This is a genomic window from Clostridium sp. CAG:265 (assembly GCF_000436575.1).
In the GTDB taxonomy this organism is placed as follows: domain Bacteria; phylum Bacillota; class Clostridia; order Clostridiales; family Clostridiaceae; genus Clostridium; species Clostridium lentum.
Genome location: NZ_FR886618.1, coordinates 14,444 through 72,114 on the forward strand (window position 1 = coordinate 14,444; position 57,671 = coordinate 72,114).

Consider the following 57,671-nt stretch of genomic DNA (forward strand, 5'->3'; position numbering starts at 1 on the left):
CCTACAATTTATTTTTATAATATTCTCTAAAATATCACTTTTATTAATTGGTTTTAATTTCTTTTTATGTTAATATATTCTTAGTATTTTAAAAAGGAGATTACTAGATGAACTGGAAAAAACTAATAAATATTCATGATTTAAAAGAATTTTTTATAAAAATAAAGTGGATTTTATCCCATGCTAAACCTGTAATACCATTTTTAATCTTTACTACTGTAATAAGTTCAGCTTCCTCTTTAATCAGCGTTTATAATACGTTAATTTCCAAATCATTAATAGATAATGCTATAGGCGGTAACACCTCGCAAGTGATAAAGTATCTTATTATCATGATCAGTATTACTTTAGGTATGATGTTATTAAATCCTATAACATCTTTATTAAGCACCCATGCTTCTACAAAGCTTAATCAAAATATTCAAAATAAAATGTTTGAACATATTGAATATAGTAGCTGGCTTGAACAAAGTAAATTTCATAGTGTAAGTTTATTGACAAGAATAACTTCTGATGTAGCAACTATAAGTTCTACTTTGCTTAGTACCATTCCTAACATTATTTCAATTTTAGTAACACTATTAGCTTCTTTTTCTACGCTTATTTATTTAGCTCCCTCCATTGCTATAATTGCAATATTTATTGGACCATTTCTTGTGTTAGTAAGCAGATATTTTAGCAAAAAGTTAAAAGCTCTTTATAAGAAAGCTCAAGAAGAAGATGTTAAATATAGAGCCTTCATTCAAGAATCTGTACAAAATATAATGATTGTAAAGACTTTTTGTATGGAAAAAATAAATATGGATAGATTAATACAAATTCAAAATAATAAATATAATATAGCCATGAAAAATACTAAACTTTCAGCTATGACTGGATTAGCCATGTCACTATGTTCAAACTTAGCTTACTTTACAATCTTTTGCTGGGGTGCTTTAAATATTTCTACTGGAGTAACTACTTATGGTACCTTTACAGCCATGCTACAGCTATATGGAAAGGTACAATCTCCATTTTCTTCATTGGCATCTATGTTTCCTGGATTAATATCAACTATTGCCGCTGCCGAAAGATTAATGGAACTTGAAGAAATACCACTGGAAAAATCATCAGAAAAAGAAGTTATTGATTTTATTAATCCAGAAATAACCTTTGAAGATGTATCTTTTGAATATAAAAAAGGTACTAAAATTATTAATGATATTAATTTAACTATTCCTTATGGTGAAACCATTGCTTTTGTAGGTCCATCTGGTGAAGGGAAAACCACTTTAATTAGACTGATACTTGCGCTAATAAATCCAAGCAGTGGTAAAGTTTATTTAAAAGAAAATAATAAAAAGGATTCCTTTAATAGAGATTACAGAAATTTAATTTCTTATGTTCCACAAGGAAATACTTTATTTTCTGGTACTATTGAAGACAACTTAAGATATGGTAACTTTGAAGCTACAGAAGAAGAAATATATGAAGCTTTAAAAAACGCCTGCGCTTTAGATTTCGTTAATGAATTAGAAAATGGCATTGAAACAGTAATTGGTGAAAAAGCTACTGGCATTTCCGAGGGACAAGCTCAACGCTTAGCCATAGCTCGCTCATTCTTAAGAAAGAAACCAATATTAATCTTAGATGAAGCAACTTCTGCTCTTGATCCTGAAACAGAAGTAAGTGTTTTAAAATCAGTTAAATCACTGCCCCATAAACCAACTTGCATCATCATAACTCATAGACCTTCAGCCCTTAATATTTGTCATCGTATAATACGACTGGAAAAAGGTCATTTAAAACAAGTAAGTAAGGAAAGTATCTTAGAAGTTGCCACTGAACTAGTATAACATTTTATAAAAAAACACCTAACAACATAATAAACATGCTGTTAGGTGTTTTTTATATTTATTCAAATTCACTTCTGATTTTCTTAAGTTCATTTAATAACTCATAAAAATTATTAATATAATCAATATATTCTTCATGAGTTAAAATTTCATAATCATCACTGGCATATCTTCTACTAAAATAAAAATCTTTTAAATCTCTACAAAGACTCTTATACTTTTTTAATTCTGGATAACCTTGCAAATATAATACTTCTAATAGTTTAACAAGATTATGTTCTTTTGATATCACTCCGTACTTCTTCTGAATAATAGCTTTTAAATTTTTTTCAATACATTGCTGACAATGAACTAGCACTCCATCTTCTAATCCTTCATTATCTTTCGTTGAATCTATAAATTTTTCATCAATATCTGCAAAATAAAACATATCTCTCTTAACCATAATTCCACTTCCTTATATCTATTAAATCTTTTATTATATCTCCTTCAAAGCTTATTTCCTTACTTAATTCAATATATCTATTTTTATTATATAATTTAATATCTACACTTCTACTTAAATTTAGGTTATCTATATCATCTTCTAATTCATGTCTTAATTTTCTTAATTCACTAACACTTTTATTATCATCAATTAATATTAATATATCAATATCACTACTATTTTTATATTTTCCCTTTGCTATAGAACCAAATAATAATATATCTGCATTTTTTAATCTATAAATACATATATCTCTAATCTTAATAATCTCATTTCTTATGTTTTTATCAAGAGAGTACTCAACATCATTTTTTATATTACAACCATAAAACATGATTTAATCACATCCTAAATAATATCATTTTATAATATTATATCCTAAAATTTATTTTTATTATATATATATATTGTTAAAATCAATAAGTTTAAAATTGAATCTATACTTTTCTATTTAAAATAAAAAATAAGCTTAAGGTCATATTTATCCTTAAGCTTATTTTTTACTAAATTACATTTTTAATATTATGAGCCACTTACTGTTGAATCATTTGAACCATGATTTTTTGGATGCCATCTATTATGCTTATTACACCATACCCAATCTGGGTGCTGAGTAGGTTTTTTATTTGGATCTGTGTAGTCTTCATTGCCTAATCCAATAACTTCTGTACCTACCCAATTACAATAATCTACATACTCTATATCATTTGTTAAGTTTACTGATAAATCTCTTAATTCAGGTTTTACAAATTCTTTTTTCATTTTCCATTCTCCTTTTAAGTTAATATTTATTTATTTTAAGACTATAATAAGTCATAGATACTAACTAGCAAATTTGGCAACTACGGCATATCCATGTCTATTGCCTCCACCTGTAACAAAATAATCTCCACATCTGATCCAAGCATGAGCTAACATTTGATTATTATTGTCTTTCTTTACTCCTAAATAAAGAGTTGTAGATACTCCCTGTTTCTTTAACATTTTTTGAGCCGTTAATGCTTGTACTAAACATTTACTTTCCCATGGTGTATGATAAGATACTATTCCTACTATCCTTGCTATTCTTACAGCTTTTTTATAGCATTCATCATCTACTTCCTGTGGTGACTCCAACTTAATCTTACCCATACGCTTTCTCAATTTATTAAATGGTACAAATAATATAAAAGATCTAAAGTAACCCATATATATAAATGCTTTTATAAAAGCTAATTTATCCTGATTTTTTATTTTGAAAAATGTTTTTATTTTTTTAAAGAACTTTAATAAGCTCTGCATCTTTTAATCTTCCTAAAAACTCCATTACAGTATTTTCACAAGTTTCTTCATCTACTTGATATTCATTAGTTAAAGTTTCTATTATATTTACTATAGAAGTATTTCCCTCAATAAGTTCCCATATTCTACTTCCTACTTCATTCATCATAAAGTATTGACCTTTATCTAGGTTCATCATTACTTTTTCACCATCAAGATCCGTATCATCTATTTCTTCATTTTTTGAAACAACAGAATCAAGATTAACTCCATAATCCTTTTTTACTTCTCCAACTTTTCCTGAAAACTTTTTAAAATCTAACATATGATTCACTCCTTCTTAATTTATACTTTGTAATGTTTTAATTTTTTCTTCCAATAATTCTATCTGCTTATCTACTGTAAATTGACCTTCTGGTCTTATAATCTTATAAAATTTTATGCTCTTGGCAATTTGTAGTAAAGTCTTGAAAGCAATTGGTGATATTCCCCCCATTGCTTGTACAAATTCTGCTCTATATCTATTGGTTATAAGTTTATTTAGTTTTTCACTACCTTTTATTTCTTCAATTTGAACCTGAGCAGTATCACTTACTGACAATTCACATAAAGCAAAAAGCCTAGTATCCTCATATATAAAATCATCATGAGCATCCACTAAATATTTAATTTCAGTATCACTCATAAATGAAAAATATTTTTCTTTATCATATTCTAATTTATCCATAGCGCTACTGCATAGCTTTTGATAAGGAAACCCATGCTTCACCATTGGAATATTATTTTTCATTTCTAAAGCAGCTACATCATCAGAAATAAATTGATATCCTTTTAATCTTAAAGCAGTGGTAAGTGTTGATTTTCCAGCCCCTCTATCACCTGTTAAAATTATAGCTTTATTATCAACAACAATAGTTCCTCCGTGAATGGCTATAATATCCCTTTGTATCATTATAAAACCTAAACAGCTACACATTAAAAACACTCTTAAAATGTACGGGTCTGCCTTTTCACAAGGTTCAAATTCAATGAACTCCCCATTAGTCACTCTATAAGTAGCCACTTCATCAATATGAAACCACACTTCTTCTTTAGAAAAAAAAGCTTTTTTATTATCTTCTATACTTTTTTTTATATTGGCTGGCATTTTACTATATATCATATTAACTTTATTATCAGTATTAATATTTTCAATTGGTACAAACTCATCTATTTTTATTTCTGATTCAATATCTAAGCCATATACTTCATAATAAAACTTACTTTTTCCTGAATTCATACTTTCTCTCCATTTTAAATATAATTTTTAATTTTTTCATAATATATGAATAAACAAGGTAGAAATTAATCTACCTTGTTTATTCATATATAATTTCTTTTTAAAATTAAGATATTATACATGACTTAGTATTTTCATCATATTTAGGACAAATTGGTAAATGATTTGTGCTAAAATCATAACGTGCTAAAGATTCTGTATTAAATATATATTCACTATTCTTTAAACAACAAGGACAATGCCATCCATATAATGGTTCCATTGAACGTGGTGAACTTATAGTTGGTTCTATTACTTTAGTTCTTCTTACATCTAATTCTTTTAATTCTGGATTCATCCATTTTTTTATCATTTTTACCTCCAATATGTTTATAATTTAATTAAGGTTTATTATATATTTCAAATAAAATGTATAACCTTATATTATATTTTACCATATTTTCCTATTTTTTTATAATTAATCGTATTACAAATTTCTATTTTTTTCGCAATTAACTATATTTCTTTATTAATATTTAATATCTCACTTCTTCCGATAGAATAGTAATCTATATTATATTCTTCTACTAAATCAATATCATAACAATTACGACCATCAAAAATTATTGGTGTTTTCATTAAATTTTCATAAAGTTTTAAATCCAAATTTTTAATTTCTTTCCATTCTGTAAATATGAACACTACTTCTGCATTTTTTAATGCTTCCTCTGGACAATTTACATATTCAATTCCTGATTTAAATATTTTTTTAAAATTTTCTTCACCTATAGGGTCATAAGCGACTATTTTTGCTCCTTCCTCTAATAACCTATTAATATTAGGAATAGATGGAGCTTCTCTTAAATCATCTGTTTCAGGTTTAAAAGTTAATCCAAGTACTGCTACTTTCATTCCTTTTAAAGTTCCAAATCGTTTTTTTGCTTTTCTAAACATCTTATACTTTTGATTTTCATTAACTTCTATTGTAGCTTTAATAGTTTTTATTTCGTATCCACTATCATTAGCTAACCAATGTAAAGCTTTTGTATCTTTAGGAAAACATGATCCTCCATAACCAAGACCAGCTTTTAAAAACTTGTCCCCAATTCTTTTATCATAACTCATACCTTTAGCTACATCTTCTATATTAGCTCCAACAATCTCACAAACATTTGCCATTTCATTTATAAAACTTATTTTTAACGCTAAAAAATCATTAGAAGCATACTTAATCATTTCAGCACTTCTTCTATTAGTAACTACTATAGGTTGTTTAAATGCTTCATAAGCGTATCTTAATTTTTCTTCTGCCTTTTTACTTTCAACTCCAATAACTATCCTTGATGCGTGCAAAGTATCTACAACTGCAGTTCCTTGTGATAAAAACTCTGGATTTGAAGCCACTTCAATATTCACATTATTTATTACATTTTCTCTTAAATATGCTTCTACTCTATCATTAGTTCCAATTGGAACAGTTGACTTAACCACTACTAAGCAATCATTTTCAATATTTTCAGCAATTTCTTTGCAGACAGTAAAAACATAATCAAGATTAGCTGAACCATCTTCTCTTTCAGGAGTTCCTACCCCTATAAATACTATCTCTGCATTTTTATAAGCATTTTTATAATCTGTTGTAAAATTTAATCTTCCTTCATCATGATTTTTCTTTAATAATTCATCTAATCCAGGCTCATATATAGGAGAAATTCCTTCCTTCATCATTGTAATCTTGTTTTCATCTATATCTACACAAGTTACATTATGTCCTATTTCCGATAAACAAGCTCCTGTAACTAATCCTACATAACCTGTTCCTGCTACAACTATTCTCATAATTAACTCCTTCCCTTTAACACCACATTAATTATAAATATATTTTAAAGTTCTAACCATCTTACAACCTTATTTCTACTTTTTGCATTACTAATGGTTGAGGTTAAAAATTTCTTTTTACTTTCCTTGTCATATTCTTTAGTAGTAATTCCTACAAATATATGATGTATCCATGCAATTGGAAGCAATATTTTATATTTCTTTGCATATCCATATCTATCAGATAATTTATTTACTGGAGGTAATATTATTTGTATATATCTTTTAACCATACTAAAGGTATTATCTTTATCTATATCGTACCCCACTTGAGCTCTAAAGGTATAAGATAAATCTCTTTGCCCATAAACTCCTCCTGTGAATATATCATCTACAACTAAATTTATAACATCATCATCATTATTATTATCTTTAAGCTCTTTTGGTATCTCCATATTAAATAAATAATTACATACTTTAAACATGCCTATAGAAAATCTTAATAATCCACTTCTTTCTGCTTTTAATAAAAAATTATTCCAATTAATATTCTTTCCCTCATGTTCAACTAATAAAACTAAATCTGCTAATTGTCTAACACCAAAGCCTGATATAGCCATATGAGATGCCATATGTGCACAAAAATGTAAAGCCTGGTCCTCAAGTGATAATGCTAATGTATCAATTCTCCCAACTTTAATCTTCCTAGCATCATTCCAAATATATTCTTGAAAGCATTTTTGCCCATTTCTAAATGTTTCATTTGCTAATGTCCAATGAACTTCTAAATTAAATCCATGTTTTAAAAATGCAATATGATGCCCTGCATCCTCTTCTTCTCTAAAACCTTCATTTAAAAGAAGTTTTCTCACCTTTGGCAGATCTTCCTTATGAATAATTATATCTGAATCACACATTGTCCTTAAATCTGGTTTTGGGTAATAATACCTAATAACTAGTCCTTTCAAAACTATTACTGATATATTATTTTCATTAAATAATTTTAATATTTCCTCTGTATCTTTAATATGCTTACTTTGCTGAATTGCAGATATAAGTGTAATTTTTTTTAATTTATTTATAATTTTATTATCTATATTATCTCCACTATTTTTTAGTGCTGGATATAAAAGTCCATCTATACTATGAGCATTACATTCTTCAATGATTTTATCCCAATCAATATTGTTAGAATAATTTAATTTTGGTTTACTATCATGTATAGATGCATTTAATAAATCAATTATCTGTTCTTGATACTTTTCCATCCTTATCCTCCACGGTGATAAAATTAAGCTTTTTGTTTATTTCAAAATAAAAGGATACTCCCCTTTTTTGAAGTGTATCCAAATAAAACTCTCTATGTATATTAAAATTACTCTTAATAACATCTTCTGCATCTTAGTGTACTATATTTATATTATCATATTTCCACTTAATTATTATCATCAACCGTTCATCAAATTCCACCATTTTTCCCTTTTATATACAATCAAATTTTTTTACTTAAGTAAACTTTTTAATTTTTCTTCAAGTTCTTCTGCTGTGATTTTATTAGACATTTCTTCACCATTAATATATACAGTAGGTACTGCATGAATATCTAACTTTTCTTTTTCTTTTCTTATCCTCTTCAAATCACTAATATTATTTTTATTATCATCTTCTTTTAAATTTAATAGTTTAATAACATCTTCATCATTTTCATAAGCTATCCATTGACTTTGTTTTTCATATATTTCTGATAACTTTTCAAAATCATTTATTTGTTCATCATTCATTTTTTTATAAATTAAATCATCAAATTGAAATCTTTCTATATCAATTTGCTTTTCTATATATTTTACATCACCATTATCTATATATTTTTTTAAAACATCATGTAATTTTAAGTGTAACTCAGAACAATCTGGACATTGAAAGCTTGTATAGTTTTTTATTACTATAGGCGCTGACTCAACTCCGTATACTAATCCTACTTCTTTATCTTTACTACAACTTATATTTAAAACTGTAATAAAAAAAACAATAGCAATACTAAATATATATTTTAAGTGTTTTTTCATATACTTCTCCTAATTAACATAATATTTATTATATAAAAAGGAATATACTATTACTAATATATTCCTTTTTAGGTTATGCGCTAAATAAATTTACACTTAACTCATACACCTGTCATGTACTTTATCATACTTAAGGCAATTTGGTAAATGATTTGTTTTAAAATCATTTTGTGCTTCACCTTCTTGATTAAATATATATCCACTTTCCTTTTGGCAACATGGACATTTCCAACCTATAAATGGTTCTAAATCCATAGTTACTAATTCTGGTGAACCACTCCTATACATAATTATTGCTTCTACTGCTTTTGTTTCCTCTAAATTTAATTTCTTTACTTGTGGCGTTTTCCATTTAGCTTTCATAAAAAATACCTCCATATAATTTTATTATTAAAATTTTAATTCCAATATCATTATACCATTTTTTACCAATTAGAACTCAATTTAATACTAACTTTCGTTATAAAAATTAACTATTTTTTTTACATATTATTTATAATATCTTCATACTATTTTGCTCTTTTTGTCAAAGTAAGTACATTAATTTCTGGTGTGTTAAACAATCTAAATTGTAATAACTTATATGGTGCATTAGCACCAAGGCCAGCTGTTACATATTGATTTGTATTTCCCCATGTAATTAAACCTTTTACTTCTTTTTGATCTGGGAAAAAATATACTGGTGCAAAAACATCTGGAATAAATAATGCTCCATAGAAAGGTATTCTAATTTGTCCTGCATGATAATGCCCTGCTAAAACAAGATTGTAATCTGGTATATTTTGATCTGTTGCATAATGATTTTCATGTCTTGGATAATGAGTAACTACAACTTTAACTGAATTATCATTATCCTTATCTACACCTGTTTCATTATAAAAAGTTGTTCCATTAATAAATCTAGATACCCATAAGGTACTTTCGCCTCTTGTAATAGCATAAGGCTTATCTAAAACCTTGCATCCCTTTTCAATTAATAGTTGTCCATCACTAGTTATTTCTCCAATATTCTCATTAACAGCTTCCAATCCTGTATCACCTTTTACATAAAAAATATTCTCCTTATTTTCTAAACCATCTAATATATCAAAGAAAGGCTTATTATCTTCAGTATGCTTGTCCATCATATCTCCACAAATAGCAATCATATCATAATCTATGGCATTCATTTTTTTAAGTAATCTCTTTTGATTCTTTCCAAAAGTTTTACCATGTAAATCTGCTATTTGAAGTATCTTAAATCCTTCAAACTCTTCTGGTAAATCTACCACTTCAACTTCTTGCTCTACAACTTTTATTCTGTTATTATCAAAAATATTGTAAATTACAATTATCAATATTACTGATAATATAGTTATTGATAACCATTTAAAAAACTTCCCTATAATTCTTACCATTTTTCCCTCCCATTTATTACAAATTACCCCTCCCATATTTTATCATATTTTTAATTTATTGTATTATTTTTATAAAATAAAAGTTGATCTCTATATCATCATTAGAAATCAACTTAATATTAAAGTTATATATGCTCTATTCCATAACAGCATTATTCTCTTTATTTATAATACTCTTTTCTCTTTTCTTTCCCAACATAAAAGGTAAATATTTATTTATAATTTTTATTAATGGATATTCCAGCAATAATATTATAAAAATAATCATTATATCATTTAAATATTTTATTAAAGAACTTTTTAATATTGCTTCTAAAATCAGTTGGTGTGTTGCCATAATAACTAATGTGTTTTGACCTAAAAATTCTAGTACTTTACTACCATTAATTTTTTTAGCAATGGCTATTATTAAAAGTGATCCTATAATTGAGTTAAATACATATAGAGGTAAATTATTAAACTGCACTCCCCATAAATCAACATATCCATTTAATATAGAAAATATTATACTTATAACTATTAAAATTAAAATTTGATATATTTTAAAATTAATTTTACTTATTACCTTATATAGATAATATCCAATATTAATAAAAAATAAAGCTACCATACTACGTACTAATACAATAGTTAACTTTCCAATTACATTAGTATAATTTCCCTTACTAACAAAGATAAATATGGCAATGATAAAAACTATACTTATATAAAATAAAGCTTTATATTTATTTTTACTTATATTATTTTTTTCAAATAAAAATAGAGTCTCTGATATAAATAGTGCTGGTAAAAACCATAACGCCCCTATTCCAAATAAAGTTATAGTATTAAAAATGTTCCCTTTAAATACTTCATATGATAAATCCTTTATTAAATAAAATCCTACTATATTAATTATACTAAATAATATATACGGCACCATCAGCAATTTAAATTTTTTTAAAATCATACTTTTTGTATCTTTATTTTTATTAAGCTTTAATAAAAAACCTGATATTATAAAAAATAATGGCATATGAAATGAATAAATCCAAGTAGTGGCTATATTATTTCCAGAATAAACATGTCCAAATATTACAAATAATATTGCTATTCCTTTTGAGTAATCAATATAATTAATTTTTTCTTTCATAAATCCTCCAAAATTACTAAAAATTAAATATATATTATTTTATAAAAAATAGACATTTCTATTTTTAAAATTCTCTAGTTGTGTCTTTATCTAGTAGCAACTCTTTCATTAACATTATTTCTATTTACTATTACTTGGAAAGCTTTAGTTAATAATATAGGAATAACTATACTTACAATAAAACATGCTAAAACAAGAATTGTTGAATTTATATTTTTACTAGCAATATATGATAAGATAATAAAAATTAATGGTTCATGTAATAAATAAATATTAAATGAATACTTATTTAAAAATTTCATACATTTATCAATATTACTTTGTAGCTTTCTACTTTTTAATTTATTATTTAATAAATACACTGCCAAAAATGTTTCTGTTATACCTATTAAAGCTATAATTACATTAATTAATGAAAATACTCTACTTAAAATTATGTTATCTATTGTTATTTTACTTACTAAAATTAATGCTAATGAAATTATTATTAATATTGGTATTAAAATAATAATTATTAATGTTTTTGTAGAAACCATTTTTGAATATATTTTATCTTTACTTCTAAAACATTCATAACCTAAATAAAAAAATATACTATATTGAATTGTTCTATTGATTAAAAATAAACTAGTAAAAAATCCTGAACAAACATACATTAAAGTAAAAACAGCAATATTTACTATAACTGAATATTTTTTATTTAATATAAATTTTTCATATAAATAAAATAATATAAAAATATCAAAAAGCATTAATAAGTACCATAAGTGCCCAGTATTTAATCCTATAAGAAAATCTCTTATGCTATTAAGTAATGTTCCTTTTTCTATATTTCCTATAAGATACTTAATTGGAATTGAGTAAAATAAACCTACTGTTAAAAATGGCACTATTAATCTTTTAAATTTATTACTTACTAACCTTTTTAAACTTTTATACTTTTCTTTATTTTTTCTACAATAATAGTAAATAGAGCCTGAAACAAATACTAGCATAGGAACATGAAAAGTATATACATATGATGCTATTAATCCATATATAGGTGCATTTACTGATGATTTATATACCCATCCCCCTGTATATATGGAAGTACAATGACCTATAACCACTAAAAGTATTCCTATAACTTTTAAATAATCTAAATCCTTTAAAATATTCTCTTTACCCTGCATTAACTACTCCCCTTTTATTATTTATTTTACTAATTCTAAATGATATTACATAAAAAACATTTCAATAACTCTCAGTTCTTGAAAACTTTTAATAATTTTCACTATACTCCCCCAATCTCAATTTAAAATAATTATTTTTCTTTATTCGCTACAATCTAATTCTACCATTTAATGTATTTTTTTCAATTTAATAAATATAAAAAACTGCTGATATTTAAATCAGCAGTATAAAAAATTCATACGATTATTTTATATTAAAGTGTTATAGTATCTATTGATGCTATTTTTCTTAAAAAATATAATGTAACATCTCCATTAACTTCACTTCCACTTTCATGACTTGGTTTTGAAGCTCCTAATGTTCCATCATTTAAAGCAATATATAAATTATCTTCAGTATAAATATAACTTAATACATATACATATTTATTAGCAGTAAAAGAAATATCACTATCACAATATTTAAAAGATCCTATAACTTTTAAATATCCATCACTAGTGCAAATTGTTTTTCTTGAAGAATTTTGAGCTATTACTTCTCCTGCCTTATATACGCCTCCCCCATTAGGGTAATTTCTATAATTATATGGTGCTAATGATGTAAATGTAGCACCTCTTGCTGAAAATGCTGGTACATTGCTTAAAACTTGTGATGAATCAAAACTCCAATTACTATTAAAATATCCAATATTACAATAACTCATAGTATTTCCTTCAATTATTAAATCTATTTTTCTATCTGAGCATGACTTACTAATAAAATGGCCAGCTATTCCACCCTTATTATTAATAAATTTAATTTTTAAATAGGAATTTCGCTTATCTTCTTCAGAAAAATAATTAGGATATGAAAAATAACTAAATGAACTTATTAAACCATTATCAGTTCTTTCATTTCCATCTATAATTATATCTCCTACTGGATGTTTTATTGCCATAGCATCAGTTGTATTAGGAAACTTATTATTCCTAATTATTGCATTATTATAGCTTAAACCTAATCTGTTTGATCCTAACCCTTTTGAAAAATCATTATTTTCAAAAACTAAATTTTTAGCATTAACATAATAAAAATTCCACATATAAGGATATACTCCAGCAGCACTTAAACCATAAAAAGTTCTTATAATAGTATTATTTTTTATAGTTATATTTTCACTTACTTTATCATTTCCATTAAATGCAAATCCATTGCATCCTTTAACATAATTATTACAAATTTCAAGATTTTTAAAGCACTTTCTTGCTTCAAAATCAATCCATCCAAGTCCTCTAAACTTCCCTGCCAAATTAATATTAGTTTCATATTGAATGCAAGTATTATTGTTGAATTTTACATTTTTAATACACTCTCCATTCCCACCTAAGTCAATGGCAAAGCACCATCTTCCCCAATTCGTAAATTTATTGTCATGAACATTTATATCATGAGAATTTTCCATTGGATTTATAATTAATATTCCATCTCCACCACAATCATTAACCGCCCTAGCTGTACCTCCATTTTTAAATTCGCAATTATATATTTCAACATTTGATATTTCATGAATCGTTCCGTCTTCTACTACTGGTGATTTTCCACCTGCATCTATAGTTAGATTTCCACTTTTCCATGCTATTCCATGATTTTCAACTGAATTATTATTATCCATAGTTAAACCGTTATTATCAAATATAATTCCATGTATTTTTAAATTTCTAATAACTCTAAATAAATTTAATAATGCAAAATCAGCTGAACCTACTGTATTCCAATCATTATCCTTAATCCTTAAAGTTGAATTTTCTCCTACTAATTCAACTCCATCTATATTTGCCATAATAGGCCTTTGACACCCACTACTTCTACCACACATATATGGAGCATATGGATTTACTAAAGTACTATATACATTTGGAATATTTGCCTTACTTCTTTGAGGCATTAAATATACTTTATCTTTTTTAAAAGTTATTTTTCCTTTTTTCATATGAGCAAATAGATGAATAAGCTGCTCGCTATTATCAAAATTATCATCTCCAATAGCACCATATTGCTCTACATAAATATTTTCTTTATATAAAATGCAAGCTACTAAACTATTATTTAAAGTGTGATTTCCATATTCATCTACCGGTGTATCCATTAACATTAAATCAGTTCCCAATCTATTATATTTATATCCAACTTTCCTGCAATCTATTGGAAGCCAGGTATTTAAATAATAATTATAATCTTTTATTATATATATAGCTTGTCCATTATCATCTTCTTTGTAATATCCTTTTGTAATAACTAAATCATCTAATTGTAAATCTGCTTTTTTCATTTCTTCAACATTTACGAATTCCCTTATTTCACTAGTAGGAGTATACTCTTGTAAAATAAACTGATTAATTAGCTCTTCACTTAAATCACTTAAATCTTTATAAGACAAATTACTTATATTGCTATTTATTTTATTTAATATATTCAATCTTTCAGTTATTAAATCATTCATTAATATCACCTCTTTTATCATAGAGATAATTTAATTTTAGATATTATAACTTTTGAATCTTCCCAATTTGCTTGATTAAGCATAAATGTTACTTTTAAAGTTCTTTTCCAAGTTGCAAATAACTCAATTTCTTTATTAAAACTATTTATTATTCTATAATTTCTGCTACAAATATATCCATTAGTACATCCTCTTTCTATATTACCCTCAACATTTAATATATACTTTGTTCTTACACCTTCAACATAGTTTCCATCTACTTCTTTATAATATAAATATATATTTGCATATCTATTTTTACCTTCAATAATTAAATTTCCATTATTAATTGAGTACACTGCACCATTTTCACTAATCCAACTTAATTTATTAATATCTCCTAATAGTCCTAAATTCTCGTCTTCTTCATTACAATCTGAATCATTACAATTTGTTTTAAAATTTATTATATTGTTCTGTTCATCTATTATTTTTTGTTGATCTATGATTTTACTTTCTAAATCTTTTATTTTATTATTTTTCTCTTCTAACTCTTTTTGTAACTCTTCATATTTTTCTTTTATACTATTTGTGTTTTTATTAAGCTCACTTACTATTTCAATAATATTTAGCATAAGCTTTCCTCCTCATATGAATATATTACTAGTATATTCAATGAACACATATAAGTTGTATAATATTAACATAACAAATAACATATTTATTGAAATTTAGCTAACTCAGCTAACTTAAGCATATAAACATCACCACATAGTTTACTTCCTTCACTATGACTTAATTTATTACCTAATGTTCCATCATTACATGCAATATAAAGATATGAATCATTATATATATATTGTCCTTTTTTTACAGATAAATTTGAAATAAACTTTACGTCTGATTCTGCAAGTTTAAAAGCCCCTTGCATTGGTACATAACCTGTTTTAGTACACATTAAAATCTTATCACTATCATTTATGATAATATCACCTTCATTATATTTACCGCCTCCCTTAGGAATATTTCTATAATTATAGGAAGTACTATTTGTAAATCTTGCTCCTCTACAACTAAATGAATCTATATTTTCACTTACCTGCTTTGGATTAAAAGTAAAATCATTATCATCCCAGGCTTCAAAATTCATATAATTCATTTTATTATTATCTATTGTAATATCTATATAACTATACTTTCCTGGATTATCTTCATCAAATATCTTACCTTTTATACCACCATTATTATTTATAAATTTAAAATTACAATATATCCTTTCTTCTTTTGAAATATATGTTGGAATATCTAATGATTCAATTGATATTATGCATCCCTTGTTCTCCATACTATTTTTTTCAACTATAATATCTCCATATAATCCATAAATTTGTATAGATTCTCTTAATTTATTATTCTTTATAGTTATATTGTTAGAAGTATATCCAAATCTATTAGTTCCTTTACATATATCATTTTCTTCAAATATTAAATCTTTAATTTGTACTCCATAAAAATTAAACATATATGGATATGCACTTTTATAATTTCTATCTGGCCTAATTATAGTATTACCTAATATAATTACATTTTCTGTTACTTCACCTGCTCCATTAATTGCAAAGCCATTTAATCCATTTACATAATTATTTTTTATTTCTAGATTTGAAAAGCATTTTTTTGATTCAAAATCAACCCAACCTAAGCCTCTATACTTTTCTGAAGTATTACTATTTTTATCATCTTGTATACATATATTATTATTAAATTTTAATTCATCTATTCTCTCTCCATTTCCTCCTAAATCTATAGCAAAAGCCCATCTTCCCCAATTAATAAACTTATTATCATGAATATTTATGTTATAAGATAAAGCTGGTGGTTCTATAATTAAAATTCCATCTCCACCACAATCATTAACATCAGCACTTGTACCTCCATTTCTAAATTCACAATTAGTAATTTCAATATTTGAAAATTCAAATTCTACATCCTTATAAGGTAATTCATCTTCACCAGTTCTATTTCCACTTTTGTAAAATATCCCATGGTTACTTAATGTATGAGTTTCATCCATAGTTAAACCATTATTATCAAATATAATTCCATCTATTTTTAAGTTTCTAATAACTCCCATAAGATTAAGTAATCCCATATCAGTTACGCTACTACTATTACACCAATCATTCTCCTTAATTTTTAATATTGAATTATTTCCTATTATATTAACTCCATCTATATTAGCCATAATAGGTTTTGACATTGAAGCTCCTCGTCCTGTCATATATGCTCTGTATGGATTATCTAATCCATTTTCACTATAAATATCATCTATATTTTCTATATTTCTTTGTCCTATAAGATATACTGCATCTTTTTTAAATTCTATAGCACCTTTTTTCATATGGGCAAATAAATGAATAAATACTTCTGAATTATCAAAGTTTCCATCTCCTATAGCTCCATATTGTTCTGCTTTAATGTTTTCTTTATCATAAAGACATGCAACTAATCCATTTTCTAAGGTATGATTGCCATGTTCATCAACTGGTGTATCCATTAAAAGCTTATCTGTTCCCAACCTATTAAATTTATAGCTTACCTTTCTACAATCTACAGGTAACCAAGTATTTAAATAATAATTATAATCTTCTATTATATATACCGCTCCACCGCCATCACCTTTAGAATAATACCCTTCAGTTTTAACTATATCTCTCACTTTTAAATCTGAACTTTTCATCTCAAAGATATTATTAAAAACATAATTGTTCTCTTTAGACTCTATTTCATTTATCTTTATTTTTTTTGTAAAAATATTAAAAGTAAATAAAAATATAATAATTAATTCAATGCAACATAAAGAAACATATATATTTTTTTTATTCTTTTTCATACCTACTCCTATATTATTTCCGAATTACTATAATAAAACAAAAGTGATAATAGACCATAATCATATATATCCCATTATCACTTATAACTTTTGTATTTATATTAATTATTTATATAGTATTTTTTCAAACTTATGATATTTCTCACTCTTATTTAAAAATTTATTTATAATTTAACTGCTTTACTTTATCTATTCAATAAAAGCTCTTTTTATCTTATTCTAAATCTTTTTATAAAACTATACATTATACTAGCTAACTTTCTTTTTATTCTAAAAAATATTTTTGCAAAATTTTTATCAATTCTATTAATATCGGTTTTATAGAACCATCTTAATTTTTTGTCAATCTCACTTATATCATAATTTACCCTAAATTCATCCTGAATATATTTCCACCTAAAATTACCAATAAATATTCTATTCTTTAAATCTTTAACTATATTAACAAATTCCTTATCAGTATAATTGAAACCATATTTTCTTGGATCTTCTTTCTCTGCTAATATACCAAATAAAGTTCTATAACATTTTTCACACTTACAACAATTACTTCCACCTGTTGATTCCCAGCAAACTCTTAATGGAATCTCTACATTATTCTCTCTTGAATATTGGCAAATATATTTAATTTTATCTTGTCTAGATGCTTCATATCCATCATGCTTTACTTTTGCTCCACAAAACCTTACATTATCATCAATGGTAGGATCAGATGCACAGGTAACTTTCCCCTTTTCCTGAATAGTAAAAGATGCTGCAATATAAACTTTACTAATATTATTTTTATAAATATACGGTGCTACATGTCCTATTAGTCCTATTCCATGTTGAAATCCATGCCACCATCCATCATTTGCTCTACTATATACAGCTTGTCCTAATCTTCCTTCATTAATGAACATTCTAAAACTAGATTTTATCCAAGTATGGTCAATATCATATAACTTAGCTGTTGCTTTAGTGTGCTCTATAACCTTACTCCAACCCTCAGTATCATTTAATTTAATATCCGAACCCCATATAGTTGCTATGCATGGCTTTTCCTTTATATGAGATAATAAAGTATAAAATGCATCTACTCCGCCACTAAATAAAGCTAATGATTTTTTATTATCTTCTACTTTATAACTAACAATATTATTTACTGTTAACTTTCCCAAAAAATCAATTTTAGGATACATATCTATATATCCCTTTTTAAAATTTGAAATACTATTATAGAAATCTTCATCAACTTCATCTATTATAATTTCTCCATCAAAAATCCAGGCAATTGGTAATACATTGCATAAGAATGGAATAACAGCTATTCCATAGGGTATTTCCTCAATTTCTTGGTCATATTCAATTATAAATTTTTCTTTATTATTAAAATATTGTTTCCACTCTCCATCAACTTCAAAGTTATATTCTATTATATTTTTTTCTTTTTCAATACAGTTTACAACTACTCTATTCCTCATAGTAACTCCTTATTTTTTATATTTATGCTATCTTTAACTTTTTCTTAAATAATTTAAGTAAAAAATTTCTTTCTTCTCTACTTAAAACAATAAACATATTTATAATTAATCCTAATATTGCAGTTATTCCAGCTGCTATAATAAGCATAATCCAGGAATTCACTGTTACAAACTGTTTGATTGTAGTCCCTACTAATACAAGGACAATTACACTAGTAACTGAAGATAATACCTCTGGAAAGAAAGTGTTCCATTTTAAACCAATATACTTAGCGGTAAAAGGTACTGTATATATCATATTACGTGCTAAATTAACGAAAGAACTTACTCCTGCTATTGCAAATACTCCTAAGTTAGTAGTCTTCATTAATATAAAAACAATAATGGTACTAATTAATCCTGATAGTAATACTAATAGAGAATTTATTTTTAATTTGTTTACAACAGTAAAAATAGTATATAAACACTGAGTTCCACTAGTAAATATAAGCCCAAAACACGTAAGTACTGATAATATTTGGAGAACTTTTGCATCTTGTGATGGTACCCATAAGCTATAGAATTCACTTCCATAAATTATTAATATAGCAAGAGGGATAGTTAATAAAACTCCTGTTAATTTCATTCCTTTTTTTAAATTTTTCTTTAATGAATCTTTATCATTATGAGCATAATCTATGGTAAGTGTAGGAACAAATATACTTGTTAGACTTCCTGATAGCCCAGTAATTATATTAGGAACTGTCTTAGCTAATGAAAGTGCACCCATAGAAGTTGCTCCAACAAATAAATTGGCGATTAATAAATCTAATCCACTTAAAAGAATTTGTCCTGTTTGATTAATCGTATTCCATATTCCTGAAAAAATTAACTCTTTTACATAAATCCAATTAAAATACTTTCTCTTTATTATAAGCTGTGGCAATAACTTCTTATGATAATACCAATTATATACAGCGATATAAATAGTACATACTAAACTTGCTATAGCTATATAATATACTTTAGGTGAAAATATTATAAATAATCCTAAAATACAAACTACTTTTAATATATTTGATTGTAAAGATTTAATTGATTGTAAGTAAAGATTATTAGTAGCAAATGTAGCTGTAGCCCAATTTGGCAATATCATACCAATAAAATAATTAATGAATATTATGGAAAATAATATTTTAACATCAAATATGAGGTTGCTAGGTATATTTATTAAATATTCTAATTTTATAACACTTACTACTGCAGGTACTGCCAAAACAGAAGCAGTTATTAAGTTACCACCAAATACAGCATTATAATATTTATTAGCCTTTTCATAATCACTTTGATGAATTGCAATGGTTATAAATCTACCAGACATTGAATTTAATGCTATTGTAACTAAACTAGCATATGTAATAAAATTATTTGCTAAAGAAATAAATCCATTAGCTTCAACCCCTAAATTTTTAACTATATATGGAGATAAATAAAAACCTATTATTAAATTAATTCCAAAGGCAATTATACTGCTAAGTAAATTTATAATTAGTTTTTTATTTTCAGATAAATTATCTTCCATCCCTTAATACCTCATTTCTTTTCAAATTAATAAATAGCATATATACTTATTTATTAATTATGCATTTTATTATTTTTCTTATATAATCATAAAAACATCCTAAATAATATGATCTATTATATAATCTAATTCTTACTTGACCATTTTTGTTGTAACTTCCTATGTGTTCATTTATATATTGATTCTTAATTATATTAATATTTTTCTTTTTATACATTCTATATAAACTTTTATTATATGCATTATGTTTATTAAAATTGATAACCACATAAATAAATAAATTTAAGTATATACACATTTCTAATTCATCTAAAAAAATATTATATAACTTATTCTCTTCTAAAACTTCATGAATAAAATCTATAGATTTACATATATCTAAAGATTTATTATTTAGCTGTTTTGTAGCACTGTCTACCCTTTGATAATAATTATATAGCTCTTCACCTAGAACACTAACTTTAGGGTGTTTAGAGTATATCTCTACTAAAGCTGCTAAGTCTTCTGAATAACTAACTTCCTTAGGAAATTTCACTTTATTTTCTATTATAAAACTTTTTCTTATAAATTTATCCCATAAAAAAGGTGATGATTTTCCAATTAATAAATTCTTAAGTAAATCCTTATCATTATATATCTCTATATTAAAGCTTCTTACTATTTTTCTTCCAAAATCATCAACTATATACGAATTATATACTACTATATCTGCTTGATCTTGCTCAATTTCATTATATAATCTCTCTATTGCATTTAACTCTAACCAATCATCTCCATCTACAAACAATACATACTTACCATTACATTTATCTAATCCTGCTTTTCTTGCTTCTATTGCACCTTTATTAACTTGATTAATAATTTTTATTCTTTTATCCTTTAATGCCCATTCGTTAATTATACTTAAAGTTTTATCAGTTGATCCATCATTTACAATCAATATTTCTATCTCTTTAAATGTTTGATTTATTACAGACTTTATACACTTTTCGATATATTGCTCAATATTATAAGCAATAATTATAACACTAACCTCTTCCATATCCTTCAGTTCCTTTAAAATAACTACTATAATTCAAAAATATAATCTTTTTAATAAAAAGCACTTTATTTTATTACTTCTTTTATTTTTTCAGTTAATTTATCAAAATAAATATCTTTAAATTTAATATCATTAAATTCTTTTAAATTAATTAATTCATTGATTAACGGCTCAATATATTTAAAATCCAATTTATCTACAAGTTTTATATAGTTTAAATCTTTAATCCATACATATGTTCCTGTAACCTTATGATCTAATGATTTAGTTACAATACATGGGGTTTTTGTTATTGCACAAAATACCATTCCGTGCAATCTATCTGTAATAACAATCTTTGATTTTGAAAATTTATCAAACATTTTATTTAATTCTTTTTCTCTTTCTTCCTTTGTAACAGTTTTATTTATTACTGTATCAAATTCAACTACTTGTCCATGATTTCTTTTTAAATCAGTAATTAACTTTTCTTTATTACTTCCTAATACACTTTCCTTATCATTTCTAAGGCAAGTCATAATATATTCTCTCTTAAACTTATTGTCATGTATTGTGTTATTTAAATATAATACTGTGTCTGGATTTAAAATAACATTTTTATCTTTAAAGTTTTCTTTCATTATCTTATAAGATGTCTTTTCTCTAGAAATTAATATTAAATTCTTATTTTTATTATATATTTGTTGTGTTTTTAAAAACTCTTTTTTTCCATCTGCATCAAGAGTAAAACTTATAGTTTGAGGCATAGAAATTATCTTATTATTTGGAAAATTTTTAATTACAAATCTTCTATCACGTTCTTCATCAATCCATAAATTCCCCATATTTCCTCCACCTATTAAAACTATTAAATCATCAGGATTAACTACTTTTTTTATCGCTTTCATATATTTATAAATATCACGTCTATAAACTTCTATTATTTCATAATTACTAAAATTATCTCTTAAATACTTATTAGTTGCATATACAATAGCTTGATCCCCCATATTTCCATGCAATGGAGTTAAAATATGAATAATCTTTTTCTTATCCTTGTATTTTTTAAATATATTATAATATCTAAAACCTATACTATACATAATTTTATTTATTTGATCTTCATTTAATCTTCTAATTAATAACTCTTTTATCTTTCTCATAGCTTCTCCATTAAATATAATCAATATTATTAACTCTGTATTTGTTCCTTATATTATTTATAAGTTGATATAAAATTGGATTAATTGCAAATAAACTCCATAATAATTTTGCCTTTAAATTATAATTAGGATTACTAAGCAAATATTTCAAAATACCTTTAAACTGCTTTTTCATATACCTTAACATATCATTATTATTCAATTCATACTTTGTTCTAAAATAATAATCAAAAAAATAATAAAGATAATTATTCTGTGTTTTATACTCTAATTCCTTTAAATGAATCTCTCTAAAGAAATCCATTCTTTCCTTCATTGCATCTAAAACATCCAATTTGTTAACATTAAAACTTGATCCCATTATACTTCCATTTCTCTGTAAGTAATAATATAACTTATCATAGCAATAAACAGATTTATTACATTTATAAAGTAACTTATGAATAATAAATTCATCTTCATGATATTTTCCATAATCGTATCTTATTTTCTCAAATAAATTCTTCTTATACAATTTATTCCATGCTACAATGAATTGTATATTTTCACTACTATATAACTTTTCTAAAGATTCAATATTATTATTAACACTTATTTTTTCACTAATTATGTCTTGCTCTTCATCTACATCATCATTTTCATAAACATATTCAAAATTACATATGGAAATTTCAGCATTATATTTAATAGCATTTTTATATAAAATTTTATACATATTCTTATTAATATAATCATCTGAATCAACAAATGCTATATAATTTCCCTTTGAATATTCTATTCCAACATTTCTTGCAGAGGATAATCCACCATTTTCTTTATGAATAACTTTTATTCTTTCATCCTTTATAGCATATTCATCTATTATTTCTCCGCTGTTGTCTGTAGAACCATCATCTACTAATATTAATTCAAAATCAGTAAAACTTTGATTTAATATAGAATCAATACATCTTTTTAAATATTTTTCAACATTATAAACTGGAACTATTATACTAATTTCCGGATTCATTCCCCTTTATCCTCTCTATAATTTCTTAAATTTAGGAACTATTCTTTCCTCATACTCACTTATTGGTGGTAACCAATTAAATATTTTTGCTTTTTTAATTTTTCTATTAAATTCCCTTAACCATTTAAGATTATATTTAAAATTATTGTTTATTAGTTCTTCTTTTTGTGGAATATCATTATACACATCTTCTAAAAGTTTTTTCCATTTACTGCACACATTGTATATATCAAATTTTTCTCTAACAAATTTTTCTCCATATAAACCCATATCTTCATTTAATTTATCATCTTTTAATAAAGTAACTATTGCATCTTTTAACTGCTTTTCATTTTTTACTAATATTCCTGATTTACCATCTTCAACTGTATCTAATAAACCATTTTTCTTGCAACTTACCACCGGAACCTTCATAGCTTCAAATTCTATTGCACTTATACAAAAAGTTTCACCAAATCCTGAAGGATTAGCAATTCCAACCTTTGTTTCATTTATAGCATTTATTTTTTCTTCTCCATTTAATACCCCTAAGAACTTAACGCTATTCATTACTTTTCCATTGTCATCTAAAAGATATGGCATAAATCTTTTTTCATATTTTTCATCTGCAATTCCAAAATTTCCTGTAGATGCATTTTCATCATATAACTTAGAACCACCCATAACATGAAGTTCTGCATCTGGTACTTCTTTAACAACTTCTTTCCATACCTTTGCTAATATATGAAATCCCTTTGTAACTCTTAATCCGCCCATGAATGTAACAATATTTCTCTTTTTAATATCTCTACTTTTATAAGGAGAAAAATCTAAGCAATTATATATATATGCTGATTTTTCAAAAACCTTATGATCTCTTAATCTATCATATTGTTCTTTTCCAACACATAAATTTCTTTTTAAATATTTGCATCCACTGGCATATTTTGAACCTATGATACTTTCATAATTATGAGACCACATTATAGATTTAACTTTTAACTCATCAATTAAATTAAATAATTTAATATCATGATATGGCCCTTTGAATATAAAAATATCACCATTAATTTCTTTACATATCTTTACTGCCTCTATTTCATCTATACATCTAATAGATATAATTTCTTTAGGTAAAGTATCAATATGAGATGCCAATACTACTACATCAACTTCAGGATATATTTTTTTTAAATAAAAACTAATTGTCCAAAACATAAACTCTGTTCCACCAATACCAGGATTGCCTAGTAAGGGATTAGAAAAAATTTTTTTTTCTAATCCATGAGTATTTAAATAAAAACAAACCTTCATATTATATCCCCACAATCTTTAATAAATTAATAAAATTCTTCGCTCCTAAATATTTAATCAATTTATTTCCAATTAAATTTTTTTTTATACTTGATTTATTTAAAACATTTTTTGTAGATGCTATTACTTTTGCACATTTATTAATATTATATTTTTCTTCAACACCTCGTGTAATCATTAAATCTCCCCAATACATTCTTACCAGGTCATCAATAATAACTTTAGAGGCATTTTTCTTTTCAAAGAACTTTATTAAATCATCTGCTATTATTAATCTATCGCATATTTTTTTACATATTGCTCTTTCATCTCTTGATGTAATTGTGGAATTTTCTCTCATTCTTCTCATATACCAAGGCTTATCATCTATAAATATTTTTTTAGCATAATAAAATACTTTAAAAGTCCATTCTGCATCTTCATGATAATAACCTTCTCTAAAAAATAATTTATTTTTTAGAATAAACTCTTTTCTACATACTTTTAAATATGGTGCATGATGAAATGAGTTTTTATTTATTAAATCAACTAATATCTCTTTGCCTTCCTTATCTCTAATTTCATCATTAGTTAAATTTATAGGTAATACTTCTGTTATTTTCTCCTCATTACCATCTTCAAATCTACAATATGATGTATAAATAAAATCATATTTATTACTATCTAATATATTTATAAACTTCTCTATTATTACTTTGTCACTTATATAGTCATCACTATCTATAAATAATATGTAATCACCTTTTGCTTCTTTCAATCCTATATTTCTTGCAACAGATTGACCACTATTTAAAATATCAAATACTTTAACTCTATTATCTTCTTTTAAATATTTATCACATATATCTCCACTCTTATCTGTAGATCCATCATTAACTAATATAACTTCAAAATTCTCATATGACTGAGCTAATATACTATCAACACATTTATTTAACCATTTTTCCACATTATAAACAGGTATTATAACACTGATTTTCGGCTTGGTAGTCATCATTAAATAACCTCTCAATATCACTAATTCTATTTTTATAATTAAAGAAATCTATTCTTTCCTTAGATTTTTTCTTATAATATTTAAGCTTTTCATCATTATTTATAATTTCTTTTAAACCTTCATATAAAGCCTCTTCATTATTTTCAACCATATATCCAAATTGTCCAAAATTTAAAAGTTCATTTGGTCCTGAACAGTTTGTACTTATAACAGGTAATCCTAAAATCATTGCCTCTGCTATTACTAATGAAAATCCTTCATTTTTAGATGAGCATACAAATAAATCCCCTTTACTTATATACTTATATGGATTTTCCTTAAAGCCTAATAATTTAACATTACTTAAGTTATATTTATTTATAAGCTCTTCTAACTTAGGTCTAGCCCATCCCTCTCCTAAAATCCATAATTCATATTTAATATTATCTCTATTTAATTTATTACAAACTTCCAAAAGGCTTTCATACCCCTTTTGTGATACTAATCTTCCGCTGGTAACTAATAACCTTTTATCTTTTGGCTTTTCTATATCATTTACTTCTTCTTCAGCTTTTTTTACTACCTCTTCAGCTATAATAGGATTATATTTAACTTGAAGATTATCAAAATCATCTCCAAATAAATTTTTAAACCCTTCCTTAGCAGAGTTAGAAACAAAAACTATATCATTAAACTTTTTATAGCACTCTTTTTCTCTTTGTAAGCTTTCTCTAAAAACTCTACTTGTCCAATGTCCTTGAGATAGATCAATATGAACCCATGCAATTTTTTTGCTATTAGGATTAGTAGATGCCCCTATTATTTTTGTAGCTCTTCCTTCAATAAAAGCAATTTCAATATCATACTTTTCTCTTATTCCAAGCTTATAAAGTAAACTTCCATCACTTTTTTCCACAAAATTATGAAACACTCTGCTTATTCCTCTTATATTAGGAAAAATAGATTTATATTTTACATCTTTTCTTAAATCTTTTTTTCTTACACCATAATCCCATATACTCATTACAGTAATATCATATTTACTTATATCCATATTATTTATTAAATCTATAAATACTTTTTCAACTCCACCACCAGCAAAGCTTTCTATTAAAAATAGAATTTTTTTCTTCATATTTTTACCCCTATTTTAAGAATTTCTTTACTTTACAAAGATCATATATTATATTAACACTTCCTTCTTTCATAGCTTTAAATACCATATTTGTGTAAAATGAATTTGCTCTATCTAGTATTTCTAAAGAATCTTTAACTTGTTTTGTATTTAATATTTTTTCTATTTCCTTCTTCTTTTCTTTAGTATTTAAGTCACATTTCTTATGGTTATATATTTCAAAACACTCAATAACATGATGTATATACATGGAAGCTAATTTCTTTTTATTTTCATCATTATATATACCCCAGCTTTCCAGTAACTCCTTTAATCTATCATATCTAAAAGTTCTTACTTTAAACTTATTAGCATGATATCTTGTAACTATTGTTTCTTCAAAAGTTTTTACATAATGATAATAAGATTTTGTGCTTATTGTTAACTTATTTAATGCTTTGAAAACATCTATATTAAAGTTAGTATCTTGATCTATTGGAAGCCATTCAATAAACTTTAAGTTGTTTTTCTTTAAAAACTCTCTATTATAAAGTTTATTGTGTGTATAGTTAAATAAAAGATTATCAAATAAATCCATAAATATTAGTTTTATTTCTTCCTGTGAATTTAACACCATATCTTTATAATGAGCTTCACTGATAACAACCTGTCCATTCTTTTTGTGTACATCAAACTTCATACCACACATTACAACTTCAGCATTAGTTTTTTCACCTAAGTTATATTGTTCTTCTAACATATTGTTTTCTATATAATCATCAGCATCTACAAGTTGAATATATTTTCCCTTAGCTATAGATATTCCTGTATTTCTTGCTATACATGCACCTTCATTTTTCTTATTAATTACTATTATTCTTGAATCTCTTTTAGCATATTCTTCACATATAGCTAAACTCTTATCCTTCGAGCCATCATTAACTAAAATTAACTCTATTTCCTTTAAACTTTGGCTAAGCATACTTTCTATAGACTTAGCTAAATATTTTTCAGCATTATATACTGGCATTACTACACTAACTTTTATACTCATTATGCTTTCACCTTCCTAGCTAAAGATATTCCTTTAAATGCAGCTGATATTAATAAAGTATTATTCATTCTTACTAAAAAGGAAGTTAAACCTATAATTCCTTTATCACTTTTTCTATTAACTGCACACTTTTTTACATATGGTCTATCTATTATTCTTCTTATATATTCTCTTTTTTCCTTTGAAGTTAATTTACAATTATCATGATATAAATTTAAAAATGCTGAAAATGCTCCAGTTAAGTGATTACCATAAAGTACATAAGCATTTTCATTACTATAAAAATTCATATCTTCTAAAAAGCTTTCTAATAGTGAATGTATTTCCCATCCCCTCTCATACATATTTTCTATATACTGATATGTAATACTGTTATTATTTCTTCTAATATAGTAATAAAGCTTTTCTTTAATAAATGATATTTTTTTAGTTTTTCTAAAATACTGAAGGTTAAAAATAAAATCTTCTCCTGTTTTAATATCTTCATCAAAAGTTATATTATTATTTTCTATAATTTGTCTTTTATATATTTTGTTCCATAATGGATTTAAAAGACCACTATTTCCAAAATCCATAATATAATCTTTCATTTCTGACATTTCCATAACTTCTTTTAGATAAAACTCTCTAGTTATATCTTCAATTTTTCCTGTATTTAAAATCTTTCTTTCAATAAAATTACATACTGATACATCTGAATTATTTTTTTCTATAGAATTTATTAATATCTTTAGATAATCCTCATGTATTAAATCATCACTGTCAACAAATACAATATATTTTCCTTGAGCATTTTCAAGAGCTACATTTCTCGTATGAGATACACCTAAATTTTCTTGAAATATATATTTTATTCTCTTATCATCATTCATAAGCTTTGTACATATTTCTTTACTATTATCTGTAGATCCATCATCAACTAATATAAGTTCCCAGTCAGTATAGCTTTGATTTATAACTGCTTGTACTGTTTCTAATAAAAATTTTTCACTATTATATACTGGCATCAATACACTTATAGAAATATTACTCACTATCATTCCCCCTGATTTTATTATACTTTTGTATTGCTCTTGCTCTTTTAAGCCTTTTACTATGAATTACTGCTGCTAAAGAATTTAAATTCAGATAACATAATATAGAAAATGTTTTATCAAATATTTTATTAACAGTTAAATAGCTTCCTTTATGATTTATAAAATATTTATCTAACTTACTACTAAAGGCTATATTTTTTAATGCAGCTTTAAAACCTTTAATTTTGCTATATTCCTTTATAGCTTTTGAAATATTTTTCACATTTACTTCATCAACATATGATAATGCATTAATAAATTCCCAATAAATTAGATAATTTATATATTGCTCTGCTTTAATACTGTTTTTTTCAAGGAAATCTCTTATTATATCTACAGTATTTATGCACCTTTTTACCATATTACTTTTTGCTACGCTACTTTTAGTAAGTGAAGCTTCTGTTATTATGTAGTTATATAAAGGTTCGTCTAAACAATATATTTTTTTAGCTTTCATCATTGCTTCAAAATTAAATAATGTATCTTCACTGGCAACTTCGTTATAATTTACAAATTTAATATTATTATTTTTTATAAGCTCACTTTTGAATATCTTATGCCATACTGCTGTTCCTAATTTACAGTATTTTTCACAAAGGAAATCTTCCTTAATAATCATATCCATATTAATGATTCCTTCTTCTAGGCATAAGCTAACCTTTTTTTCTTCACCTTTTACATCATTAACATTACATATAACTATTTCACAATTATTATCTTCAGCTTTTTTATACATTTTTTCATACATTGTCACATCAATATAATCATCTGCATCAACAAAGCCTATATACTTTCCAGAAGCATTTTTTAAACCATTATTTCTAGCCTGTGATACTCCTGAATTAATTTGATCTATAACTTTAATTCTTTTATCTTCTAAACTTAAAGCTTGTAACACATCTAATGTTTTATCTTTTGAGCCATCATTAACTACAATAATTTCAATTTCTTTTAAGCTTTGATTTGAAATAGATTTAATACATTTTTCTATATATTTTTCTCCATTAAATACTGGAACAATTACACTAACTAAAGGCTTAATGGTAACCCTCTCCTTATTTCAATATTTCTAAATAAGATTTTACTGCTTTATCATAAGTAAATAGTTTGCTTCTTTCTTGTGATAAACTTAAAAATTTATTATATAATTCATTGTTATTTACCATAGTGTTAAAGCATTTTGCTAAACCGTTATAATCATCTACTTTAAATATAAGACCATATTTTCCGTTATCTAATATTTCCTTTGGCCCATAATCACAATCACTTGATATTATTGGTTTTTCACAATATAATGCCTCAATCATTACTGTTGGTAATGCTTCTCCCCTACTTGCTGAAACTAATATATCCATTTGATCTAATATTTTAAAAACATCTTTTCTCGCTCCCCAAAATTTCACCTTATCTTTAAGCTTATTATCTTCAATTAATCTTAATACCTCATCATTAAATGTCTTATCTTCAACACCACCAATAAAATTTAAAGTAAAGTTTCTATCTTTTACTTCACTAAAAGCTTTAATAATTATATCCTGAGCTTTTCTTGGTTGAATCCAACCTATAACTGCAATATTGATATTTTTCTTACCTTTAATATCCTTATATTTAATTTTGTGATACTTTATTTCATAAAAAATAACTGGATTATATATTGTAGTAATCTTTTTCTTATTTACCCAACCTTCTTTTATGAGAGCTTCCTTTAATTCATTGGAAACAGCAATAACTTTATCACATAAATTTAAAGATATTTTTGCTACACCACTTCTTAAAATATCATTTTTAGAAAATCCCCATAAATTAGGTCTTATATGAACAACAGAAATTACTTTTACTTTTTTTCCGCTAAAAACTGCTGCTAATTTTGCTATAAGACCTTCAAACCATGTATTTGCTATAATTGAATCTATATCTTTATCTAAAATAAATCTTCTAAGCTTCATAATTCTATTACCATGATTAGTACAGCTTAATAACGTTATATTATTTCCATATATAGTATCTGCACTAAAGGTAACTATTTCACTTTTAATATTTTTCTTTTGAAAAGCATGATGCATATTATATACAAATTTACTGATTCCACCATTATCTAGAACATTACTATATATCGCTATTGCCATAATTTCTCTCCTTAAATAGTGCATAAAATATTTATCCACTTATTGATTATTGAATTAATATTAAACTTATCTATATCAAGTTCTGCTTTATCACTAAATTCCTTTAGCTTTTTATCATCTTGTAAAACACTATTAACTTTATTACTCATTTCTTTAATATCATTTGCTTTAACTAAATATCCATTAACATTATTTCTTATAATTTCTGATGGTCCAGTTGGACAATCAAAACTTACTATAGGTAGCTTATGATTTTTAGCTTCTAAAAGAGTCATTGGTAATCCTTCAAATCTTGAAGTCATTACATATAAAGCACTATTTTCATAATAATCTTCCACATTAGAAACTTTACCTTTAAGAATTAATCTATCTTGTAAATTATATTCCTTGATTTTACTTTGAAGCTTTTCTTTATCTTCACCATCACCTAAAATAATCCACTTATAATCAGGATTTTTACTTAACACATCCTTTGCTACATCACAAAGAATATCAAAGCCTTTTTGATATGTAAGCCTTCCTACACTTACTATTTGCTTAGAATTAATATTGCAATTTTTAATTTCTACACTTTCCATAGGATTATATATATAATCTATTTTTCCTTTAATCTTTAAATTTTTTAAATAATTATTCTTATCCTCTTCTGTTAAAGTGATTATATAATCTGAACACTTAGCATCAATTTTTCTTGCTAAAGCTCTTAATGATGATCCGTTATTTTCATAGAAATTAAAGTGTTCCCAAGCTATATGTTTAGTACTAGTAAATCTTGTAGCTGGAATAGAAAAAATACTGCTTATTACTTCCACATCTATAAAAACATCAATGTTATTTTTCTTAACGTAATTTCTAATTCCCTTAACTACTTTAAAATATTGCTTTTTAAAATTTAAAGCTTTATCATTTAAAATTCTGCTTTGCTTTATTCTTTTATCCAGTGGAAAAAATGAAGTCATATTTTCATTTACTGTACTTAAAATATGAATTTCAAATAAATCTTCTTTTTTACAAAACTCATTGGCTATAATAGCTAAAACTCTTTCTGTCCCTCCACTTCTGGACATGTCTCCACTTAAAAAGCATATTTTCTTCATTACTATTACTCCTTAACTAAAACTTATATAAAATATTTCTGATAAAATTTTCAATATTATCACTTACCTTTTTATTTTTATCTATTACATATATTCCACTGACTAATACTAATGAGGTAAACTTATTTCTATGTCTCATAGCCGTACCAGTATTAAGACTTCCAAGTCCAAAAACAAAACCACCAAGCAACAATACTAAAACTAAGGCTTTAATTTTACTTTCCATGGTTCTAAAATACCGTGCTATTAAATACATACCAAAAACAAATATAGTAGAATCAAACATTAATGTTGCTAAATCCAATCCTCCTCTTACAAGCCATGGCATAGGTGAAAGTAATAAAAATATTTCCTTAACAGGTCCCCAAATTATTAAGTCTATTGGACTATCCATTTCTATATTAGTTAAGTAAGCGGAACCTCCTCCTGTATCTGCTGTAGCCTTACCATATATTTCATCACCTGCATTTTGCAATATAAGAAGTGCCACAACTATTCCTGATACAATTAAAAGCTTATTAAATATATTAAAGCTAATTTTTTTCTTTTTACGACTATAAAAAATAAAATAATAAATATATGGCACAACAACAACCATAACTCCACTATGATATTTTCCTCCTATAAGCCCCATTAGTATGGCGAGTACTGCATATATATAATTATATTTTTCAAACCATTTCAGGAAAAAGTAAATGGATTGAACTATAAAATAATACATTGATGCTTCTCTCAATAGTGCATATCCCATAAGCATAGGTATAGGCATGAAAAGCCATAATGCAATTAATAGCTTTTCATTTCTAGTCTTAAATTCTAACAAATCAGCTATATCAATAAGCTTTGTCGCTGCTAGCATGATAAATGATATATTTATAAAATGTCCAAAGAAGTTGTACTCTCCAAAAATATAGTAAACAACCCCTAAAAATTGAGAATAAAAACCTGTAAAGTGCTCTAAAAGCTGTTCTGGCAGTGCTGCAGCCGTGAGCCTTGCCATTTCATCAAATTTATATGCATCACCAGTGTTAAATGGTAATCTTGATACATTAGTATCATAAATCATCATTAATAATCTAAGTAAAAAGCCTATAAGTAAAAACATAAACATGGTGGTATCCTTAGATTTATGATAAAACCATCCAATAAGAACAAAGGAATTTATAAACATCCAAAGTACAGTTAATGTGTAGCTATCAACTACATCCTTTAACATTAAACTTATAAATGCTTCCATCATTGAAAATAACAAATATATTCTCATTGGTTTCCTCCTTACTTATCACTTAGCCATTTAAAACATTATCATATATGCTTTCTATATTTTTCACATAACATTTTATATTGTATTTTTTCTGTACAAATTTATATCCGTTTAATGCATATCTTTTTGCAATATCCTCATTGCTCTTAATTTTTTCTAACTTATCTATAAACTCTTTATAATTCCCTGCTTGTATTAATAATCCTGTTTCATTTGTCACTAACTCATTAATGCTTCCAACATCCATTGATATAACTGCTTTCTTAAAGGCCATGCCTTCTAATAACACCATTGGAAGACCTTCATATATTGATGGCAGGAACAACACATCTATTAGAGGATAAAATTTATAGATATCCTCTTGAAAGCCAGTAAGAATAAACATATCATTTAAATCTAATTTACTAATAAGCTCCTTAACTTGATCTTCTTGTTCACCATTTCCCACCAAAAGTACTTTGCAATCTTCAAATCTATTCTTATGCTTAGCAAACTCATTAATAAAGGGTAATATTCCCTTTTGTTCTGATAATCTTCCTATAAACCCTAGGATTTTCTTGTCCTTTGGAATGTTAAATTCCTTTCTCACATTTTCAACATCATTAAAATCAATATTTGTAATGCCTTCTATATCCATTGCATTAGAAAGACTTTCAGCTTTGTCCTTATTAAAATATGGTGCATATTTATTATAAAAATCATATACTCTTCTACCGCAAGTGATATTAAAATCATATTTAGGCCTAAAGATGCCATCTATCTTCTTATTGATTCCACCTGTTTTTATCCATGGATAACAATTATGAATATGTGAAATTACTTTTACATCTAACTTATATATCTTTTTTAACATATATCCGTATAATGATGCTGTGTTGTCATGGCAATGAAGTATTTCTATATTTTTTTCCTTAATTAAAGACTTTAAATTTTTTAAAGTCTTTAATAAATCTTTTTTACCAAAGCTTAATGCATATGTATCTATACCTTTATCATCAAATGCCTTCTTTAAACTTTCTCCACCACAAACAACTATTGGTTCATACTTTTTAAAATTGCTGCACATTAATAATGCCATTTTTTCTGCTCCGCTCATTTTATTCATTGGCAGAATATGCATAACCTTCTTTATGATAATAACCTCCTTCTTCTAATTCCTTATATATAAGCCTTAATCCTTCGTTAATAGTCTTAACATCATACTTTTCAATTTCTTTTGAAATTATAAATTGATTATCTCCATATAAATACTGATTTTCTATAGCTTTTGCTGTAGCTTCATAGTCTCCTACTTCCACTATCTCACCAACGGTTTCATCTACCACAATATCTCTACAGCCTCTTATATTAGTAGCAATTACTTTTTTACCACAGGCCATAAGCTCCATTAAGTTTCTTGGCAAACCTTCTCTATATGAAAGAAGTACCCCTATATTACATATATTAATAAGTTCATTAATATCATTTCTAAATCCTAGGAAATTAACTTTACCTTCAAGCCCTCTATTTTTAACTTCACTTTGTAGTTCTGAAAGTTTATCTCCTTCACCTACACATATGGCTTTTATTTCAGGATATGTATCCTTTAAAACTTCCATTGCTTCAATAAGTTGTACTTGATTTTTATTTTCATTAAGTTCCGCTATCATCAAAACAACAAAATCATTTTCTTTTAGCCCAAGCTCCTTTTTCTTGCTTAATATTTCTTTCTGAGATAATTTCTTATATTGATTTAAATCTAAACCTACGCCATTTAATAAATAACAATTCTTTGGCTTTAACTTATTTTTAGTTATTTCATAATCTTCAGAATTAATATTAATAGTAGTATCTGTAAGCTTGGCCATTATTTTTTCTATGGGATAATACATTATCCATCCTAACTTTGAACCACCTTTTAAAAAATGATATCCATGAGCTGTATAAATTGTCTTTAAATTGTTAAACCTTAGCTTTAATAATCTTCCATATATAGATGCTATAGGTGTATGCACATGAACTATATCAAACTTCTCTCTTTTTTGTATCTTAACAAGATTCTTAAAAGCTCTTATGTTTCCTAAACCCAAAGGATTTCTAGAAAAAGGAATATCGTATATCTTTACTCCCTTTTCTAGCAGTCCTTTATTTATAGGCTTATCTATAGAGCAAGCACACTGCACTTCATAGCCTTCTTTTAATAACATTTCAATGTGAGGAACAAGAAATGCATTGATTGTCCTACTAACTGTTGTTACATATAATACTTTCTTCATTAACTCCTCCTAATTTTATTACTTTAGCAGGGATTCCTACTACTGTAGCTCCTGCTGGTATATCTTTTGTTACCACTGCTCCTGCACCTATTATCGCTGCCATACCTACATTTTTCCCTTGAATTATTGTAGACCCTGATCCAAACATGACTCCTTCTCCAATTCTGTCATTACCTGATATATTTACATTCCATAAAAGAGATACATAATTTTCTATTATGGTATCATGACCTACTCCACATTTTGGACTTATTATCACGTGATTTCCTATGGATACATTAGTAGTTATAATAACACCTTCATAAACTATGCATCCCTCACCAATTTCCATATAATCATGTATCAAGACTTTTGGATGTACAATTGTAGCAAACTTAAATTTATTATTTAATTTTGTTACAATTCTCTTTTTAACCTCATAATTAGCAATAGCAATTACCACATAAATATCTTTACTCATCATAGTAAGAGAATCAATTCCACCTAAAACTGCATATCCATTTACAACATTACCCCAATTTTCTGGATTATCATCTATATATCCAATCAAGTTCCAAGTTGGCTCTAACCTATTTATCTGTTGTATTATCAAAGAAACCTCTCGACCTACGCCTCCTGCTCCAACAATAACTATATTTTTCATAACAACCGCTACCTTATAATTTGTTTAAATCTTTATTACATTTCTTAAATTTATAAATTTACTTTTCTTACTTTTATTTGAGTAATCATAATATAATTTTTCTGAATACATTTCTACATCATTTAAAATCGTTCCTATAATATTAGCATTTACCTTCTCCAACTCTTTAAAAGCTTGTGATACATGTTTTGATTTACTTACCTCAGATCGTACAACAACTACTGTAGCATCTGCCTTTATTGCTAATAGCTTCGAATCTGTTACTGGTAATATTGGTGGAGTATCTAAAATTATATAATCAAAATTAATTTTACATTGCTCTAAAAAGTTCTCCATAGTATTTGATCCTATAATTTCTGCAGGATTTGGTGGTAAAGTTCCTGTGGTAAGCAGATATAAATTATCATCTATCTTTTTCATTACATTATTTAATTTAGATGTACCAACTAAAACATCTGTTAACCCTTCTTCATTGGAAACATTAAATTTTCTATGAAGAGATGGCTTTCTTAAATCACAATCTATTATCAATACTCTCTTCCCATTTTGAAAAAATGTATAAGCTAAATTACCAGCAACTGTTGATTTGCCTTCTCCAGCATTAGAACTTGTCACTACTAATGTTTTTACTTGCTTATCAATAGATGAATACTGAATATTGGTTCTAAGGGATCTATAACTTTCTGCTGTAATTGATTTGGGTAATTTATCTACTATGAACATTTTTTCTTACCACCCTTTCAAACTCTTTTTCGTGTGTAGGTATTATTCCTAATATAGGTAAACCTGTTATCTTTTCTAATTGCTTTCTATTTTTCACACTTCCATCTAAATATATTAAGACCATAACTATTCCACTTGAAAAAATTAACCCTATAGCAAAACCTAATATTATAGGTTTCTTTTTATTTGGATATATAGTACTTACATTTATATCAGAAACTATTTTTGACTTTACATCAGGTTGAATTTCTTTTAATTCACTAATTAAACAATCATAAATAGTATCTATAATTTTCTCTACCTCCTCTTTATTTCCACCACTATATGAAATTGTAAATATAGGTGCATTTGCTCCTGGAGTAATTCCTATATTATTTTTTACAGTTTCATAATTTGTTTCAACATGATTTCTTTTAAGTGGTTTTTCTAAGTAATCTCCAGCCTTTATAATTTCAATAAATATTTTGCAAAAATTACTATAATACTCAATTTGATCTTCAGAATAATAATCCATTTCTTTTTCACTAGTACTTATTAATACTTTCATAAAACCTGAATAAGATGGTCCAATACCTATTGTCCTACTAAAACCTAAAATTGTGGTAATTAATGTTATAAGAATAATTATCCATAATCTTTTCTTGAAGCTTCTTAATATTTCACTTATACTAATTAAATTCTCTTCCATTTAATTTCCTCCTAGCATTTTATCTATTAGTTGCTTCCATTGAAATACTCCATTGTAGCATTATTTTCTTGATTAATACCTTCTTTAATAATTACCTTCTTCATAGTTAAAAATATTATCTTTAAATCTAGTAAAAGATTTCTATTTTTTACATACCAAACATCTAAATTAAATTTTTCAGTCCAAGTAATTGAGTTTCTGCCATTGATTTGCGCCCAACCTGTTAATCCTGGTCTTACATCATGTCTTTTACTTTGCTCTTCACTATATAAAGATAAGTATTGTGTTAAAAGAGGTCTTGGCCCAACAATACTCATATCTCCCTTTAATATATTAATAAGCTCTGGAAGTTCATCTACGCTTAAACTTCTAAGCTTAGCTCCAAAAGGAGTTAATCTTTCTTCATCACTTAAATAATTGCCGTTTTTATCTTTACTATCTTTCATTGATCTAAATTTAATCATTTTAAATACCTTATTATCTTTACCAACTCTCTCTTGCACAAAAAATACAGGACTTCCTAAATTAAAATAAACAAGAATTGCTACTATAATTAATATAGGTGATAAAACTACTAAGGCTGTCAATGAAATAATAATATCTAAAAACCTTTTAGCAATTTCATATAAAATATTCCCTTTAATATCAATTCACCTCTTTTATATTAATTAAAAAAGATTTTTAATTATTTCAATAACTCTTTTTAAATCATCATTGGTCATCTTAGTGTCAGATGGAAGACACACACCCCTATTAAATATATCTTCTCCAACGCTTATACCGCTTTCATTGTGACTATAAAACATATTGTCCTTATATATAGGTTGTAAGTTCATTGGCTTCCAAATACGTCTTGATTCTATATTTTCTTTTTCTAAAGCTTCAATTATATCTGTTGGCTTAACTTTACTTTCTTCCTTTAATGTTATTACTGATAACCATTGATTGCTTGTACACCCTTCTGTTATTGGCATCATCTTTATATCATCAATTTCTTTAAATGCTTCCTTGTATGTTTTAAAAATATGGTTTTTCTCTTTTACTCTTCTGTCTAATACTCTTAATTGACCACGACCTATTCCTGCCACCACATTACTCATTCTATAGTTATAACCTATTCCTTTATGTTCATAATAAGGCATAGCTTCTTTAGCTTGTGTTGATAAAAATCTAGCTTTTTTCACATACTCATCATTATTTGATACCAAAGCTCCTCCTCCAGATGTAGTAATTATCTTATTACCATTAAAAGAATATATTCCTATATCTCCAAAAGTTCCACTCATCTTACCTTTATAAGTAGAACCTAAACTTTCTGCTGCATCTTCAATAATTTTTACATTATACGAATCACATAACTCCTTAATGGCTTCTATATTTGCACTATTACCATAAAGGTTAACAACAATTGCTACCTTTGGAGTTATTCCTTTTACTTTTAAATCTTCCAAGGCCTTTTTTAAAGCTTTTGGTGACATATTAAAGCTTTCTGGCTCTGAATCTATAAATACTGGAATTCCACCTTCATATACTATAGGATTACAGCTTGCACAAAATGTTAAAGCTGAACAAAGAACATAATCTCCTTTTGTTATACCTAAAAGCTTCACTGCTAAATGAATAGCACTGGTACCTGAACTTAAAGCAGCTGCTGATTTAACTCCTACATATTCTGATAGTTCTTTTTCAAACTCATTCACATTTGGCCCTAATGGCGCAATCCAATTTGTATCAAAAGCTTCCTTAACAAACTCCCTTTCTAATCCTCCCATATGTGGTGATGCTAAAAATATCCTCTCACTACTCATACTAAACACCTCTTATTATCATAATTATTTATCACTTGAAAGTTGTAGTTGCTGCTATTTCTTCCTTTGCCATACTTGTTGATTCTTCTATATTTTCCTTGTAAGTTGGTACTATACTTTTTAATGTATTTCTCAACTCCACCATATCGTTTTTACTTGAAATATACATTAATCTTGAAATAGCTTTTTTCAATTTTACTAAATTAAAGTATCCTGGCTTACCAATAAAAATCTTTTCGTGAGCTGTATTCTTTAATCCCTCTTCATCCATAAGAAGTTCTTCATATAATTTTTCACCTGGCCTTAACCCTGTTACTTCTATTTCAATATCCTTATTAGGTTCAAAACCTGAAAGCTTAATTAAGTTTTTCGCTAAGTCATATATCTTAACTGGTTCTCCCATATCAAGAACAAATATTTCTCCACCTTTTGCATAAACACCGGCTTGCAGTACAAGCTGTGCTGCTTCTGGAATAGTCATAAAAAATCTTGTTATTTCTTTATGAGTAAGGGTAACAGGTCCTCCCTTAGCAATTTGCTTTTTAAATAACGGAACCACTGATCCATTGGAACCTAATACATTGCCAAACCTAACTGCCACAAAATCAGTTTTACTTTCTTTATTAATTGCTTGTATTATCATTTCACAAAGTCTCTTGCTGGCTCCCATAACATTTGTTGGGTTTACTGCTTTATCTGTTGATATTAGAACAAACCTTTCAACATTGTATTTACTTGCTGCTTCTGCTACATTCAATGTGCCCATAACATTATTTTTAATAGCTTCACATGGACTATCTTCCATTAACGGCACATGCTTATGAGCTGCTGCATGGAAAACAACTTGAGGCTTATACTGATTAAATACATGCTCTAATCTTACTTTATCTCTTACAGAGCCTATAAGAGTTACTAAGTTAAGCTCTGGATAATTTCTTTTTAACTCCATTTGAATTTCATAAGCATTATTTTCATAAATATCTAATATAATAAGTTGTTTTGGATTGAATCTTACTATTTGACGGCACAACTCTGAACCTATAGAACCTCCCCCACCAGTTACTAATACTATTTTTTCTTGCAAATAATCAGCTATTCCACTGTAATCAAGTTTCACAGTTTCTCTACCTAATAAATCATTAACATCCACATCTCTAATGCTATCAATAGAAAATTTACCATCTATCATCTCATTAAGACCTGGCATTATTTTAACTTGAACTTTTAATTCTTTACATTCATTAATTAATTCTTTTAATGTCTTTTTTTCTAAATTAGCAATAGCAATTACTACTTCTTCAACATCCTTTTCATAAACTATTTGCTTTATATCATATCTATTGCCTAATATTCTTATTCCATCTATATAAGTTCCTAGCTTCTGTTTATCATCATCAATAATTCCCACAACTCTCTTTTTTAGTTCTGGTCTTTTGCTTAATTCTCTTACTACTAAAGCCCCTGCTGAACCTGCTCCAATAACTAATACTCTTTTAAAGTTTTTATTTTTAATGGTTGTATTAAAAATAATTGCTCGTCTTAATATTCTCCAACTTAATCTAAGACCATTACAAGAAACCATAATAAATATTGCTGATAAAGTAGTTACCATAATTGGTATTCTGTTTGTTGACACTAATGATAATATAGCATTTAATACATAAGCTACTGTAACTGCAATAATTCCTTTGCTTAATTCTGAAACTCCTGCTAAAGACCAAATGCTATTATACTGCTTAAATATTGCTAATACTGTAATATATATTATAGTTGCTAAAATTATCCTATTAAAATTTCCAATAAAATATGTTATTATTTCATTAAAAGTCATATACTCTAAATAAAATCTAAATATATAAGATAAAAAATATGAGAATATTATTAAAGAAAAATCTAATAAAAGTAAAATTCCAACTTTAGTCTTCCTATTTTTTAATACATATTCTGTTAGTACATTGCTTATCATTAGCTTTCCTCCTCATTTCATATTCTTTCTTCATTAACTTGAATAAAATATTTTTTAACAAAATTATCAACCCATTATTTAACATTAATACCTAATTAAGTATAACACTCTTTTAATATATAAACATAAAGTTTCGTTCTAAAATTTATGATATAAACTTCTTTCTTTCAACATTATATTTTTTCTATTTTTGGAAATATTAATCTTTTTATTATTTTTTTAATACTATTTTATTTTTATTTATATTAAAAATTTTAATTAATATAAAATTCAACATAACAAAAAGACATCAAATTTACTCAAATTTGATGTCTTTTTTTAATATTACTTTATTTAATTTAATTATTCATCACTTTTTCCTACACCTGAAAGTATTAAACCTTTATTATGTTCTAAAGCCCAATTGATACCCCAATCATTTTGGAATATTAATATGTTTCTATCCTTAAAGTCTTTTACCTTCTTAGCATCGGAAGTTAAGTTTAACTTATCTATATCTATGTCATTATTTTCTATCCATCTTACATATCTAAATGGAAGTCTATCCATCTTAATTTCAACGTTATATTCACTCTTTAGTCTATATTCAAGAACTTCAAATTGTAGTACCCCTACAACTCCAACGATAATTTCTTCCATACCAACATGATTTTCTCTAAATACTTGAATTGCACCTTCTTGTGCTATTTGTGTAACACCCTTAACGAATTGTTTTCTCTTCATAGTGTCCACTGGTCTAACTCTGGCAAAGTGTTCTGGTGCAAATGTTGGAATTCCCTCAAATTTAAATTTCTTTGAAGGCATACATAATGTATCTCCAATTGAGAAGATTCCTGGATCAAATACCCCAATGATATCTCCTGCATATGCTTCTTCTACTATTTCTCTATCTTGAGCCATAAATTGTTGTGGTTGAGCAAGTTTAACTTTCTTACCACCTTGCATATGGAAAACTTCTAATCCTTTTTGGAATTTACCTGAACATATTCTCATGAAAGCAATTCTATCTCTATGAGCTTTGTTCATATTAGCTTGTATCTTAAATACAAAAGCTGAGAAATTTTCATCAAATACATCTATTTCTCCAATGTTTGATTGTCTTGGAAGTGGTGATGTAGTCATTTCTAAGAAGTTTTCTAAGAATGGCTCAACTCCAAAATTAGTTAAGGCAGATCCAAAGAATACTGGAGTTAATTCTCCTGTTCTTACTTTTTCCACATCAAATTCATCACCAGCTATATCAAGAAGTTCAATATCTTCCATTAACTTATCATGAAGTGCTGATCCTAAGATTTCTCTAAATCTTTCATCATCTACAGAACCTTCTATTGCCTCAACTTCTGTAGCACCATGATTACCACCATTGAAAGCTATGATTCTTTCATTCTTTCTGTCATAAACACCTTTAAATTCCTTACCTGAACCTATTGGCCAATTCATTGGATATGTCTTGATTCCAAGTTCGCTTTCAATATCCTCAAGTAATTGGAATGGATCTTGTGCTTCTCTATCCATCTTATTGATGAAAGTGAAGATTGGCATCTCTCTTAATGAGCATACATGGAATAACTTTCTTGTTTGATCTTCCACCCCTTTAGCAGCATCTACAACCATTACTGCAGAGTCAGCAGCCATAAGAGTTCTATATGTATCTTCAGAGAAGTCTTGATGTCCTGGAGTATCTAATATGTTGATGCAGTGTCCTGAGTAGTTAAACTGCATTACTGATGAAGTAACAGAAATCCCTCTTTGTTTTTCTATTTCCATCCAGTCTGAAACAGCATGTGTTGATGCCTTTCTTGCTTTTACAGAACCTGCAAGCCTAATTGCTCCTCCGTATAATAGGAACTTTTCTGTTAATGTTGTCTTACCAGCATCAGGGTGAGATATGATTGCAAAGGTTCTTCTTTTCTTAATCTCATTTATGTAATCTGCCAATTTGTCATCCTCCTAAATTTTAATCTATAATTACCTAAACTCCGCTACCGCTGGAGTTTTTTCTTTAATTCATCATTGATAATCTATAATTCGTTATTATAGATATTCCTAGTCTATTGTAATTCATGTATGTCTTTTATTCAAGTTTATTTATAATTCCATCTCCACCTCTTTAACTAAAAGGGGATGTCGCACTAAAAATTTTATATACAATATATTGTTTTAATAATTAAAAACTAACACAACATATTGTATTATTTATTCTTAATGCGACATCCTCCATTTAATTTTTAACTATAATTTCTGCAATGGAAGCAAACTTTTCTTCGTCCTTGCTGACTTCAACTAGATTTATTTCTTTAAATTCATTTTTAATCTTTCTTACTGCTTCCCTTAAAGCTTCCTCTTCTGCTGGTGTCTTATATTCCACTTCTAGCCATATATTACCGTTATCCTTATCTACTGCTGAAAACTGAAATTTATTATGAGCAAATCTCACAAAGTTAATGCTAGATTTATTGTGGAAAAAGGTATACTTACTTTCATTTTGTAAATTACTAATGGCTCCTTTTAGATAATCACAAATGGATTTCTTCTGACCATTTACTTCTTCATTAAAAACAATTCCATCTTCATCAGTTGCCATTTCTATGAACAAATTAGTATATAGTTCTGTACCTTCCACATATACACGATAGATTTTATTTATATTAGGTATATTTTTAATATTAATAGCATTAGATGATAAGCAATTATACTTAATCTTATCGCTATCAAAAAATACATTGTCCATATACATTATTTTTGATGTCCATATTTCCTCTTCATTATCATCTATCATTATTATACGTCTACCAATCAATGACTTATTATCCTTAGTTAAAAAGAAAGCCCCATTGTTATATTCTGATAATATCCATTTATCAGTAAAGTTTATGGCTCCACTTTTATCTATTTGTGCAAACTTTAATTCCAATTTTTCTTCCACTCTGTCACTTCCTTATACACAAATAATTTATTAATTTAATCCTAAAATCTCCTTTAACTTATCTAAAAATCCCTTCTTATTTTGGCGATGAATGTGAATTGTACTGTTTCTTATAGGCTTTACTCTATAAATATCACCATCGTCTGCTTCTTCTATTTCCATAAGGCGCCTTTCAATTTCATCATAATCAATTAACCTTTCACTTACTTCATGTCTGCATAAATCTGTTATAAGCATATGAAGAAGCTTCCCCTTATAACTTTTATTATTAACATCTATAATAAAATCTCCTGTGGTTGCATTGGGATAAACAAAGGCTCCTCCCTTTATATCACTGGACGCAAACTTATATCTGCTACAGATTATTTGATGCATTAGCACTCCAAGGGAAAAAGCTCCCACTTGCCTTCCTCTTATATTAAAACGAGCATTACTATTGTAATCATTAAGTTCTGGCGCTGAATATCCATAAATGGTTCTTTCAAAATTTAAATGTCCTATATCCAAGTACCCTTCCCTCATCTTACATATGTGACTTAAGCCTACAAACCTAGGTACATCATCATTGAGAATGACGATATGCTCATCACTTAATCCTACTACACCATAGCCTTTCTCTTCCAATACCTTTAAAAATGCTAATATCTTACGACAAAGCTTTATTATCCTATTAACCTGTACCTTACCGAATTCATCGGTAAATACCTTTTCTCTGATTTTACTTCTTAAATCTATACCTGGTATATAATCTAAAATTAAGATAGGCTCACTGAAGCTATATTCATCTTCCAATTCATCATTTATGGTCTTAAACCAATCTAAGGGCTCTGGCAAAAGCATTGATGAAATATCATTTAAGATATTTAATTGTTGCATTAAATATTCTCTTCTTTCTTCTATGCGCCCTTCCTTTAAGTCCTTTTCTCTATAGCATGTACTCTTTGCTATCACAAGCCTTTTCACCGATTGATCATATGCCATATTTATCTTGGTAAGAGTATCTGTTCTTTCTTCCACCTCCTTTACCCAATTAAAATTTCCCTTGCATCGTTCTTCAATTTCTTCTAAGGATAATATCTTCCATCTTTCATTTATATTTTCCATGGTCATAGCATATTTCTCCTTATTAATTCCATGTTCTTGAGAATTTCAGTCCTCACTTCCATTACATTCTTATATCTATCTTCCTTACTATATTCAGTGCATTTCTTCACAAGGCTGGCTGTTTCATCTAAATACCCCATATCCATCAATCTTTCTATGGGAATTATGGTATCTTCTGTTTTTAATTCTTCTGTTAAAGGCTTACATCTTAATAAATGATAAAGAGTTGCACCTAAGGTATATATATCAGCTCTTTCATCTAGCTTAGCTAAAGATGCACTACCACTTCTAAATTCCGGTGGTTTATAACCAAAAGTTCCTGCTCCTGGTATACCTGCTCCCTTTATATTGCTGATGACTTCTTCATCATCATTTTCTAACACAAGGTTCATTGAACCAAAATCAAGGAGTGTAATAAAAAGCCTGCTGGTGATTATAATATTATCAGGTTTTAAATCTTGATAAATAAAGTATTGTTTATTATATTTAGGATAAATTTTTGATTTATGTCGCTGGTGAAAATTGGAGAGGATAGTGGTAAGCTCCAGGGCATATTCCATCACATCATTTTCCCAACGTCTTATATTGGTATAATTTCTATCATTCATCACATAATTAAATCCCATATTAACATAATGTCCTAGGTTTTCTCCATCTATCATCTGCATAACTATATATGGTTCATTATTATATATTTCTTCATCTTCACAATAAAACCTGACACCATCCACATCTATATGTGGTCCATGAATTTCTGGACAGTAATCGTAGACCACATCATTTATATTAGGCATCCTGCTTTCACCACTATTTTTAAATGCCTTAAGACATTTTATTTCAAAGGATATTTCTTCTCTCATATCCCTTATTTCATCATCTCTTGATTTGTCGTAAGCATAACTAAATAGTCCTGGAATATTATCATACCTTCTGGCTTTTATAAGTACATTCCTATTATTAAGCTTTTTATCAATAGCTTTATATACTATACCAAAGCCTCCATCAGCAGATTTTATATCCTTGATTTCATATCTTCCTTCTCCAATGGTTATTGGAGCTTTTAATGTTTCATCCTTTTCACCACATTCAATGGTAAACTCTTGAAAATTTCTATTAAGTGATCTACAACACTTCCACATAAATACATCACCTACTGTGCTATAAATTGTAATCCATATTTCCTGCTTAATACTATCATATCTCCATCATTTAATTTAACATCTTCATCTATTACTGGTTCAGTATTAACATGCAATGCATTGGAAGCTGAAAGCTTTCTTAAATAAAAGTTACCATCTTCCTTATAAATCATGGCATGCTGCCTACTGACATTTCTATCTTCATCTATACTAGTCATGTCTATATCAGGTATTGAGTTAATACTTTGTCGTCCTATGATAGTTTCATCATATTCAAGATTAACTACTGCAGCAATTTCTCTTCCTTTATAGATAAGAATCCTTGGTCCTTCTCCTGGAAGAGGTTCTATTTTTTTAACGATTCTTTCTTCTTCCACTATTTCATAAGGATAATCTCCTAAATCTACTTCCACTGGCGCACCACATATTCCACAACATGTTCTTGTTTCATATTCTTCATCATTTTCCGGAGTATAAATCTTGCCACAGGAATTCTTTATGCATATTTTTTTTTCCATTTATCTTGCTCCCTCCCATTATTGGTCTTCAAAAATTGATTCTATGTCTAGAGGCAGATTAATAAGCCCATCATCACCTATCTTGGTACTGGTATTTCTATTTTCATTCATCTTGGACATATCAAGCTTCTTTTCTTCACGATACTTTTCTAATATTCCTTTATAACCAGTAATAAGCTCTTCATTTTTCAAGTATTCACAAATGCCTATGATTCTTTGAAGATTATTTATTACCCTAGCATCATTACCATCTTTAGAATCCTCTTCAATTTCATCTTCATATCGCTTGATTTCTACCATCTTAAAATTTCTCTCAATATCACCAACTCTATATCTGCTTCTTCTACTATCTGTACCAAATTCCACCACCACTACGTTGGCATTGGTCTTTACCTTATCACCATACATATCCGGTATACAATATTCCACAGCAGTCTTCATGATATTAAAAGGTCCCTTTAAGTTAACTCTACTGGATACCGTTACATTAAAATAGAAGTTATAAAGCTGATCTTTTTCTATCTGACCTATATTAATGACATATTCTCTATCAGAAGAAATCTTGGCCTTACCTAAATACTTTTTTTCTGGAGTCCCTCTATAATGATCAGTAATTCTTACAAGAGGACTTATCTCAGTAAGTCTAAGTTTTACATTAGTCATGATTACTTGTTTTGATTTATCAAATAAATTATGGAATATCTTCACAGCTTCTTCACCATTGGAAATGATATCTGTTCTACCATTGCTAGGTATTGAAAGCTTCTCTAGGAAGGAAAACTTGATATCTTTATTTCCTACACCAAGACAATCTAGTGAAATACTATCATCACCTAAATATTCAGCTTCTCTAATGCCATCTTCTTCAGTATCACAGGTGGGAATACCATCAGTAACAAAAATTATCTTCTTTACCTTATCGCTGGTTTCTTCCTTCATTAATATCCTTGCTTCTCTTATGGCTGCTGAAATATTTGTATTACCTGATACAGTTACCTTATTTAATTCTGTTAACATAAAATCTTTATTTCTGCCGCTGATATTTTTAAATACTACTGTTGGTAAATCATTATAAGTTATTAAACTTAAGTTATCTTCTTCACTGCTATTTTTTATTAAACTTTCCACTGCTTTTTTAGCTACTTCAAACCTACTACCATACTCAACATTATCTTCTTCTATAACATCTGTCATGGATACACTAACATCTAACACTAAACATAAATCTACCCCTGAATTTACTTTTTCTTTTTCCATAAAGTCTTTTCTTATTTCATCGCTAGGCTGTACTCCAACCCTTACAATGATATTTTTCTCTTCATTATCTGAAAGCAAATATGGAATATTAGCTCCAGTCTTTATTACTAAATCTTGCATTTAGTCCCCTCCATGAAATTATTTTAAAATTTTAGAAGTTATAATGGTTATATTGTCTCCTCCACCATTTAAGTTAGCTTCAGTTATTATCTTGTTATTTAATACCTCCAATGACTTTTGCTTATTTTCTTTTATTATTCTTTCAAGGCTTTCTGTAACTTTCCATAAGTCATCATTATAGTAAGATTTATTTATATAATCAGTGACTCCATCGGAACAAATAATAATTATCTCACCTGGTTCTAATTCTAGACAATGTATACTGATATTAAATTTCCTAGGAAAAAGATTGCCATCTTTAAAAGATCCTCCCCCTATATATCTTGTTATGGCATGTCTACCTTCTGAATTCACCACCTTATCCCAAGGCGTTCCATTAGCTAATTTTAAATTCATCACATTATCTTCATAATTTAGTAAGTTAAGTCCATCTTTTTCACTATATATAAAGAGCCTACTATCACCTATGGATGTGTAATACATTCTGTTTCCTACCACAATGGCTAATATCAATGTACTGGCCATAATTCCTGATGGTGGTTCTTTTCTTATGTCTACCTTTGTTTTTATGGATTCAATAATATCTATATTCGATTTTGTAATTACTTTACTACAAAATTCCTTAATATTAGTTTCATCCTTTAGAAGAGATCCCTTTTCCTTAAAAGCTTCTATTATATTCTTTCTTAAGATGGAGCTGGCTTCTTTCCCTGACCCTAGTTTTGCCGTTGATACTCCATCTCCTAGGGCTAAAAGGGTAACTTCCTTTTTTTCATCCTTCATCACTAAAAACATATCTTCATTAAACTCATTTTCATCTTCATATTTTTTTATATGCATATCTCTTAAGGCCTTTTTCAATTTATTTACACCTACATTAGTACTGCCAAGGCTTTTTACCTTTAGTTTTGCCTTTTCAATATTATGTCTTTCTTCAATGAGATACTTATATCTTTCCTCCAATTCTTTAATGGATTTAAATCTTTTTTCCTTAGTAATATTTAAGCATCTCATGATAAAATTATGAAACTTATATGGCAGATCACCTCTAAATAACCTTAAATTATATCCATAATACATTTCTTCATCATCACTTAGGATTCCAAAGTTATTTAATATAAGTTGTAATAAAAGCTTGCCAAAGATATAAACATTAGACTCCTCATCTAGTTTTCCTTCAACCTTATTTAATACCTCCGGTGAACTTATGGAATATCCATAATCAAAGTTATCTACAATTGCTTTATTCCTTATAAATCTACGTCTATTAAATAGCTTTAAGCTTTCTATATCATCGCCATTTAGCCAAAAATCTTCTAGGTTAATAGCACTTATAATGAGCTTCTCTTCTGCAAGTTCTTTAAATATTTTTATAAGCCTTATGATAATTGTATTTATCTCATTTAATTCCAGCTTCCTATCACCTATATATTGATGCAAAGACTTGCTATTTTCTTTTTTTAAAAAGTAAATTTCTTGATTTTCTTCATCAACATATTGAGGATTTTCAATAGTTTTCCTATGGAAAATAAAATCTTCATAGCTTACCTTTGATTTTATCTTGTAAAAATTATTGGTAAGAGTACACTCTTCATATTCTTGAATTCCCTCAGCAATACTGATTACCCCACCACAGCTATCACAATATTTTGAATCCTTCAGCACCTTTCCACATCTTGGACATATATTTACCATTACTCCACCTCCCTGCCTTATAATTTCTTATAAATTAAACTAATAACTCCATAATATATATTAAAATTTATATTGAAATATAACTGATTCTACTTCTGTTTGCAGTAAATGTTGTTACTATATATTGAACATTACTTCTATTTTGTGACATAAAAAAATACAGTATTGCTTATGAATACTGCATTAGGTAACAGTGAACTATGGTCAATTCCTTAATTCACTGTATTGAATATTAATGCGATTTTCTGGATTATCATCTACACAATATAAAACAACTAAAAAAATCCACTCCAGCGGTTTCATAAGAATATAAACTATATCCGCAGAAAATTTAGTATTTATATGCTTGCTTAATGGATACCCGTACTTATCATAAATATATCTAATTATTTTATGAATTGTTGGCGTATATTCTTCTAAAATATTTTCAAAAGCATTGGCTACCATAAGCTGCCTGTTTACAGTTATTCGTTTACCGCGTCTAATACCACTTCTTAAAGGCTTCACCAAATTTTCATGACCTCTAGCTGCCACCGTACATAAATAGTGTCCATCCCCTGGAAGTATCACTGGATCTGGCGGTATAACCTTAGAATAATTATACGTACTAGTATCTAAAAACACTTGAATAAAACTATCAGGCTTTTGGCCAAATAATACAAGGAATAGCTGAATAGCTAAAAGCACAGGAAAAATAAACAATGTCCAAAAGCCAACATTAGTTTCATACTTTATAAAAATTCTGTATAGCTTATTTACTAATACATTCTTATAGATTTTATTTTTTTCTCCTTCTACACTTATTACCTTATCCATAGATTGCTTTAAAAGTACCACATACATCATGCTCAAATAAATTAAATGACGTCCTAAAGCCTTAATTATATAAGAAGAGGCAAACTCCCAGTCATTTACTTTAAAAGTATGAGTAAAATATATGACGTTTAATGCTATATTAATTAAAAGTATGCTACAGCTTATGACATAAAGTAAAGGTGCCATTTTTCCATTGAAATTTATCAAGATAAAATATACTAGCAATCCTAAAATAAAAAGCACTGCAAAGGTTAAAATATGCTGAAAAGATAAAGGCGTATAGCTATTTAAATACTGACCATTTAATTCATATCTTTCAAGAGGTATACCTGTATCTACTAAACTACTAATACATAATAAATTAAAACTGCTTAAAGCTATCACAATAAAAGAGTAAAATACCTCTACCTTCTCATTATTTAAAATAAACTTTTTATTTATAAATATTCCTCTTTTACCAAAGAAACTTTGTATCAATTTATAAATCCAAAAGACTGGCACTGAAAAAGCTGCAATAACATATAAATAAAACAATACTCTCCAAACCATAAAATCCCTTCTTTTAAAAATATTATAATTCTTTTTTTCAAATAATAATAGACTTATGGAGTTGCTTTTTTATATTTTATTAAAAAAAAGAAAACTCCTAATTAATAAGAGTTTCCATTTTTCATTTCTATCTATATTGCTTCTTCGGCATCTAATTGTGCTTTTCCTGTATAAAGTTGATAATATCTTCCACCAATTTCAAGAAGCTCATCATGATTTCCTCTTTCAATAATTTGTCCTTGTTCAAGTACCATTATTGCTTCAGAGTTTTTAATAGTTGAAAGTCTGTGTGCTATAACAAATACAGTTCTTCCTTCCATAAGCTTATCCATACCTTCTGCAATAAGCTTTTCTGTTCTTGTATCAATTGAGCTAGTAGCCTCATCCATAATAAGTACTGGTGGGTTTGCCACTGCTGCTCTAGCAATATTTAACAATTGTCTTTGACCTTGTGATAATCCTTCACCATCACCAGTTAATACTGTATCATATCCATGTGGTAAGTGCTTGATAAATGAATGAGCATTGGCAAGCTTAGCAGCTGCAATTACTTCTTCATCTGTTGCATCTAAATTACCATATCTAATATTATCAGCTATTGTACCTGTAAATAAGTGAGTATCTTGTAATACTACTCCCAGCGATTTTCTTAAATCTGCTTTCTTAATATCTTTAACATCTATTCCATCATAAGTAATCTTACCACTATTGATTTCATAGAATCTATTTATTAAATTTGTTATTGTTGTTTTACCTGCTCCTGTTGAACCAACAAAAGCAATCTTTTGTCCTGGCTTAGCAAAAAGATTAATATCCTTTAATACTATTTTTTCTTCATTATATCCAAAGACAACATCTTTAAATCTAACATCACCTGTAAGCAATTTAAGGCTTCCATCTTTAAGCTTCCAAGCCCAACGTCCTGTATTTTTAGTAGTTTCTTTTAATGTATTGTCTGCTGCTACCTCAACTCTAGTAAGAGTAACTTGTCCATTGTCAACTTCTTCTTCTTCTCCAAGAGCTGCAAATATTCTTTCAGCACCTGCAAGAGCAGCTAATATCATATTTACCTGTTGTGATACTTGAGCTATAGGATTAGATACTTGCTTTGTATATTGAAGGAAAGAGACTAATGAACCTAGGTCAAACTTTCCTGCAATGGTTAAAAGTCCACCAACACAACATGTAATAGCATAATTCATATGAGACATATTACCAAGCATTGGCATCATATATCCACCAAAGGCTTGAGCACCTGTAGATGATTCTCTTAACTCTTCATTATACTTCTTAAAATCTTCAATGGCCTTATCTTCATGACAGAACACCTTAATAACCTTTTGCCCTTCAATCATTTCTTCAATATAACCATTTAACTTACCAATATTTTTTTGTTGCATTCCAAAGTAATATTTACTCTTAGAACCAATCTTTTTAATTATAAAAATCATTAATGCTAAAAATGATATTGTTATTAAACTTAATATTGGGCTTAATACAACCATCATAACAATCATTCCTATAAATGAAAGTGATGATGACATAATATTGGCAACGCTGTTATTTAATGCTTCACCAATATTATCAATATCATTTGTGTAAAGACTCATTAAATCACCATGAGTATTTCTATCAAAATATTTAATAGGAAGATCTTGCATCTTATTAAATAAATCTCTTCTTATATCTCTAATGGTATTTTGAGAAACATGTACCATAATTCTTCCATAACCATAGGCTGAACAAGCTCCTCCTAAGAAGATTGCTCCCAGTATTACCAGCATCTTTGCCAATCCTGCAAAATCTCCTGGAAGTATATAATTATTAACTAATGGTTTTAAGAAATATGAACCTGCTACCATGGCAAATGAATTAAATACTACAAGTACTAATACTATAACTAAAAATAACTTATATTTACCTAAGTACCTTAATAAAGTACCTAATGTCTTTTTCATATTCTTAGGTTTAGGTTTGCCACCTGGCATTTTCTTTCCATCTGTACCTTTTCCCACTGGATGCATTTTATCCTTACTCACGTAACCCCACCCCTTCCTGTTGAGACTTGTATACATCTTTATATATTTCACATCTTGCCATTAATTCATCATGTGTACCAATATCATCGATTCTTCCATCATCCATGACAATTATTTTATCAGCTTCACAAACTGAATTAACCCTTTGTGCAATTATTATCTTAGTAGTATCTTTTAAATCTTCTGCAAAAGCTTTTCTAATCTTAGCATCTGTTGCTGTATCTACTGCACTTGTACTATCATCAAGGATAATTACCTTTGGATTCTTAAGAATAGCTCTAGCAATACAAAGTCTTTGTTTTTGTCCACCAGAAACATTTACTCCACCTTGCTCAATATGCATATCATATCTTCCTGGTAATCTATCGATAAATTCATCTACACAAGATGATGTTGCTGCTGCTTCAATTTGTGCTTCTGTTGCTTCAGCATTACCCCATCTTAAATTTTCAGCAATTGTTCCACTAAATAGTGTATTCTTTTGCAGTACCATGGCTACAGAGTTTCTTAAGGCTTCTATGTTATATTCCTTAACATTTCTACCACCAACAAATACTTCACCATTAGTGGCATCATATAATCTTGGTATAAGTTGTACTAAGCTTGTCTTACCAGCACCTGTACTTCCAATAATACCTACTGTTTCGCCAGCTTTAATTTTTATGTTGATATTTTCAAGATTTTCTTCTTCGCTATCATCTTCATATTTAAAGCTAACATTTCTAAACTCGATTTCACCATCTTCAACTTCCATAACTGCATTAGCTGGATCAACTATATCTGGTTCTTCTTCTAACACTTCTAAAATACGTGAAGCAGATGCTACTGATCTTGATATCATCATAAGAACCATAGAAATCATCATTAGCGCCATTAGAATTTGGAATGAATATGTCATGAAACTTGTTAACTTACCAACAGTTAATGTTCCTGCATAAACCATATTTCCTCCAAACCACAGTATTCCTATTACACTAGAGAATACAACAGCCTGCATAATTGGCATATTTAAAACAACTAGTCCAAAAGCACTAGTGGATGCATTTACTAAATCATCATTACTTGTTTTAAACTTTTCTTTTTCCTTAGCTTGTCTAACAAATGACTTAACTACTCTAATACCAATTAAATTTTCCTGTACTACTGTATTGATATTATCAATCTTCTTTTGCATAATATCAAATCTTGGTTTAACAGTCTTAATAATAAGACCTATAGATATTACTAAAACAGGAATTGATACTAGAAATATCATTGCTAATTTAGGACTTATTGTTATAGCTAAAACACAAGCACATATAAGCATCATAGGTGCTCTAACTAGTAATTTTATTCCCATTGTCATTGAGTTTTGAATCATTGTTATATCCGTAGTTAAACGAGTAATCAATGACGAAGTGCTGAATTTTTCAATATTATTAAATGAATAACTTTGAATCTTAATATATTCAGCCTCTCTAAGTTCTGCTCCAAAGCCTTGTCCTGCTATAGCTGCAAATTTTGATAATGCAAGACCAAAGCTTAGTGATATCATTGCCATGCAAACCATTAATAACCCCATTTTAATGGTATATCCAGTATCACCTAACGATATTCCTACGTCTACTATTTTAGCCATTACCAGTGGTATTAAAAGTTCAAAAACAACTTCTAAAACAGCACATGCAACCCCTAAAAATAAATACTTTTTATACTTTTTCATATAAGGGTATAACTTCTTTATCATTTTCTTCACCTCTTTAAATAAATTTTGTAATTACATAGTTAGCTATGTATAATATTAAAATTAAAGAGGATTACTCCTCTAAATTTTTTAATGCTTTATATAATAGTTCTTTTAGTAATACCTGATCTTTTTCAGATATATTTTTTACAAGCTTTGCTTCAACACTAAGTATTCCTTGATGAAAGCATTTATGTAATATATTATGACCCTCTTCTGTAACATGCAAACACTTACATCTAGCATCACCAGTACTAGCACACCTAACTATCATCCCTTTTTCTTCTAGTCTTTTTATTATTCCTGTAATAGTAGGATTAGTTAATTTTAAATGTTTTTCAACATCTTTTTGAAATACATCTCTCTTATTTTCATTTTTCAAAATATATACTAATACTTCATGTTGTGTTGCTGTCAAATTAAATTTTAAAAGATTTCTATTAATTTCATTAGTTATAGAATTGTTAAGAAATTTAATTAAGAGCCCAACATGAGCATCTACTCTAGCCTTCTTCATTGTTTCTCTCCCTATATAATACATAGCATACTATATATTATATAACAATAAACTTTTAAACACAAGTTTAAATTAATTTACAATGGAAAATTGTGAATTGTTATAAGCTTTAATGGATTTGCTTTAAATACATAATTAAATAGAATCCTCATCAATCTCTATTAATTATTCATTTTTAAATAAAATAAAATAGGAGTAGCTTGTCCATTTATCAAGCTAAACCTACTTCCCTATAATATATGTATAATATTAAAAAATATTACTTAGCGTTTTTAACTTCTGTTAACTTTATTGGCTGAACAACTGGATTGTTTATTCCAACTATTTTCATGATTGCTTCAGATCTTTCTTTAGTTGAACCAGTAATTACTGAATATTTAACATTTTCAGCATCTAAGAACCCTAAGATAGCTTTATCTACTGCCTTAGCAACTTCTTCATCTTGCCACCTAACTCCATCTTTCTTATATCCAAATTCTCTTGGAACAAAGAATATGTAATCATATTGAGGTAAATCTCTTATTGCTAAACTATATAAATCATTTAAAATTTCAATTTCCTTTTTACTTCTTATCTTATCTCCAAGCATTAATCTTCCATAAATATATGGAACGAAAGTTGCATAATCTGTAATAGCATATTGGTGACAATCTAAGCTTTTTTCTAGGTGTAATTGCCCTAAATATATTCCATATTGCTCAGAAATAGTTTCAATCATACCTTTATCTCTTAAGTAATCTGTACTATACTCTGTAGCAACACCTACATCTAAATCTCTAATTTTTAAATCTACATATAATTGTTGTATTAAAGTTGTCTTACCACATCTAGGTCCTCCTAGAATTGCAATTCTTGTTGGCATTGATAAACCTCCAAATATTTCTATTAAGTATCAATTTTTCATTCGTATTTTTAAAGGAGTTTTTATTATATCATCTTTTATATATTTTTTCAAGTTATTTCAACTTTTAATGATTCTCTATAATTAAATTATTCAAATATTCTATATCACCATTAATTTTTCCCACTATACTATTCATCTTTATACTTTCATCGTATCTTAATTAAAACTTATCTACTTATAATTTATATAAAAAAGTGAGGCATATTAAATACAACCCCACTTACTTTTAAGCTTTAGTATAAGAATATCCTTACACAAGTAGGATATAAATCATTAAAGATAAACTT

The 57,671-nt window shown here is 27.2% G+C and carries 53 protein-coding genes (1 of these 53 cut by a window edge); 1 reads left to right on the forward strand and 52 read right to left on the reverse strand.

Features of this window, described 5'->3' with window-relative positions:
• Positions 1-107: 107 nt before the first annotated feature.
• Positions 108-1,835 (forward strand): ABC transporter ATP-binding protein, encoded by a 1,728-nt coding sequence (locus Q5O29_RS06635; RefSeq protein WP_022212181.1) that lies wholly within the window; start codon positions 108-110, stop codon positions 1,833-1,835.
• Between the two features lie 58 nt (positions 1,836-1,893).
• Here the strand turns inward: Q5O29_RS06635 and Q5O29_RS06640 are convergent, their stop codons facing one another.
• The 52 genes from Q5O29_RS06640 to Q5O29_RS06895 form a co-directional block, all read right to left on the reverse strand.
• The gene (locus Q5O29_RS06640; protein ID WP_022212182.1) at positions 1,894-2,280 is read right to left on the reverse strand and encodes a HEPN domain-containing protein; all 387 of its coding nucleotides are present in this window, start codon (positions 2,278-2,280) and stop codon (positions 1,894-1,896) included.
• Positions 2,273-2,656, reverse strand: a complete 384-nt coding sequence (locus Q5O29_RS06645; protein WP_022212183.1) for a nucleotidyltransferase domain-containing protein — start codon at positions 2,654-2,656, stop codon at positions 2,273-2,275. Before Q5O29_RS06645 ends, Q5O29_RS06640 begins: the two co-directional genes overlap by 8 nt.
• Positions 2,657-2,844: 188 nt before the next feature.
• A complete protein-coding gene (locus Q5O29_RS06650; RefSeq protein ID WP_022212184.1) occupies positions 2,845-3,084 on the reverse strand; it encodes a hypothetical protein in 240 nt (79 codons plus the stop codon).
• 60 nt (positions 3,085-3,144) lie between these two features.
• Positions 3,145-3,603, reverse strand: a complete 459-nt coding sequence (locus Q5O29_RS06655; RefSeq protein WP_022212185.1) for a lasso peptide biosynthesis B2 protein — start codon at positions 3,601-3,603, stop codon at positions 3,145-3,147.
• On the reverse strand, positions 3,578-3,907 hold the full coding sequence (locus Q5O29_RS06660; protein ID WP_022212186.1) for a lasso peptide biosynthesis PqqD family chaperone: 330 nt from the start codon (positions 3,905-3,907) through the stop codon (positions 3,578-3,580). Before Q5O29_RS06660 ends, Q5O29_RS06655 begins: the two co-directional genes overlap by 26 nt.
• A 15-nt stretch (positions 3,908-3,922) precedes the next feature.
• Positions 3,923-4,861, reverse strand: coding sequence for a hypothetical protein (locus Q5O29_RS06665; protein ID WP_022212187.1), 939 nt, complete (start codon positions 4,859-4,861; stop codon positions 3,923-3,925).
• A 106-nt stretch (positions 4,862-4,967) separates the two neighbouring features.
• Positions 4,968-5,213, reverse strand: coding sequence for a hypothetical protein (locus tag Q5O29_RS06670; protein ID WP_022212188.1), 246 nt, complete (start codon positions 5,211-5,213; stop codon positions 4,968-4,970).
• 143 nt (positions 5,214-5,356) lie between these two features.
• Complete coding sequence (locus Q5O29_RS06675; RefSeq protein WP_022212189.1) at positions 5,357-6,679, reverse strand: UDP-glucose/GDP-mannose dehydrogenase family protein; 1,323 nt, start codon at positions 6,677-6,679, stop codon at positions 5,357-5,359.
• 44 nt (positions 6,680-6,723) lie between these two features.
• Positions 6,724-7,926, reverse strand: a complete 1,203-nt coding sequence (locus Q5O29_RS06680) for a nucleotidyltransferase family protein (RefSeq protein WP_022212190.1) — start codon at positions 7,924-7,926, stop codon at positions 6,724-6,726.
• Between the two features lie 234 nt (positions 7,927-8,160).
• Positions 8,161-8,724 (reverse strand): thioredoxin domain-containing protein, encoded by a 564-nt coding sequence (locus Q5O29_RS06685; RefSeq protein WP_022212191.1) that lies wholly within the window; start codon positions 8,722-8,724, stop codon positions 8,161-8,163.
• A gap of 96 nt (positions 8,725-8,820) precedes the next feature.
• Entirely contained in the window at positions 8,821-9,087 is a 267-nt protein-coding gene (locus tag Q5O29_RS06690; protein ID WP_022212192.1) for a hypothetical protein, read from the reverse strand.
• 146 nt (positions 9,088-9,233) lie between these two features.
• Positions 9,234-10,121 carry a metallophosphoesterase gene (locus Q5O29_RS06695; RefSeq protein ID WP_022212193.1) on the reverse strand — a complete coding sequence of 296 codons (888 nt, stop codon included), beginning with the start codon at positions 10,119-10,121 and terminating at the stop codon, positions 9,234-9,236.
• Positions 10,122-10,257: 136 nt separating this feature from the next.
• A complete protein-coding gene (locus Q5O29_RS06700) occupies positions 10,258-11,253 on the reverse strand; it encodes an acyltransferase family protein (protein WP_022212194.1) in 996 nt (331 codons plus the stop codon).
• An 86-nt stretch (positions 11,254-11,339) separates the two neighbouring features.
• A complete protein-coding gene (locus Q5O29_RS06705; RefSeq protein WP_022212195.1) occupies positions 11,340-12,425 on the reverse strand; it encodes an acyltransferase in 1,086 nt (361 codons plus the stop codon).
• Positions 12,426-12,679: 254 nt separating this feature from the next.
• Positions 12,680-14,905, reverse strand: a complete 2,226-nt coding sequence (locus Q5O29_RS06710; RefSeq protein ID WP_022212196.1) for a hypothetical protein — start codon at positions 14,903-14,905, stop codon at positions 12,680-12,682.
• 17 nt (positions 14,906-14,922) lie between these two features.
• Complete coding sequence (locus Q5O29_RS06715) at positions 14,923-15,519, reverse strand: hypothetical protein (RefSeq protein ID WP_022212197.1); 597 nt, start codon at positions 15,517-15,519, stop codon at positions 14,923-14,925.
• Between the two features lie 86 nt (positions 15,520-15,605).
• Positions 15,606-17,777: a hypothetical protein gene (locus Q5O29_RS06720; RefSeq protein ID WP_022212198.1), complete on the reverse strand. Its 2,172-nt coding sequence runs from the start codon at positions 17,775-17,777 to the stop codon at positions 15,606-15,608.
• Positions 17,778-17,986: 209 nt separating this feature from the next.
• Complete coding sequence (locus Q5O29_RS06725; RefSeq protein ID WP_022212199.1) at positions 17,987-19,240, reverse strand: hypothetical protein; 1,254 nt, start codon at positions 19,238-19,240, stop codon at positions 17,987-17,989.
• 22 nt (positions 19,241-19,262) lie between these two features.
• On the reverse strand, positions 19,263-20,801 hold the full coding sequence (locus Q5O29_RS06730) for an oligosaccharide flippase family protein (protein WP_022212200.1): 1,539 nt from the start codon (positions 20,799-20,801) through the stop codon (positions 19,263-19,265).
• 46 nt (positions 20,802-20,847) lie between these two features.
• The gene (locus Q5O29_RS06735; RefSeq protein WP_022212201.1) at positions 20,848-21,843 is read right to left on the reverse strand and encodes a glycosyltransferase family 2 protein; all 996 of its coding nucleotides are present in this window, start codon (positions 21,841-21,843) and stop codon (positions 20,848-20,850) included.
• Between the two features lie 65 nt (positions 21,844-21,908).
• Complete coding sequence (locus Q5O29_RS06740; protein ID WP_022212202.1) at positions 21,909-22,985, reverse strand: polysaccharide pyruvyl transferase family protein; 1,077 nt, start codon at positions 22,983-22,985, stop codon at positions 21,909-21,911.
• Between the two features lie 10 nt (positions 22,986-22,995).
• Complete coding sequence (locus Q5O29_RS06745) at positions 22,996-23,994, reverse strand: glycosyltransferase (protein WP_022212203.1); 999 nt, start codon at positions 23,992-23,994, stop codon at positions 22,996-22,998.
• A 15-nt stretch (positions 23,995-24,009) separates the two neighbouring features.
• Positions 24,010-25,287: a glycosyltransferase family 4 protein gene (locus tag Q5O29_RS06750; RefSeq protein WP_022212204.1), complete on the reverse strand. Its 1,278-nt coding sequence runs from the start codon at positions 25,285-25,287 to the stop codon at positions 24,010-24,012.
• A gap of 1 nt (position 25,288) precedes the next feature.
• The gene (locus Q5O29_RS06755) at positions 25,289-26,284 is read right to left on the reverse strand and encodes a glycosyltransferase (RefSeq protein ID WP_243166540.1); all 996 of its coding nucleotides are present in this window, start codon (positions 26,282-26,284) and stop codon (positions 25,289-25,291) included.
• Positions 26,238-27,398 carry a glycosyltransferase gene (locus Q5O29_RS06760; protein WP_022212206.1) on the reverse strand — a complete coding sequence of 387 codons (1,161 nt, stop codon included), beginning with the start codon at positions 27,396-27,398 and terminating at the stop codon, positions 26,238-26,240. The genes Q5O29_RS06755 and Q5O29_RS06760 overlap by 47 nt, the downstream gene beginning before the upstream one ends.
• 10 nt (positions 27,399-27,408) lie before the next feature.
• Entirely contained in the window at positions 27,409-28,431 is a 1,023-nt protein-coding gene (locus Q5O29_RS06765; RefSeq protein ID WP_022212207.1) for a glycosyltransferase family 2 protein, read from the reverse strand.
• Positions 28,431-29,465 (reverse strand): glycosyltransferase family 2 protein, encoded by a 1,035-nt coding sequence (locus tag Q5O29_RS06770; RefSeq protein WP_022212208.1) that lies wholly within the window; start codon positions 29,463-29,465, stop codon positions 28,431-28,433. The genes Q5O29_RS06765 and Q5O29_RS06770 overlap by 1 nt, the downstream gene beginning before the upstream one ends.
• On the reverse strand, positions 29,458-30,549 hold the full coding sequence (locus tag Q5O29_RS06775; protein ID WP_186834512.1) for a glycosyltransferase: 1,092 nt from the start codon (positions 30,547-30,549) through the stop codon (positions 29,458-29,460). Before Q5O29_RS06775 ends, Q5O29_RS06770 begins: the two co-directional genes overlap by 8 nt.
• Before the next feature lie 13 nt (positions 30,550-30,562).
• Positions 30,563-31,633, reverse strand: coding sequence for a glycosyltransferase (locus Q5O29_RS06780; protein ID WP_022212210.1), 1,071 nt, complete (start codon positions 31,631-31,633; stop codon positions 30,563-30,565).
• A gap of 11 nt (positions 31,634-31,644) precedes the next feature.
• The gene (locus Q5O29_RS06785) at positions 31,645-32,730 is read right to left on the reverse strand and encodes a glycosyltransferase family 4 protein (protein WP_022212211.1); all 1,086 of its coding nucleotides are present in this window, start codon (positions 32,728-32,730) and stop codon (positions 31,645-31,647) included.
• Between the two features lie 16 nt (positions 32,731-32,746).
• The gene (locus Q5O29_RS06790; protein ID WP_022212212.1) at positions 32,747-33,994 is read right to left on the reverse strand and encodes a hypothetical protein; all 1,248 of its coding nucleotides are present in this window, start codon (positions 33,992-33,994) and stop codon (positions 32,747-32,749) included.
• A gap of 22 nt (positions 33,995-34,016) precedes the next feature.
• Positions 34,017-35,072, reverse strand: a complete 1,056-nt coding sequence (locus Q5O29_RS06795; protein ID WP_022212213.1) for a glycosyltransferase family 4 protein — start codon at positions 35,070-35,072, stop codon at positions 34,017-34,019.
• Positions 35,073-35,091: 19 nt separating this feature from the next.
• The gene (locus Q5O29_RS06800) at positions 35,092-36,249 is read right to left on the reverse strand and encodes a glycosyltransferase family 4 protein (RefSeq protein WP_022212214.1); all 1,158 of its coding nucleotides are present in this window, start codon (positions 36,247-36,249) and stop codon (positions 35,092-35,094) included.
• Positions 36,218-36,892, reverse strand: a complete 675-nt coding sequence (locus Q5O29_RS06805; protein ID WP_022212215.1) for an acetyltransferase — start codon at positions 36,890-36,892, stop codon at positions 36,218-36,220. Before Q5O29_RS06805 ends, Q5O29_RS06800 begins: the two co-directional genes overlap by 32 nt.
• A gap of 24 nt (positions 36,893-36,916) precedes the next feature.
• Positions 36,917-37,615, reverse strand: coding sequence for a CpsD/CapB family tyrosine-protein kinase (locus Q5O29_RS06810; RefSeq protein WP_022212216.1), 699 nt, complete (start codon positions 37,613-37,615; stop codon positions 36,917-36,919).
• Complete coding sequence (locus Q5O29_RS06815; protein ID WP_022212217.1) at positions 37,599-38,303, reverse strand: YveK family protein; 705 nt, start codon at positions 38,301-38,303, stop codon at positions 37,599-37,601. Before Q5O29_RS06815 ends, Q5O29_RS06810 begins: the two co-directional genes overlap by 17 nt.
• Before the next feature lie 26 nt (positions 38,304-38,329).
• On the reverse strand, positions 38,330-38,953 hold the full coding sequence (locus Q5O29_RS06820) for a sugar transferase (RefSeq protein ID WP_370545598.1): 624 nt from the start codon (positions 38,951-38,953) through the stop codon (positions 38,330-38,332).
• Positions 38,954-38,971: 18 nt separating this feature from the next.
• Positions 38,972-40,111, reverse strand: coding sequence for an aminotransferase class I/II-fold pyridoxal phosphate-dependent enzyme (locus Q5O29_RS06825; protein WP_022212219.1), 1,140 nt, complete (start codon positions 40,109-40,111; stop codon positions 38,972-38,974).
• 31 nt (positions 40,112-40,142) lie between these two features.
• Positions 40,143-42,077, reverse strand: a complete 1,935-nt coding sequence (locus Q5O29_RS06830; protein ID WP_022212220.1) for a nucleoside-diphosphate sugar epimerase/dehydratase — start codon at positions 42,075-42,077, stop codon at positions 40,143-40,145.
• Positions 42,078-42,419: 342 nt separating this feature from the next.
• On the reverse strand, positions 42,420-44,015 hold the full coding sequence (locus tag Q5O29_RS06835; RefSeq protein ID WP_022212221.1) for a peptide chain release factor 3: 1,596 nt from the start codon (positions 44,013-44,015) through the stop codon (positions 42,420-42,422).
• Between the two features lie 283 nt (positions 44,016-44,298).
• On the reverse strand, positions 44,299-45,003 hold the full coding sequence (locus Q5O29_RS06840; RefSeq protein WP_022212222.1) for a hypothetical protein: 705 nt from the start codon (positions 45,001-45,003) through the stop codon (positions 44,299-44,301).
• 30 nt (positions 45,004-45,033) lie between these two features.
• Positions 45,034-46,113, reverse strand: coding sequence for a cAMK family protein kinase (locus Q5O29_RS06845; protein WP_022212223.1), 1,080 nt, complete (start codon positions 46,111-46,113; stop codon positions 45,034-45,036).
• Positions 46,110-47,246: a protein kinase gene (locus Q5O29_RS06850; protein WP_022212224.1), complete on the reverse strand. Its 1,137-nt coding sequence runs from the start codon at positions 47,244-47,246 to the stop codon at positions 46,110-46,112. The genes Q5O29_RS06845 and Q5O29_RS06850 overlap by 4 nt, the downstream gene beginning before the upstream one ends.
• Positions 47,247-47,257: 11 nt before the next feature.
• The gene (locus tag Q5O29_RS06855) at positions 47,258-47,764 is read right to left on the reverse strand and encodes an FHA domain-containing protein (RefSeq protein WP_022212225.1); all 507 of its coding nucleotides are present in this window, start codon (positions 47,762-47,764) and stop codon (positions 47,258-47,260) included.
• An 18-nt stretch (positions 47,765-47,782) separates the two neighbouring features.
• Positions 47,783-49,141, reverse strand: a complete 1,359-nt coding sequence (locus tag Q5O29_RS06860; protein ID WP_022212226.1) for a VWA domain-containing protein — start codon at positions 49,139-49,141, stop codon at positions 47,783-47,785.
• 18 nt (positions 49,142-49,159) lie between these two features.
• Complete coding sequence (locus Q5O29_RS06865; protein ID WP_022212227.1) at positions 49,160-50,836, reverse strand: PP2C family serine/threonine-protein phosphatase; 1,677 nt, start codon at positions 50,834-50,836, stop codon at positions 49,160-49,162.
• Positions 50,837-51,040: 204 nt separating this feature from the next.
• Positions 51,041-52,201 (reverse strand): DUF6688 family protein, encoded by a 1,161-nt coding sequence (locus Q5O29_RS06870; protein ID WP_022212228.1) that lies wholly within the window; start codon positions 52,199-52,201, stop codon positions 51,041-51,043.
• Positions 52,202-52,332: 131 nt separating this feature from the next.
• Positions 52,333-54,189, reverse strand: coding sequence for an ABC transporter ATP-binding protein (locus Q5O29_RS06875; RefSeq protein ID WP_302622969.1), 1,857 nt, complete (start codon positions 54,187-54,189; stop codon positions 52,333-52,335).
• 43 nt (positions 54,190-54,232) lie between these two features.
• Positions 54,233-55,966 (reverse strand): ABC transporter ATP-binding protein, encoded by a 1,734-nt coding sequence (locus tag Q5O29_RS06880; protein WP_022212230.1) that lies wholly within the window; start codon positions 55,964-55,966, stop codon positions 54,233-54,235.
• Between the two features lie 70 nt (positions 55,967-56,036).
• Complete coding sequence (locus Q5O29_RS06885) at positions 56,037-56,480, reverse strand: MarR family winged helix-turn-helix transcriptional regulator (protein WP_022212231.1); 444 nt, start codon at positions 56,478-56,480, stop codon at positions 56,037-56,039.
• A 259-nt stretch (positions 56,481-56,739) separates the two neighbouring features.
• Positions 56,740-57,342: an ATP-binding protein gene (locus Q5O29_RS06890; protein ID WP_022212232.1), complete on the reverse strand. Its 603-nt coding sequence runs from the start codon at positions 57,340-57,342 to the stop codon at positions 56,740-56,742.
• Between the two features lie 292 nt (positions 57,343-57,634).
• Positions 57,635-57,671: the end of a CPBP family intramembrane glutamic endopeptidase gene (locus Q5O29_RS06895; RefSeq protein WP_022212233.1), read on the reverse strand. The gene runs 884 nt beyond the window's last position; the window shows 37 of its 921 coding nt (coding positions 885-921); its start codon lies beyond the right edge, outside the window — the gene reads right to left on this strand; the stop codon is at positions 57,635-57,637.

Coding starts and splice junctions, on each gene's coding strand:
- Q5O29_RS06635 (WP_022212181.1), top strand. CDS start 108: ATGAACTGGAAAAAACTAATAAATATTCATGATTTAAAAGAATTTTTT.
- Q5O29_RS06640 (WP_022212182.1), bottom strand. CDS start 2,280: ATGGTTAAGAGAGATATGTTTTATTTTGCAGATATTGATGAAAAATTT.
- Q5O29_RS06645 (WP_022212183.1), bottom strand. CDS start 2,656: ATGTTTTATGGTTGTAATATAAAAAATGATGTTGAGTACTCTCTTGAT.
- Q5O29_RS06650 (WP_022212184.1), bottom strand. CDS start 3,084: ATGAAAAAAGAATTTGTAAAACCTGAATTAAGAGATTTATCAGTAAAC.
- Q5O29_RS06655 (WP_022212185.1), bottom strand. CDS start 3,603: ATGCAGAGCTTATTAAAGTTCTTTAAAAAAATAAAAACATTTTTCAAA.
- Q5O29_RS06660 (WP_022212186.1), bottom strand. CDS start 3,907: ATGTTAGATTTTAAAAAGTTTTCAGGAAAAGTTGGAGAAGTAAAAAAG.
- Q5O29_RS06665 (WP_022212187.1), bottom strand. CDS start 4,861: ATGAATTCAGGAAAAAGTAAGTTTTATTATGAAGTATATGGCTTAGAT.
- Q5O29_RS06670 (WP_022212188.1), bottom strand. CDS start 5,213: ATGATAAAAAAATGGATGAATCCAGAATTAAAAGAATTAGATGTAAGA.
- Q5O29_RS06675 (WP_022212189.1), bottom strand. CDS start 6,679: ATGAGAATAGTTGTAGCAGGAACAGGTTATGTAGGATTAGTTACAGGA.
- Q5O29_RS06680 (WP_022212190.1), bottom strand. CDS start 7,926: ATGGAAAAGTATCAAGAACAGATAATTGATTTATTAAATGCATCTATA.
- Q5O29_RS06685 (WP_022212191.1), bottom strand. CDS start 8,724: ATGAAAAAACACTTAAAATATATATTTAGTATTGCTATTGTTTTTTTT.
- Q5O29_RS06690 (WP_022212192.1), bottom strand. CDS start 9,087: ATGAAAGCTAAATGGAAAACGCCACAAGTAAAGAAATTAAATTTAGAG.
- Q5O29_RS06695 (WP_022212193.1), bottom strand. CDS start 10,121: ATGGTAAGAATTATAGGGAAGTTTTTTAAATGGTTATCAATAACTATA.
- Q5O29_RS06700 (WP_022212194.1), bottom strand. CDS start 11,253: ATGAAAGAAAAAATTAATTATATTGATTACTCAAAAGGAATAGCAATA.
- Q5O29_RS06705 (WP_022212195.1), bottom strand. CDS start 12,425: ATGCAGGGTAAAGAGAATATTTTAAAGGATTTAGATTATTTAAAAGTT.
- Q5O29_RS06710 (WP_022212196.1), bottom strand. CDS start 14,905: ATGAATGATTTAATAACTGAAAGATTGAATATATTAAATAAAATAAAT.
- Q5O29_RS06715 (WP_022212197.1), bottom strand. CDS start 15,519: ATGCTAAATATTATTGAAATAGTAAGTGAGCTTAATAAAAACACAAAT.
- Q5O29_RS06720 (WP_022212198.1), bottom strand. CDS start 17,777: ATGAAAAAGAATAAAAAAAATATATATGTTTCTTTATGTTGCATTGAA.
- Q5O29_RS06725 (WP_022212199.1), bottom strand. CDS start 19,240: ATGAGGAATAGAGTAGTTGTAAACTGTATTGAAAAAGAAAAAAATATA.
- Q5O29_RS06730 (WP_022212200.1), bottom strand. CDS start 20,801: ATGGAAGATAATTTATCTGAAAATAAAAAACTAATTATAAATTTACTT.
- Q5O29_RS06735 (WP_022212201.1), bottom strand. CDS start 21,843: ATGGAAGAGGTTAGTGTTATAATTATTGCTTATAATATTGAGCAATAT.
- Q5O29_RS06740 (WP_022212202.1), bottom strand. CDS start 22,985: ATGAGAAAGATAAAAGAGTTATTAATTAGAAGATTAAATGAAGATCAA.
- Q5O29_RS06745 (WP_022212203.1), bottom strand. CDS start 23,994: ATGAATCCGGAAATTAGTATAATAGTTCCAGTTTATAATGTTGAAAAA.
- Q5O29_RS06750 (WP_022212204.1), bottom strand. CDS start 25,287: ATGAAGGTTTGTTTTTATTTAAATACTCATGGATTAGAAAAAAAAATT.
- Q5O29_RS06755 (WP_243166540.1), bottom strand. CDS start 26,284: ATGATGACTACCAAGCCGAAAATCAGTGTTATAATACCTGTTTATAAT.
- Q5O29_RS06760 (WP_022212206.1), bottom strand. CDS start 27,398: ATGAAGAAAAAAATTCTATTTTTAATAGAAAGCTTTGCTGGTGGTGGA.
- Q5O29_RS06765 (WP_022212207.1), bottom strand. CDS start 28,431: ATGAGTATAAAAGTTAGTGTAGTAATGCCAGTATATAATGCTGAAAAA.
- Q5O29_RS06780 (WP_022212210.1), bottom strand. CDS start 31,633: ATGGCAATAGCGATATATAGTAATGTTCTAGATAATGGTGGAATCAGT.
- Q5O29_RS06785 (WP_022212211.1), bottom strand. CDS start 32,730: ATGAAGAAAATATGCTTTTTAAGTGGAGACATGTCCAGAAGTGGAGGG.
- Q5O29_RS06790 (WP_022212212.1), bottom strand. CDS start 33,994: ATGAGAATATATTTGTTATTTTCAATGATGGAAGCATTTATAAGTTTA.
- Q5O29_RS06795 (WP_022212213.1), bottom strand. CDS start 35,072: ATGGCATTATTAATGTGCAGCAATTTTAAAAAGTATGAACCAATAGTT.
- Q5O29_RS06800 (WP_022212214.1), bottom strand. CDS start 36,249: ATGAAGAAAGTATTATATGTAACAACAGTTAGTAGGACAATCAATGCA.
- Q5O29_RS06805 (WP_022212215.1), bottom strand. CDS start 36,892: ATGAAAAATATAGTTATTGTTGGAGCAGGAGGCGTAGGTCGAGAGGTT.
- Q5O29_RS06810 (WP_022212216.1), bottom strand. CDS start 37,615: ATGTTCATAGTAGATAAATTACCCAAATCAATTACAGCAGAAAGTTAT.
- Q5O29_RS06815 (WP_022212217.1), bottom strand. CDS start 38,303: ATGGAAGAGAATTTAATTAGTATAAGTGAAATATTAAGAAGCTTCAAG.
- Q5O29_RS06825 (WP_022212219.1), bottom strand. CDS start 40,111: ATGAGTAGTGAGAGGATATTTTTAGCATCACCACATATGGGAGGATTA.
- Q5O29_RS06830 (WP_022212220.1), bottom strand. CDS start 42,077: ATGATAAGCAATGTACTAACAGAATATGTATTAAAAAATAGGAAGACT.
- Q5O29_RS06845 (WP_022212223.1), bottom strand. CDS start 46,113: ATGACCATGGAAAATATAAATGAAAGATGGAAGATATTATCCTTAGAA.
- Q5O29_RS06850 (WP_022212224.1), bottom strand. CDS start 47,246: ATGTGGAAGTGTTGTAGATCACTTAATAGAAATTTTCAAGAGTTTACC.
- Q5O29_RS06855 (WP_022212225.1), bottom strand. CDS start 47,764: ATGGAAAAAAAAATATGCATAAAGAATTCCTGTGGCAAGATTTATACT.
- Q5O29_RS06860 (WP_022212226.1), bottom strand. CDS start 49,141: ATGCAAGATTTAGTAATAAAGACTGGAGCTAATATTCCATATTTGCTT.
- Q5O29_RS06865 (WP_022212227.1), bottom strand. CDS start 50,836: ATGGTAAATATATGTCCAAGATGTGGAAAGGTGCTGAAGGATTCAAAA.
- Q5O29_RS06870 (WP_022212228.1), bottom strand. CDS start 52,201: ATGGTTTGGAGAGTATTGTTTTATTTATATGTTATTGCAGCTTTTTCA.
- Q5O29_RS06875 (WP_302622969.1), bottom strand. CDS start 54,189: ATGCCAGGTGGCAAACCTAAACCTAAGAATATGAAAAAGACATTAGGT.
- Q5O29_RS06880 (WP_022212230.1), bottom strand. CDS start 55,966: ATGATAAAGAAGTTATACCCTTATATGAAAAAGTATAAAAAGTATTTA.
- Q5O29_RS06885 (WP_022212231.1), bottom strand. CDS start 56,480: ATGAAGAAGGCTAGAGTAGATGCTCATGTTGGGCTCTTAATTAAATTT.
- Q5O29_RS06890 (WP_022212232.1), bottom strand. CDS start 57,342: ATGCCAACAAGAATTGCAATTCTAGGAGGACCTAGATGTGGTAAGACA.